The 56,687-nt window shown below is 59.2% G+C and carries 55 protein-coding genes (1 of these 55 running past the window's edge); 23 read left to right on the top strand and 32 right to left on the bottom strand.

The features are described 5' to 3' along the window. The 7 genes from ACW9UQ_RS01370 to ccoN form a co-directional block, all read right to left on the bottom strand. Nucleotides 1–897 carry the 5' end (the start) of a heavy metal translocating P-type ATPase gene (locus tag ACW9UQ_RS01370; RefSeq protein WP_458929198.1) on the bottom strand. The gene continues 1,350 nt to the left of window position 1, outside the view, so the window shows 897 of its 2,247 coding nt (coding positions 1–897); the start codon lies at nt 895–897; its stop codon lies off the left edge, out of view. A gap of 1 nt (nt 898) precedes the next feature. Next, the gene (locus tag ACW9UQ_RS01365; protein WP_458929197.1) at nt 899–1,378 is read right to left on the bottom strand and encodes a FixH family protein; all 480 of its coding nucleotides are present in this window, start codon (nt 1,376–1,378) and stop codon (nt 899–901) included. A gap of 1 nt (nt 1,379) precedes the next feature. Beyond that, nucleotides 1,380–2,936 carry a cytochrome c oxidase accessory protein CcoG gene (ccoG, locus tag ACW9UQ_RS01360; protein WP_458929196.1) on the bottom strand — a complete coding sequence of 519 codons (1,557 nt, stop codon included), beginning with the start codon at nt 2,934–2,936 and terminating at the stop codon, nt 1,380–1,382. A gap of 222 nt (nt 2,937–3,158) precedes the next feature. Further along, nucleotides 3,159–4,022, bottom strand: a complete 864-nt coding sequence (ccoP, locus tag ACW9UQ_RS01355) for a cytochrome-c oxidase, cbb3-type subunit III (protein ID WP_458929195.1) — start codon at nt 4,020–4,022, stop codon at nt 3,159–3,161. Next, complete coding sequence (locus ACW9UQ_RS01350) at nt 4,015–4,173, bottom strand: cbb3-type cytochrome c oxidase subunit 3 (protein WP_458929194.1); 159 nt, start codon at nt 4,171–4,173, stop codon at nt 4,015–4,017. Before ACW9UQ_RS01350 ends, ccoP begins: the two co-directional genes overlap by 8 nt. Before the next feature lie 9 nt (nt 4,174–4,182). Further along, nucleotides 4,183–4,914 carry a cytochrome-c oxidase, cbb3-type subunit II gene (ccoO, locus tag ACW9UQ_RS01345; RefSeq protein ID WP_458929193.1) on the bottom strand — a complete coding sequence of 244 codons (732 nt, stop codon included), beginning with the start codon at nt 4,912–4,914 and terminating at the stop codon, nt 4,183–4,185. A gap of 13 nt (nt 4,915–4,927) precedes the next feature. Beyond that, nucleotides 4,928–6,535, bottom strand: coding sequence for a cytochrome-c oxidase, cbb3-type subunit I (gene ccoN, locus ACW9UQ_RS01340; RefSeq protein WP_458929192.1), 1,608 nt, complete (start codon nt 6,533–6,535; stop codon nt 4,928–4,930). Nucleotides 6,536–6,718: 183 nt separating this feature from the next. On the opposite strand from ccoN, the gene ACW9UQ_RS01335 reads away from it, so the two are divergent. Continuing rightward, entirely contained in the window at nt 6,719–7,207 is a 489-nt protein-coding gene (locus tag ACW9UQ_RS01335) for a hemerythrin domain-containing protein (protein WP_458929191.1), read from the top strand. A 22-nt stretch (nt 7,208–7,229) separates the two neighbouring features. Here the strand turns inward: ACW9UQ_RS01335 and ACW9UQ_RS01330 are convergent, their stop codons facing one another. From ACW9UQ_RS01330 to ACW9UQ_RS01315, 4 genes are all read right to left on the bottom strand, one after another. Beyond that, nucleotides 7,230–7,793, bottom strand: coding sequence for a hypothetical protein (locus ACW9UQ_RS01330; RefSeq protein ID WP_458929190.1), 564 nt, complete (start codon nt 7,791–7,793; stop codon nt 7,230–7,232). 67 nt (nt 7,794–7,860) lie between these two features. Continuing rightward, nucleotides 7,861–8,601, bottom strand: a complete 741-nt coding sequence (locus ACW9UQ_RS01325; protein ID WP_458929189.1) for a Crp/Fnr family transcriptional regulator — start codon at nt 8,599–8,601, stop codon at nt 7,861–7,863. 82 nt (nt 8,602–8,683) lie between these two features. Beyond that, nucleotides 8,684–9,292, bottom strand: a complete 609-nt coding sequence (locus ACW9UQ_RS01320) for a response regulator (RefSeq protein WP_458929188.1) — start codon at nt 9,290–9,292, stop codon at nt 8,684–8,686. Between the two features lie 169 nt (nt 9,293–9,461). After that, complete coding sequence (locus ACW9UQ_RS01315) at nt 9,462–10,895, bottom strand: aminotransferase class V-fold PLP-dependent enzyme (protein WP_458929187.1); 1,434 nt, start codon at nt 10,893–10,895, stop codon at nt 9,462–9,464. A 90-nt stretch (nt 10,896–10,985) separates the two neighbouring features. Between ACW9UQ_RS01315 and ACW9UQ_RS01310 the strand changes: the two genes are divergently transcribed. After that, nucleotides 10,986–11,492, top strand: coding sequence for an Lrp/AsnC family transcriptional regulator (locus ACW9UQ_RS01310; RefSeq protein ID WP_458929186.1), 507 nt, complete (start codon nt 10,986–10,988; stop codon nt 11,490–11,492). Between the two features lie 527 nt (nt 11,493–12,019). Further along, nucleotides 12,020–14,554, top strand: coding sequence for a hybrid sensor histidine kinase/response regulator (locus ACW9UQ_RS01305; protein WP_458929185.1), 2,535 nt, complete (start codon nt 12,020–12,022; stop codon nt 14,552–14,554). A 639-nt stretch (nt 14,555–15,193) separates the two neighbouring features. On the opposite strand, the gene ACW9UQ_RS01300 is transcribed toward ACW9UQ_RS01305, so the two are convergent. Both ACW9UQ_RS01300 and ACW9UQ_RS01295 read right to left on the bottom strand, forming a co-directional pair. After that, a complete protein-coding gene (locus tag ACW9UQ_RS01300; protein WP_458929184.1) occupies nt 15,194–15,967 on the bottom strand; it encodes a Stf0 family sulfotransferase in 774 nt (257 codons plus the stop codon). 133 nt (nt 15,968–16,100) lie between these two features. Next, nucleotides 16,101–16,682, bottom strand: a complete 582-nt coding sequence (locus ACW9UQ_RS01295) for a TlpA disulfide reductase family protein (RefSeq protein WP_458929183.1) — start codon at nt 16,680–16,682, stop codon at nt 16,101–16,103. A 37-nt stretch (nt 16,683–16,719) separates the two neighbouring features. Here ACW9UQ_RS01295 and argH point away from each other — a divergent pair, with 37 nt between their 5' ends. Then, the gene (gene argH / locus ACW9UQ_RS01290) at nt 16,720–18,108 is read left to right on the top strand and encodes an argininosuccinate lyase (RefSeq protein ID WP_458929182.1); all 1,389 of its coding nucleotides are present in this window, start codon (nt 16,720–16,722) and stop codon (nt 18,106–18,108) included. Nucleotides 18,109–18,206: 98 nt separating this feature from the next. Here the strand turns inward: argH and ACW9UQ_RS01285 are convergent, their stop codons facing one another. Together ACW9UQ_RS01285 and ACW9UQ_RS01280 are read right to left on the bottom strand one after the other, a co-directional pair. Then, nucleotides 18,207–18,737 (bottom strand): hypothetical protein, encoded by a 531-nt coding sequence (locus tag ACW9UQ_RS01285; protein WP_458929181.1) that lies wholly within the window; start codon nt 18,735–18,737, stop codon nt 18,207–18,209. 63 nt (nt 18,738–18,800) lie between these two features. After that, nucleotides 18,801–19,463 (bottom strand): Pr6Pr family membrane protein, encoded by a 663-nt coding sequence (locus tag ACW9UQ_RS01280; RefSeq protein WP_458929180.1) that lies wholly within the window; start codon nt 19,461–19,463, stop codon nt 18,801–18,803. A 41-nt stretch (nt 19,464–19,504) separates the two neighbouring features. Here ACW9UQ_RS01280 and ACW9UQ_RS01275 point away from each other — a divergent pair, with 41 nt between their 5' ends. Genes ACW9UQ_RS01275 through ACW9UQ_RS01265 form a run of 3 tightly spaced genes read left to right on the top strand, consistent with a single transcriptional unit; the run spans nt 19,505 to nt 23,808 of the window. Next, nucleotides 19,505–19,822 carry a DUF2834 domain-containing protein gene (locus tag ACW9UQ_RS01275; protein WP_458929179.1) on the top strand — a complete coding sequence of 106 codons (318 nt, stop codon included), beginning with the start codon at nt 19,505–19,507 and terminating at the stop codon, nt 19,820–19,822. After that, on the top strand, nt 19,822–21,090 hold the full coding sequence (gene lysA, locus ACW9UQ_RS01270; protein ID WP_458929178.1) for a diaminopimelate decarboxylase: 1,269 nt from the start codon (nt 19,822–19,824) through the stop codon (nt 21,088–21,090). Before ACW9UQ_RS01275 ends, lysA begins: the two co-directional genes overlap by 1 nt. A 42-nt stretch (nt 21,091–21,132) precedes the next feature. Further along, nucleotides 21,133–23,808, top strand: a complete 2,676-nt coding sequence (locus ACW9UQ_RS01265; RefSeq protein WP_458929177.1) for a DUF4175 domain-containing protein — start codon at nt 21,133–21,135, stop codon at nt 23,806–23,808. Between the two features lie 103 nt (nt 23,809–23,911). Here ACW9UQ_RS01265 and ACW9UQ_RS01260 read toward each other — a convergent pair whose 3' ends face one another. From ACW9UQ_RS01260 to ACW9UQ_RS01250, 3 genes are read right to left on the bottom strand one after another with little or no spacing between them, the layout of a single operon-like run. Beyond that, complete coding sequence (locus ACW9UQ_RS01260) at nt 23,912–24,220, bottom strand: hypothetical protein (RefSeq protein WP_458929176.1); 309 nt, start codon at nt 24,218–24,220, stop codon at nt 23,912–23,914. A gap of 1 nt (nt 24,221) precedes the next feature. Next, nucleotides 24,222–24,824 (bottom strand): alpha/beta hydrolase, encoded by a 603-nt coding sequence (locus ACW9UQ_RS01255; protein ID WP_458929175.1) that lies wholly within the window; start codon nt 24,822–24,824, stop codon nt 24,222–24,224. A gap of 28 nt (nt 24,825–24,852) precedes the next feature. Next, the gene (locus ACW9UQ_RS01250; protein ID WP_458929174.1) at nt 24,853–25,614 is read right to left on the bottom strand and encodes a zinc-ribbon domain-containing protein; all 762 of its coding nucleotides are present in this window, start codon (nt 25,612–25,614) and stop codon (nt 24,853–24,855) included. Between the two features lie 162 nt (nt 25,615–25,776). On the opposite strand from ACW9UQ_RS01250, the gene ACW9UQ_RS01245 reads away from it, so the two are divergent. Genes ACW9UQ_RS01245 through ACW9UQ_RS01235 form a run of 3 tightly spaced genes read left to right on the top strand, consistent with a single transcriptional unit; the run spans nt 25,777 to nt 28,080 of the window. After that, nucleotides 25,777–26,454 carry a cell division ATP-binding protein FtsE gene (locus tag ACW9UQ_RS01245; protein ID WP_458929173.1) on the top strand — a complete coding sequence of 226 codons (678 nt, stop codon included), beginning with the start codon at nt 25,777–25,779 and terminating at the stop codon, nt 26,452–26,454. A 5-nt stretch (nt 26,455–26,459) separates the two neighbouring features. Further along, nucleotides 26,460–27,335, top strand: a complete 876-nt coding sequence (locus ACW9UQ_RS01240) for a cell division protein FtsX (protein ID WP_458929172.1) — start codon at nt 26,460–26,462, stop codon at nt 27,333–27,335. A gap of 13 nt (nt 27,336–27,348) precedes the next feature. Continuing rightward, the gene (locus tag ACW9UQ_RS01235; protein WP_458929171.1) at nt 27,349–28,080 is read left to right on the top strand and encodes a lysophospholipid acyltransferase family protein; all 732 of its coding nucleotides are present in this window, start codon (nt 27,349–27,351) and stop codon (nt 28,078–28,080) included. 189 nt (nt 28,081–28,269) lie between these two features. On the opposite strand, the gene ACW9UQ_RS01230 is transcribed toward ACW9UQ_RS01235, so the two are convergent. The 3 genes from ACW9UQ_RS01230 to mnmA all read right to left on the bottom strand — a co-directional run bounded on the left by ACW9UQ_RS01230 (nt 28,270) and on the right by mnmA (nt 31,984). Then, nucleotides 28,270–29,640 carry a dipeptidase gene (locus ACW9UQ_RS01230; RefSeq protein WP_458929170.1) on the bottom strand — a complete coding sequence of 457 codons (1,371 nt, stop codon included), beginning with the start codon at nt 29,638–29,640 and terminating at the stop codon, nt 28,270–28,272. A gap of 167 nt (nt 29,641–29,807) precedes the next feature. Further along, nucleotides 29,808–30,593, bottom strand: coding sequence for a glycosyltransferase family 25 protein (locus tag ACW9UQ_RS01225; RefSeq protein ID WP_458929169.1), 786 nt, complete (start codon nt 30,591–30,593; stop codon nt 29,808–29,810). Between the two features lie 245 nt (nt 30,594–30,838). Further along, the gene (mnmA, locus tag ACW9UQ_RS01220; RefSeq protein WP_458929168.1) at nt 30,839–31,984 is read right to left on the bottom strand and encodes a tRNA 2-thiouridine(34) synthase MnmA; all 1,146 of its coding nucleotides are present in this window, start codon (nt 31,982–31,984) and stop codon (nt 30,839–30,841) included. A 130-nt stretch (nt 31,985–32,114) separates the two neighbouring features. Here mnmA and sciP point away from each other — a divergent pair, with 130 nt between their 5' ends. The 5 genes from sciP (at nt 32,115) to ACW9UQ_RS01195 (ending at nt 37,896) form a co-directional block, all read left to right on the top strand. Further along, a complete protein-coding gene (sciP, locus tag ACW9UQ_RS01215; protein WP_458929167.1) occupies nt 32,115–32,393 on the top strand; it encodes a CtrA inhibitor SciP in 279 nt (92 codons plus the stop codon). 99 nt (nt 32,394–32,492) lie between these two features. Continuing rightward, a complete protein-coding gene (gene ctrA, locus ACW9UQ_RS01210; RefSeq protein ID WP_458929166.1) occupies nt 32,493–33,203 on the top strand; it encodes a response regulator transcription factor CtrA in 711 nt (236 codons plus the stop codon). 176 nt (nt 33,204–33,379) lie between these two features. Then, on the top strand, nt 33,380–35,491 hold the full coding sequence (gene ligA / locus ACW9UQ_RS01205) for an NAD-dependent DNA ligase LigA (RefSeq protein WP_458929165.1): 2,112 nt from the start codon (nt 33,380–33,382) through the stop codon (nt 35,489–35,491). Nucleotides 35,492–35,522: 31 nt separating this feature from the next. Continuing rightward, nucleotides 35,523–37,613, top strand: coding sequence for an ATP-dependent DNA helicase RecG (recG, locus tag ACW9UQ_RS01200; protein ID WP_458929164.1), 2,091 nt, complete (start codon nt 35,523–35,525; stop codon nt 37,611–37,613). A 160-nt stretch (nt 37,614–37,773) separates the two neighbouring features. Beyond that, the gene (locus tag ACW9UQ_RS01195; protein ID WP_458929163.1) at nt 37,774–37,896 is read left to right on the top strand and encodes a hypothetical protein; all 123 of its coding nucleotides are present in this window, start codon (nt 37,774–37,776) and stop codon (nt 37,894–37,896) included. A gap of 234 nt (nt 37,897–38,130) precedes the next feature. Here ACW9UQ_RS01195 and ACW9UQ_RS01190 read toward each other — a convergent pair whose 3' ends face one another. Continuing rightward, nucleotides 38,131–38,598 carry an iron-sulfur cluster assembly scaffold protein gene (locus tag ACW9UQ_RS01190; protein ID WP_458929162.1) on the bottom strand — a complete coding sequence of 156 codons (468 nt, stop codon included), beginning with the start codon at nt 38,596–38,598 and terminating at the stop codon, nt 38,131–38,133. Nucleotides 38,599–38,676: 78 nt separating this feature from the next. Here ACW9UQ_RS01190 and hisI point away from each other — a divergent pair, with 78 nt between their 5' ends. Further along, a complete protein-coding gene (gene hisI / locus ACW9UQ_RS01185; RefSeq protein WP_458929161.1) occupies nt 38,677–39,036 on the top strand; it encodes a phosphoribosyl-AMP cyclohydrolase in 360 nt (119 codons plus the stop codon). A gap of 81 nt (nt 39,037–39,117) precedes the next feature. Here the strand turns inward: hisI and gluQRS are convergent, their stop codons facing one another. From gluQRS to ACW9UQ_RS01145, 8 genes are all read right to left on the bottom strand, one after another. Then, nucleotides 39,118–39,981, bottom strand: coding sequence for a tRNA glutamyl-Q(34) synthetase GluQRS (gene gluQRS, locus ACW9UQ_RS01180; protein ID WP_458929160.1), 864 nt, complete (start codon nt 39,979–39,981; stop codon nt 39,118–39,120). Next, nucleotides 39,981–40,598 (bottom strand): class I SAM-dependent DNA methyltransferase, encoded by a 618-nt coding sequence (locus ACW9UQ_RS01175; RefSeq protein WP_458929159.1) that lies wholly within the window; start codon nt 40,596–40,598, stop codon nt 39,981–39,983. The genes gluQRS and ACW9UQ_RS01175 overlap by 1 nt, the downstream gene beginning before the upstream one ends. Before the next feature lie 54 nt (nt 40,599–40,652). Then, a complete protein-coding gene (gene trmFO, locus ACW9UQ_RS01170) occupies nt 40,653–41,993 on the bottom strand; it encodes a methylenetetrahydrofolate--tRNA-(uracil(54)-C(5))-methyltransferase (FADH(2)-oxidizing) TrmFO (RefSeq protein WP_458929158.1) in 1,341 nt (446 codons plus the stop codon). 131 nt (nt 41,994–42,124) lie between these two features. Further along, nucleotides 42,125–42,874: an outer membrane beta-barrel protein gene (locus ACW9UQ_RS01165; RefSeq protein WP_458929157.1), complete on the bottom strand. Its 750-nt coding sequence runs from the start codon at nt 42,872–42,874 to the stop codon at nt 42,125–42,127. A gap of 207 nt (nt 42,875–43,081) precedes the next feature. Then, entirely contained in the window at nt 43,082–43,822 is a 741-nt protein-coding gene (locus ACW9UQ_RS01160) for a hypothetical protein (RefSeq protein ID WP_458929156.1), read from the bottom strand. A 160-nt stretch (nt 43,823–43,982) separates the two neighbouring features. Further along, the gene (gyrA, locus tag ACW9UQ_RS01155; RefSeq protein WP_458929155.1) at nt 43,983–46,727 is read right to left on the bottom strand and encodes a DNA gyrase subunit A; all 2,745 of its coding nucleotides are present in this window, start codon (nt 46,725–46,727) and stop codon (nt 43,983–43,985) included. 98 nt (nt 46,728–46,825) lie between these two features. Further along, nucleotides 46,826–47,788: a glycerophosphodiester phosphodiesterase family protein gene (locus tag ACW9UQ_RS01150; RefSeq protein ID WP_458929154.1), complete on the bottom strand. Its 963-nt coding sequence runs from the start codon at nt 47,786–47,788 to the stop codon at nt 46,826–46,828. Nucleotides 47,789–47,835: 47 nt separating this feature from the next. Beyond that, nucleotides 47,836–48,798, bottom strand: coding sequence for an acetyl-CoA carboxylase carboxyltransferase subunit alpha (locus tag ACW9UQ_RS01145; protein ID WP_458929153.1), 963 nt, complete (start codon nt 48,796–48,798; stop codon nt 47,836–47,838). Between the two features lie 40 nt (nt 48,799–48,838). Between ACW9UQ_RS01145 and ACW9UQ_RS01140 the strand changes: the two genes are divergently transcribed. Beyond that, nucleotides 48,839–49,432: a hypothetical protein gene (locus tag ACW9UQ_RS01140; protein ID WP_458929152.1), complete on the top strand. Its 594-nt coding sequence runs from the start codon at nt 48,839–48,841 to the stop codon at nt 49,430–49,432. Between the two features lie 167 nt (nt 49,433–49,599). Here the strand turns inward: ACW9UQ_RS01140 and ACW9UQ_RS01135 are convergent, their stop codons facing one another. Continuing rightward, on the bottom strand, nt 49,600–50,100 hold the full coding sequence (locus ACW9UQ_RS01135; protein ID WP_458929151.1) for an Lrp/AsnC family transcriptional regulator: 501 nt from the start codon (nt 50,098–50,100) through the stop codon (nt 49,600–49,602). Nucleotides 50,101–50,245: 145 nt separating this feature from the next. Between ACW9UQ_RS01135 and ACW9UQ_RS01130 the strand changes: the two genes are divergently transcribed. The 6 genes from ACW9UQ_RS01130 (at nt 50,246) to ACW9UQ_RS01105 (ending at nt 56,168) form a co-directional block, all read left to right on the top strand. Further along, complete coding sequence (locus ACW9UQ_RS01130) at nt 50,246–50,866, top strand: LysE family translocator (RefSeq protein ID WP_458929150.1); 621 nt, start codon at nt 50,246–50,248, stop codon at nt 50,864–50,866. Between the two features lie 365 nt (nt 50,867–51,231). Further along, on the top strand, nt 51,232–52,071 hold the full coding sequence (locus ACW9UQ_RS01125; protein ID WP_458929149.1) for an AraC family transcriptional regulator: 840 nt from the start codon (nt 51,232–51,234) through the stop codon (nt 52,069–52,071). After that, nucleotides 52,049–52,450, top strand: coding sequence for a DUF1801 domain-containing protein (locus tag ACW9UQ_RS01120; RefSeq protein WP_458929148.1), 402 nt, complete (start codon nt 52,049–52,051; stop codon nt 52,448–52,450). Before ACW9UQ_RS01125 ends, ACW9UQ_RS01120 begins: the two co-directional genes overlap by 23 nt. Nucleotides 52,451–52,489: 39 nt before the next feature. Then, complete coding sequence (locus ACW9UQ_RS01115) at nt 52,490–53,323, top strand: SDR family oxidoreductase (RefSeq protein ID WP_458929147.1); 834 nt, start codon at nt 52,490–52,492, stop codon at nt 53,321–53,323. Nucleotides 53,324–53,406: 83 nt separating this feature from the next. Beyond that, nucleotides 53,407–55,485: a YjbH domain-containing protein gene (locus ACW9UQ_RS01110; protein ID WP_458929146.1), complete on the top strand. Its 2,079-nt coding sequence runs from the start codon at nt 53,407–53,409 to the stop codon at nt 55,483–55,485. Beyond that, the gene (locus ACW9UQ_RS01105; RefSeq protein WP_458929145.1) at nt 55,464–56,168 is read left to right on the top strand and encodes a YjbF family lipoprotein; all 705 of its coding nucleotides are present in this window, start codon (nt 55,464–55,466) and stop codon (nt 56,166–56,168) included. Before ACW9UQ_RS01110 ends, ACW9UQ_RS01105 begins: the two co-directional genes overlap by 22 nt. 178 nt (nt 56,169–56,346) lie before the next feature. On the opposite strand, the gene ACW9UQ_RS01100 is transcribed toward ACW9UQ_RS01105, so the two are convergent. Further along, nucleotides 56,347–56,687: hypothetical protein (locus ACW9UQ_RS01100; RefSeq protein ID WP_458929144.1), on the bottom strand; the 341-nt coding region annotated here is incomplete at its 5' end.

Genomic DNA, 56,687 nt, shown 5'->3' with positions numbered 1-56,687 from the left:
GTCGAGGTCGGACTGGCCGGTTTCCACCACGCCATCGACCGGTATGCGCTCGCCCGCGGGGACCAGCAGCAGCATGCCGGGCCTTACCTCATCAACCGGGCGGAAGGTTGGCGTTCCGTCCTCCAGCACCATTGTGCCCTTGGCGGCGATACGGCTAAGGCCGATCACGGCAGAGCGGGCCCGTTCGCGCATCCGCTGATCCAGATAGCGCCCGATCAGCAGGAAGAACAGCAGCATGAGAGCGGCGTCAAAATAGGCTTCGGTGCCGTGGGTCAGGGCCTCATACAGGCTCATGCAAAGTGCCAGTATCACCGCCAAAGAGATCGGGACGTCCATGTTAAGCCGTTTTGCGGAAAGCGCGCCCCAGGCAGAACGGAAAAAGCTTTGTCCGGAATAGGCGGCGGTTGGTATCGCGATGATCGCCGATATCATATGGAACAGATCGCGCGTTGCGCCCTCCGCACCGGACCAGACTGACACGGATAGCAGCATCACATTGGCGGCGGCAAAGCCTGCGACTGCCAGTGCACGCAGCAGTCGGCGGCTTTCCCGGTCTGTTTCCAGGGTGCCGAGATCGCCCATATCGACCGGTGTTGCCGGATATCCCAGGGCGGAAAGATGTTGCGCGACCTTCAGCGGGTCATGATCGGGCGGCAAAGTCACAGAGACACGTTTCAGCGTCATGTTCACACGTGCCTCAACCTGGTCAAGCTCTGCCAGACCGCGTTCGATCGCGCCGATGCAGCTGCCGCACTTTATTCCCGGCACGGAAAAGACCAGTTGCACCCGACCATCGGGCAATTCGCGCCCGGCATGGCGCAAAGCCTCGCGCTGGGCGGCAAGGTTGGTCTCTTCGACCTGCTCGGCGCAATCAACGGCCAGGGTACAGCATTGCATCTTAGTCGATTTCCATACGAATTGGCTGGGTCCAGGTCTTATCCCGGTGCCGGACGGTCAGGGTCATATCCCAACGCCCCCCGTCCAGTTGATACTGAGCCTCATAAACGCCGATATCACGGGCGGACAGTTTCAAGTCCAGGTCGGCTGTGTCGGTGACCGGGCGGCTGAGATGCATGGTGACATCTGCGCCGCTAAGGGCATTGCCGTAGCTGTCTTTCAGCGATGCGGTCAGAACCCCATCCTGATAGGCAGTTTCCGCGGTCCAGCCCAGTGCGATCTGGGCGCGCCGCTCTGCGGTCTTTTCGTCAAACTCCTGACTGGCAACATAGGAGTTTTTGACCACCAGCCCGGGCCAGGCGTGGATCGCCTGCCAGGCCATGATGAAATTGGCCGTGATGATCACAGCAAAGAACGCAACTAGAAGACCGGTCATGTGCCAGCCTGTGAAATTGCGGGTCCCGAACAGATTTCCGAACATCTTATTCCTCCCTCGGGGCTTCAAAGGTTGCATTGTAGGTGTCGCTTTCAAACGACTGCTTGTCCTCGATCCGCAGCACGAAGCTGGTGGCGCCGGGCTCAACGTCGTTGGCGGGCTGCGTAATGAACACCTTTACCTGCCGCAGCTTGTCAGGTTTGACATCGATTGCGAAAGACACGCCGTCGGGTTGATCCACCTCGTTGATGGACATGGTTGCGCCGGGCAGACCTTCGAGCGACAGGAAGATAACGCGGGGTTCGGGCACCATGTTCAACAGTTTCACCGTATAGCCGTTGCGGATCGAGCCATCAGACAGGCGTACGAAGACCGGATTTCGGTCGCGCTGGACGTTCAGCTCCAGCCTGTCGCGCGACAATAGCGCGACCAGCAGACCGACACCGATCAGCGACCAGAGGCCAGTATAGATCAGAGTGCGCACACGCAGAAAAACCCGGGGGTCAAAATGCCGGACTTTGTCGACAAAGCCACCTGCCGCATCGCGCACCCTGCCAGGGTTGAGCTTTCCCGTTTCGGGGTCGGTCGCGATGGCGACGTTGTGGTTGTAGTCCTTCAGTGTGGAATAGGAGATCAGGCCGGTCTCGCGCCCCAGCTTGGTCATGATGTCATCGCAGGCGTCGATGCAAAGTGCGCAGGTGATGCATTCCATCTGCTGGCCATCGCGGATGTCGATCCCGGTCGGGCAAACCGCGACGCAGGCGTTACAATCGACACAATCGCCGGTGGCGGCCGCGGCATCGCGTTTCTTGCCATGGCTGCGAGGTTCGCCGCGCCAGTCATTATAGGTCACAACAAGGCTGTCTTCGTCCAGCATTGCGGCTTGAATACGCGGCCAGGGGCACATGTAGATGCAGACCTGTTCACGCATGAGGCCACCAAAGACATAGGTCGTGGCGGTCAGAATGCCGACGGTGGAATAAGCGATGAGAGGTGCCTGGAAGGTGACGAAATTGTACAAAAGCGTTGGGGCATCAGCGAAATAGAAGATCCAGGCCCCGCCGGTTGCGATGGCGATCAGCACCCAGATCACATGCTTGACGACACGCTTTCTGGTTTTGTCGAAGCTCCATGGTGCTTTGTCCAGGCGGATGCGGGCATTGCGATCCCCTTCGACCCAGCGTTCGATAACCAGAAATAGGTCGGTCCAGACTGTCTGCGGGCAGGCATAGCCACACCAGGCGCGGCCAACGATTGACGTGACCAGAAACAGCCCGATACCGGCCATGACCAATAGGCCGGCAACGAAGAAGAATTCCTGCGGCCAGATTTCGATGAAGAAGAAGTAGAAGCGTCGGTTGGCCATATCGATCAGAACAGCCTGATCGGGTGCGTAGGGGCCGCGATCCCACCGGATCCAGGGCGTCAGATAGTAGATGCCCAATGTGACAAGCATGATGATCCACTTCAGGCGTCGATAGTTGCCCGAGACGCGCTTGGGGTGGATCTTCTCACGCGCGGCATAAAGTGGTTCTGCCGCAGCCTTGGCCCCGGTATTCACCGCGCTGACATCCAGTTTGTCGATTGAGCCGTCGTCCTGCATCTTGGGTCCTGTCAGTCCAGGGAAGTCGTTACCAAATGGCGCGTTCAAGTGTGGCACTCAGTGGCAGGTCAGTCTGTGACATGGTCACAGATGGCGCTGTCGCTAGGTTTCCTTGCATCCAACATCCGGACGCGTCTTCATGATCGTCAACACCGGTGGACAATGCGTCACGCCACCGTTGGGTTTGGCCCAGCCCTGTTGTCGGGGCTGGACCAAGCATTGTTACTGTCCGCCGCCCAGCGAATGGACATAAACGGCCAACTCCTTGACCGTGACATCGCCAAGCCGATCTTCCCAGGCGGGCATCACACCATGCACGGGTTTGTGAATCTGCGCGATGATGTCCTCCCGCTCCCGGCCATAAAGCCAAAGTGCGTCGTTCAGCTGTGGCGCACCCAGATCGGCCATGCCTTCGCCCTGTTCGCCGTGACAGCTGGAACAGTTCTCCAGGTAAAGATCCGCCCCTTCCTCAGAGGTTTCGGCGCGGTTGGTGAAGGACAGGACATGATCGGCGACCAGTGCGATTTCCTGTGGGGTGATCCAATCATCCGCGCCAAAGGCAGGCATGTCAGAGATTCGGGTATCCTCGTCCTGCTCGAACCGGATACCGTTCTGAATGGAATAGTGGATCGCCTCGGGCGTGCCGCCCCATATCCAACTGTCGTCGTTCAGGTTCGGATAGCCCGGGCTGCCCTGAGCGCCGGAGCCATGGCACTGCACGCAATTGATCTTGAACGCTGCAGCGCCCGATGCGATCGCAAAGCTTCGCAACTCCGGATCGGCGAGGATTTCCTCAACCGATTTTTCGCGAATGGCCGCGATCTGTCCCGCCTTTGACGCCTCAACCTGTTCCATGGTTTCCGCTAGAGCCGTGCGGCTGTTCCAGCCCAGGACACCGCCCGTGGCAGAGCTGATTAGCGGCCAGGCTGGGTACAGCACGACATAGACCAGCGAAAAGACGATAGTGGCGTAGAAACTCCATAGCCACCAGCGCGGCAGCGGATTGTTCAATTCCTTGATGCCGTCCCATTCATGGCCGGTGGTTTCGACGCCGGAAAACTCATCGATATCTTTCTGGTCAGACATTTTCGTCCTCCTTGAAAGGGATACTGGCAGCATCGTCACTCAGTTTGCGTGATCCGGGGCGGAACACCCACAGAACCGTGAGGACAAAAAAGATCGTCATGGCCAGCAGGCCCCAACTGTCGGCAAAAGTGCGCATCGACTGATAATCCATCGGACCCTCCTAGCGGATGTTTTCTTGTGGTTGGTAGACAGAGAAATCGACCAATGTGCCAAGCATCTGCAAATAGGCGACCAGGGCGTCCATTTCTGTCAGGCGCTTTGGATCCCCGTCAAAGTCGCCCAGAACCACCTTGGGATAACGCTCTTCCAGACCGGACCAGTCTGCATCCGGATTGGCCTGTGCTTTCAGATCGGCCTCTGCGTTTTCGATTTGCTCTTCGGTATAGGGTACACCCACAATTGTGTTGGCTTTCAGGTGCGCCGCTGGATTGTTGAATTCCAGGTCAGCGTCAGCCAGAAAAGCATAGGACGGCATGATGGATTCAGGCACGAACGAGGTTGGTTCGATCAGGTGCTTCACATGCCAGTCGTTGGAATAGCGCGCCCCGACACGGGCCAGATCCGGCCCGGTCCGTTTTGAGCCCCACTGGAACGGATGATCATACATCGATTCCGCTGCCAGCGAGTAATGGCCGTACCGCTCCACCTCGTCGCGGAAGGGGCGGATCATCTGGCTGTGGCAGACATAGCAGCCCTCGCGGATATAGATGTTGCGCCCGGCCAGCTCTAACGGAGAGTAGGGGCGCATCCCCTCTACCTTTTCGATGGTGTTCTCCAGATAGAACAGCGGCGCGATTTCCACGATCCCGCCGATGGTGACCACCCCGAACGAGGCAACCAGCAGCAGCGTAGCGTTCTTTTCCAGTACCTGGTGTTTGTCCAGAATTGACATCGGATCGAACTCCTTACTCTGCCGGGACCGGGGCTTCGGCACCCATTGGTGCTTCTTCCCGGACATCGCCGCGGATTGTCTTGTAAATGTTGTAGGCCATGATCAGCGCGCCCAGCAGGTACAGAACCCCGCCCAGCGTCCGTACGACATAGTAGCGATGCATGGGCGCGACAGTTTCAGAAAAACTATAAACCAGGCCGCCCATATCGTTATACTCGCGCCACATCAGACCTTGCTGAATGCCCGAGACCCACATGACGGCCGCATAAACAACGATGCCCAGGGTCGCCAGCCAAAGGTGCCAGTTCACAAGCCGCAGCGAGTAGAGGCGTTCACGCCCCCACAGCTTGGGAACCAGATAGTAGATGGCACCAAAGGAGACCAGCCCGACCCAGCCTAGCGCTCCAGAATGGACGTGCCCGATGGTCCAGTCGGTATAGTGCGAAAGACTATTCACAGCTTTGACCGACATCAGCGGTCCCTCAAATGTGGACATGCCGTAAAAGGCCAGCGACATCACCATCATGCGCAGGATCGGATCGGTGCGCAGCTTGTCCCAGGCGCCCGAAAGGGTCATCAGGCCGTTGATCATCCCGCCCCAGGACGGCATCAACAACATGATCGAGAACACCATACCCAGCGTCTGCGCCCAGTCGGGCAGCGCGGTGTAGTGCAGGTGGTGCGGACCGGCCCAGATATAAAGGAAGATCAGCGCCCAGAAGTGGATGATCGACAGACGGTAGGAATAAACCGGGCGTTCGGCCTGTTTCGGCACGAAATAGTACATCATACCCAGGAAGCCGGCAGTTAGGAAAAAGCCGACTGCATTATGCCCGTACCACCATTGGGTCAGAGCATCCTGAACGCCAGCGAACGCAGAATAGCTTTTGGATCCAAGCAACGACACCGGTATGGACAGGGCATTGACCACATGCAGCATTGCAACGGTCACGATGAAAGCCAGATAGAACCAGTTGGCCACATAGATATGCGGCTCTTTTCGTTTCAGGATGGTGCCAAGGAACACCACCAGGTAAGCGACCCAGACGACAGTCAGCCAGACATCAGTATACCACTCAGGCTCTGCGTATTCCTTGCTTTGGGTGATGCCCAGCAGATAGCCGGTGGCGGCCAAAACGATGAACAACTGATAGCCCCAGAAAACAAACCAGGCCAGGTTGCCGCCAAACAGGCGCGCCCGTGTGGTGCGCTGCACGACAAAGAATGAAGTCGCGATGAGTGCATTGCCGCCAAAGGCGAAAACAACGGCAGAGGTGTGCAGCGGGCGCACGCGGCCAAAGTTAAACCAAGGCTCGATGTTCAGCCATGGCCAGGCCAGTTGCGACGCCGCAAGCACACCAACGAGAAACCCAACAATGCCCCAGAACATGGTCGCAATAACGCCATAGCGAACGATGCTGTCATTATATCCCGAGGGCACCTGCTTTGGCCCGTCGGCGGCAAAATCCACCCGGCGCAGCAGGATCACCGTTGCTATTGCCAACACAATCCCCGTGATGACCATATGCTGCTGGAACAAGCTGTCCTGTGCCAGTCCGGCCATGACCAAGACAAGCATGGTTGCCAGCCCGACCATGATCATTTCTATCCCGTTTCTCATCCTTATGCGCTCCTTCGCACCCGTGATGCCCACCAACCGAGTCGCAGCACATTGGCCACACCCGTTTGCCGGAAAGCTGACGCAGAAATGGATGGAAACGGGGAAACCGGCCTTGATCCAGATCAAGGTTGATGCCGGGTCAGTTGGGTCATTTTGTCCCTAGACGAAAAATGGACCCGCAAGATGAACCAGACAGACGGATCAGCAAACGGCATGACCGATACGGCGGTCCGGCTGCATGCAATCCGGGCAGAGTTCGACGCGTATCTGACCCAGAACCTGCAGCTTTGCGCTGCGCTTGAGGATTTGGCGGATCGCCTGCCGGTTGGTGTGACGTCAGAGCATTGCCGGATGCTTCTGCAATCGGTCCCGCCAGCATTACGGCAATTCCACGAGTTTGAAGAAAAGACCGTGTTCCCGCTGCTGCGGCAATTGAGCCCTGACCTGTCAGATACGCTTGACAGGCTTAGCGAAGAGCATTTTGACGATTGCAGTTTTGCCGAAGAGATCGAGGATCGCCTGTCTACCCTGATCGCCGAACGTGACCGCGATAAGGTGGACTCGCTGGGTTACATGCTCCGTGGCCTTTTCGCCGCCATGCGCCGGCACATCGCTTTCGAGCGGGAATACCTTTTGCCTTATCTGAATACCCATACGCATGGGCAGGGCTAGGGGCAGGACGCCCTGAAAGACCCTAATGCTGCTCGGTCGGACGGTTTTTCTGAAGCCAACGCCAGCCGCCGAAGGCCAAGGCGGTGCAGAAGGCCGGAATAACCCAAGCCAAGGTTATGCGAACAGCATTAACACCGCCGCCACCGGATAAGCGGTAATCAGTGAGCGACAGATAGATGTTCAAAACCACAAAGATAACAAACAAAGTCATCATGATGGGAACAGCGCTCGCCCATCCTGCGCGTATCCTGAATGCCAGAACGATCAAAACTAGGGAAATTGCCGCAAAACAAGTTGCCAAGCCGTAGGAAGGGGTTGGGCCTACGGCAGAAATAAGCGCAAACAATGCGGCGTTACCGCCCATCACAAGGACGGGCAACCCAGACATCTTCACGGCCTCGCGCGCAGTTTTTTCATCATAAACAGGAAGCCAAAATCCAAAGAAACGTGGACTATTCGTCATAAAATGCCCGCCCTCTAAATTCAGTGCCGCCTCTACTGTAATGAGATGCGCTGATCGTGCCAGCCCTTGCGCAGCAGGTTTTCGATTTGGCTGCTTCTGCGGTGACTTGTTCGAAGCGGTCAAGCCCTCGGGTCAACGCGCAAGTGGGTGCGTGTGCACGCTACATTCGTGTCGCGTTGACTGAATTTCCTTAAAACTGCGCTTCGCAGGCTTCGTGCAGGCGGGACAGGTCGGGAACCGAGACAGTGCGATTGTTCTCGACCGAGATGATACCATCGCGGCGCAAACGGGTGATCTGGCGGCTGACGGTTTCGATGGTCAGGCCAAGGAAATCGGCGATATCAGCGCGTTTCAGGGGCAGTTCGAACCGGATTGGTTTGCCTTGATCCTCGGCCTCGGGGTCGAAATGGATGGCGATCAGATGCAGAAAACTGGCAACTTTTTCCGCCGCGGTTTTGCGGCCAAGGGTCAGCATCCAGTCGCGGGCCTCGTCCAACTCGCGCAGGGCCTGTTCGTGCAGGCGGTGCTCAAGCTCCGGTGTTTCCGCAATCAACCGATCAAGAACTGTCTTAGGAAAGGCGCAGACCCGCAGGTCCGTTGCCGCCTCTGCGGTGACGTTATTGCCGCGCTGAAACGGGCGGCCGATAAAATCCGGAGCGAATTGCAAGCCGACGATCTGCTGGCGGCCATCAGCCATCAGTTTGGACAGGCGCACGACACCAGAAACGATATTGCCATAGTTGGCGCTGTCCTCACCCTCGGCGCTCAACACCTCTTCGCTGCTAAGCTTGCGCTGCTGGGTGTGGCGGGCCAGTTCGCTCAGTTGTGGTGGGGTCAACGCACCACAAACACCCCTGTTACGCGCCTCGCAGGACCGACATACCAAGGGGATGTCCGAATTATGGATGTCGCGCCGTTCGCTTTGGCCCATTTCGTGCCCCTGGCTTGATGCTGTTTGTCACCTAGTTAGCGGCCAAAGCTCAGGGTCGCAACCGCGCCGGAGTGTCGCCACCTCAGATCAGTTCGCGATCCCGGGCAATCATCGCGGCATGGGTGCGGTTGCGCGCGCCCAGCTTGCGGCTGAGGTTTTTGACATGCAGCTTGATGGTCACTTCCTGCAGGTCATGTTCCCGGGCGATTTCCTTGTTGGATTTGCCATCGGCCACACCGCGCAGAACCTGACGTTCCCGCTGGGTCAGGTCGCTTTCGCTATCGACGGCCTCGTCCTCATTGGTCATGAAGTCCAGCGGTGCGAAAACCTCGCCCGCCGCCATAAAGCGCACAGCATTGACCATTGACCTTGCGGCCATGGTCTTGGGCAGAAAGCCTGCGGCCCCGGATTTCAATGCGGCTTCGGCAACGGCTTTGGTCGCGGTGCCGGAAATCAGCGCCACCGGCTTACCCTCATTCACCTCCATGGCGCGTGACAGCCCATCCAGGCCGTTCATGCCGGGCATGGAATAATCCAGCAATAACAGGTCATAAACCCCGTCCCTGGCGATGATCTGTAGCGCATCGTCAAGGTTATCGGCCTGCATAACAGTCAGGTCGGGGTCAGTCTCTAGGAATGCAGCCAGAGTCTCGCGTACGAGATCATGGTCATCGGCAAGTAACAATTTCATTGGCAATACCGCTCGGTCGCCCCCTTTATTTTTTAATGGCCGACGCTTTCGGATATGTCGAGCCAAACCTTGGGTCAATCCGCAGAATCCGAAAGAGTGTGGCGTCTGTACCTTTGTATATAAGGTTTTCGCCACTTTTCGGCCGCTTTTGGGGGGCTGAGCGCAGCAGCTAGCTTGCCAGAGGCTCGAAAACGGCGGTTGCCGGGTCGGCGCGATAGGTTGAGACCTGTGCCGTTGCCTGCTGCGCCAGTTCCAGCACGGAATTCAAGATATAGGCAACTTCCTCATCGCTGGCCAGATAGCTCAGGTTCAGGCGGACAAAGCCGGGTTTCTCCAGCTCCTGCCCGGACAGGATCGCGGCCCGCATTGCTTCGGAGGCGTGATCGTCGATGCCCAGCAGCCGGTGGACATAAGGCCCTGCGCAGGCACAGCCGCCGCGCGCCTGAATACCATAGCGATCCGAGAGCATCCGGGTGACCAGCTGCTGATGCACAAAACCGCCCTGACCATCGCGAATGCGGAAGGACAGGATCGGCAGGCGCGGGCAATCCAGACGGCCCAAAAGCTCAATCCGGTCATCTGCGGCCAGAATGTCGATGGCACGTGCGCTGACCTCAGCATTGCGGCGGGTGATAAAGTCCTGGCCGATCGCATCCTTGACCAGAAAGCACAGGGCCGCCCGCAAATCACCGATGACATTCGGGGTTCCGGCCTCCTCACGCGCTTCGACGGATTGGGTGTAGTCATGCCCGGTCGGGGATACAAAACGCACCGTGCCACCACCGGGAAAGGTCGGGCGGGTGCTCACAACGGCATCCTTGCGCAGCAAAAGCACACCGGTCGCCTGCGGCCCGCCGACAAATTTGTGTGGCGACAGGACGATAGCGTCAATCTCGGCATCCGGGGCCGGGCACATATCGATAGGCAGATATGGCCCGCCACCGGCAAAATCCCACACAGCCAACGTGCCCGCAGCCTTAAGCTGGCGGGTCACGGCGGCAATATCGGTCAGCACGCCTGTGACATTGGATGCGGCAGAAAATGCACCGACGATTGGACGACCTTCCGCGTTTTTCAGTGCCGCAGCCAGAGCGTTAGGGCAGGGGCCGCCGCACTCCGCCTCGGGCAGCTCGACCACCTCGGCCCCGCATTCGCGCCAGGGCAGAATGTTGGAGTGATGTTCGTAAGGCCCAATGATCACGCATGGCCGCGGCCCGCCCTTGCGGTCCAGCCCAAACAGATGCACCAGCCGGTTGATCCCTTGCGTCGCGCCCGACCCGGTAAAGACCACCGCATGCCGCTCATCCGCATGACACAGGTGCCGGATCACATCCCGCGCCTCGCGCCGCAGCCGGGTCATCCGCCCGCCGACAAAGGACGCCTCGGTATGGCTGTTGGCGTAATAGGGCAGCAGGCGCTCTTGCACGAAATCCTCAATCTGGCGCAGGGCCCGGCCCGATGCGACATAGTCGGCGTAAACCAGTTTTTTGGGCCCGCAAGGCCCATTAATCATTGCGTTTTTGCCGATCAGTCCGCCGCGCAGGTCTTCGACCACATGCGGGGTGTTGATCGAGGCTGAGAAATCATCGAAATCTGTTGTCATCGTCCTGTCCTGCGTTTCGGGCAGTCTATGACAGGCCGAGGGAATATATCTTCACTTGATTTTGCCGAATTGCTGCATAAATTCGATCATATGATCGAGATAGACGCCATTGACGCAAAAATCCTCTCGCTGCTTCAACGCGACGGCAATCTTTCACAGCGCGCCGTCGCTGAACAGGTGGGCCTGTCGCAGAACGCCTGCTGGCGGCGGATGCAGCGGCTGCATGACAGTGGGGTGATCGAAGGCTATCGGGCGCAGCTGGACGCAGCGGCGCTGGGGCTGGATCTGACCATCTTTGTCATGGTGCGCACGCGCCATCACAGCGTTGAATGGGCGCAACGCTTTGCCGCGCATGTCGCCAGTATCCCTGATGTGGTGGAAATGCACCGGATCGGCGGGGAATGGGATTATCTGCTGAAAGTCGTGACCCGGGCCATGTCCGGCTATGATGCGGTCTATCAGCGCCTGACATCTGGAATCGAGCTTGAGACTGTGACCGGCTATTTCTCCATGGAAACGCTGCTGTCCGATCGCCCGCTTGTACTGCCTGGGCCATCGGAAAAGACACTGCGTAGGGCAAAGACTAGTCGGGCCTAGGCTGCTTTGAGTGGGTATTCCGCAACACTTGTGGCGCGGTGGTAACGGGTGCGCTGACGCATGGTCGGTCTGACCTAGTCTTGGGTGTTTAAGGCGAAATGACCTATCGCCGTACACCAAGGCGCAGTTGAAACGCGTTTGCCCGCCAGGACCTGACCACTTTAATAGTCGTCCCTGCGGTCCGGCAAACAAACCGAACACGCCTACAATATCTTGAAGTTGTCGATCCACTCGACCGAGATATGGCGTCCACTCGTTCTCACCTGGTCGCAAACTGTTATCAAGGCCCGTTAGTTTCCAGCCTCATCTCATTTCAATTGCCGCCCCGACCCAAAAAGACAGATATCGCATAAGTATTGTCGCCGGCAGTCAGAACTCGCGCCTGTCAAAGTCACGAAGCACCCGGAAAACACCGGCGAACTATCAGGTATCGCAAGGAATTTCTTATCCCCATTGCTTTTGAAAACTGGACAGACCCGCCCTCGGCGACTAACAATATTTGGTCTGAAAACACTGCCGGAGGCTCAGTGAGACAAGCGCGCTGGCTATCAAAACGGTTCAATATCTCGGCGCTGACCATCCTCATGCTGGTCGGTGTGGCAACGCTTGTGCTGGCCGCATATCAGATCAGGACCGAATTGCGTGTGCTGGAGGAAGCCTCTCAGGACAACGTGCAATGGAACCTGTCCCAGCTGGAGGCGGACCTGTTGCAGATGCGCATCGCGCTGGGAACGCACCCCGAAGCGGCAGAGCTTGGACAAGTCCGCAAGCGCTTTGACCGTCTGGTCAGCCGCATCAACACGCTGACCGATGGTCGGATCCGCGAAGAACTGCACACCAACGCCATTGCCGCCGCCGCCCTTGCCCGGCTGGAAAACTATGTCGACCGCACGGTGCCGCTGATCAACAGTTGGGATGCTGCCTTGCGGACTTCTCTGCCGGAAATTGCCAGTCGGACAGATATGATCCAGCCCTCGGCCCGGACGCTTGCGATCGAGGGGATCGCGATTTTTGACCGCCAGTCGGCCGATCAGCGCGGCTTTATCTCGTCACTGCTGGCACGGGTTGGCCTTCTGACTGCCTGTATCCTGATTGCCTTGGCGATCCTGCTGTCGATCCTGTTCCGTCAGTTCGGCATTACCGAGCGTGAAAGCCAACAACGGCAGCAGGTCTATGCGCGTCTGGCCTCAACGGTCGGCGCATCGCTGGATGCGGTCATCGTGACCGATCCCGAAGGCACGATCATCGACTTCAACGGCGCGGCCAGCTCTATTTTCGGCTATTCGGCTGAGGAGGTTCTGGGCCAGGACATGGTGCCGCTGCTGATCCCCGAAGAGATGCACCTGAAATACTACAAAGCCGTGGAAAGCATCCTGCAATCAGGGGATATGCAACTGCCCGATGACGGGCTGCTGCAATTGGCGGGTCTGCACAAGGACGGACACGATTTCCCGGTTGAGATTTCGGTCGCTGCAGCATCCGGCCCCGAAGGCATCATCTTTGTTGCCTTTATCCGCGATATCTCGGCCCGTCTGGCGGCCGAGCAGGACTTGCGTGCCGCCCGCGATTCCGCCCTTGCAGCAGAACGCGCCAAATCGAATTTCCTGGCGGTGATGAGCCACGAGATGCGCACACCGCTGAATGGCATCATGGGCACGCTCGACCTGATGGGAGAGACCAAACTAACGGAAGAGCAAGACCGGTATGTCGATGTCGCCAAAACCTCAGGCCAGTTGCTGCTGCGCCATATCAATGACGTCCTTGATATCTCCAAAAGCGAGGCGGGCAAGCTGGAGCTGAACGCCGATGTGTTCTCACCCATCAAAATCGCCGAAGAGGTTGTCAGCATCAACCAATCGCTGGCGGCCCGACAGGGCAACAGCCTGAGCCTGGCGAACAAGCTGAAACCGGGGGAGTTGAGCATCGGCGACAGCTTCCGCCTGCGTCAGATCCTGTTCAATCTGGTCGGCAATGCCTGCAAGTTCACGCAGGACGGTGTGATCACCGTGGTTGTCGCAATGGGCAAGCTTGAAAGCGGCGAGCCGGCGCTGATGTACCGCATTGCCGACACCGGCATCGGTATCCCGCCAGAGGATCTGGCGCGGGTGTTTGACGACTTTGTCACCATTGATGCGTCTTACGAGCGGCGTTCTGACGGGACCGGGTTGGGCCTGGGGATCTGCCGCCGCATGACTAAGGCGATGGGCGGCGAGATTGGCCTGAACTCCGATCTGGGCGTCGGCAGCACCTTCTGGGTCAAGGTTCCCTATCGCGAACCCAGCAGCTCCGAAGTGGCAGCATATTGGGATGAGGAAAAACCTGTGCCGGCTGGTGAGGTGCGCACGCTTGATATCCTTTTGGTCGAGGATAACGAGATCAACCGCTTCGTTGCCCGCCGCCTGCTGGAAACACTGGGCCACAAGGTCACTGAAGCCGAAAACGGAAAACTGGGCGTAGAGGCCGCGAAAGCCAAAGCCTATGATGTGATCCTGATGGATGTTTCCATGCCGGTGATGGATGGCGTGGCAGCGACCCGTGCCATCCGTAAGGGGGCAGGACGGTCCGCGGCCGTTCCCATTGTTGGCCTGACCGCACATGTGCTGCATGAGGAACTCAACCGGTTTCGCGAAGCGGGCATGAATGAATGTCTGAACAAGCCCATTGACCGCGCGCGCCTCAGTAAGGTGCTGGCGCGCTATGCAAATGGCTCCACGACCGAGGTGGAGACTGACCAGGCGGTAATCGACGATCTGCGCGAGATTCTGGGCGACAAGAAATTCGCTGCCTCCGCAACCAGGTTTATCGACGAGATTGACACCGGATTGGCTGACATCGCGGCCGTCAACGGCAGTATTTCCCCGGATATGCAGGCGCAGATTCACCGGCTTGCAGGGTCTGCCGGGACATTTGGGGCCAAAAGCCTGCGCACCCGGCTGGCAGAGCTGGAAACAGCCTGCAAGGCCGATGACACTACCACATTTGCCCGATTGGCCGAAGGTTTGCCCAAAATCTGGAATTCCTGCCGCGACACCTATAGACAGCATGTTGAACCTATCCATTAGGATAGGTCTTCTATTCCAACGCCCTCACAATCTCGCCTTTTTGCCGCCTGCACATTGTGTTCGCCCGTGCCATATTGTTTCCCGAGGGTGGCATTGTGCCAGCAACACAGAAGTCAGCCTCACCAATGAAGACAGAAAATGTAATGGAGGACTGATGCGGCACTAGGGGGCAAGAATTTATTCAGGAAGTTTGCCAAGGTCTCGACCGGCCATCTCAGCAAACAAACTTCCAGCCACGCCGCTAAGAATTCCGGATCAAGTTTCTGACTCCATGATCCACAAGTGACGACTCGGCCCTTACCACCTTGGTCCTCCAAACTAGGTAGTAAGGGCCGAGGGCGTTTTAGGGCCTCGAAAAGCGCCGATTTCAGGAGCCTGAGATCTTTTCTCGTTAACCAATCAAAGCTCTTAAAGCGTTTCGGGATAAACCTGAGACAAAAGATTATCCTGAAACGCAGTGATAAGCCGATAGGGTGTACGCGTTTCGATTTTATGCGATGTCTCAAGGTAAACTCGAAACGCTTTAGCGGCCTTACTGTCCTCGCCATTTGAACCCGCAGGGCAAAGCGGACCTTTGCTGAATCTGTGTCGGGGAGGCGCTGTAGGCGGAACCTTACGGTCATCTATCTATCTTCAGCCTCAGGAGGCAGAGCGCGCCACCTCGGACTCAAATCGTGCTCGCCATTTTCTGTTCGTCTCATCGGCGATTTTGGCCGTTTGAACGGGTATGTTATCCGCAACTGAGGCATCTGCACCCAGAGCATCAAGAATGCTCGCCAACACCTTCTGCGGCTCTCGCGCCAGCGCGTCATACGAAACTTCGAGTGGTTCTATTGATTGCTCTTCGAACCAGGATCGCCATGCTTTGTCAAACTCCACAAACTCTGACACCTGTGCCCTGATAGCATCGGGATCGTAACCATCTTCCCGCTTAACGTCTTGCACTTCAAGGTCGCTACCATCGGCATTGCGGTGCCATAGACCGGTCTGTTCGGCACGGATGCATGAAATAGCCTGATCTATTTTATCGTCACGATTTAGGTAGATAAACAGCGTTGGCCCGAACGTGGCCTCGATGCGTTCCAGGTCTGTTCGGCAATCTGAATGCATGTAACTTAGCTGTTCCATAAAGAACGCGAAGCTACCGCGCTGAAGCCTAAGCCCAAAAACGTCCGTTTCGCCTTTCCCGCGCGCTATTGCGGCCCTGACGATCGCGTCCAGGGTCTCTCTTCGTGACGTGAAGGTAGCCGTTTCCAGATCGTAGTATCTCAGCCACGCATCGACTGATGGTTTGTGAAAAAGCGACCCTGGGTTCCCCGCAACTTTTGTGGCCGCAAGCAACTTGCACAGCATGGTACTGCCACTGCGAGGCGATGTACAAACGACATAGGAGCTACAGTTCTGTCGAGCCATGGTGTTTCTTCAAGTAGGATCCCCAAGGCTTATAGCGGAAACCTGTGACAGTTTCAGCATTGCTTCTGTCGTTTCGAAACCGCCGCGCCCTAAATATCAGCGATGCCGCCAAGAGCGTATCCGCCAATGACGGCTAGGACCCACCCCTTTCAATCAACCGTTTCATAATCCCCAACGCACTTTCGCTGGTCCAGTCGGCCCCGCCGGTCAGGCGGGCGATTTCGTTGCCGTCGCGGTCCAGGATCACGGATACCGGCAGGCCCAGAACCGCCATAGCGCGGGCCGCTTTGCTTTTTGGGTCAAGATAGGTGGTCAGATGTTTGACCCCAACCTCGTCCTTGAAGCGTTTCAGGTTCGCCTCGGTGTTGCGCCCGGTGGCGATGGCAATCACCTCGAAATCCGCGCCGCCCAGTTGCGCCTGCAAGGCATCAAGCGATGGTTTTTCCTGGCGGCAGGGGGCGCACCATGTCGCCCAGAAATTGACGATCCGCAGCTTGTCGTTGCTATCTGCAAGCGTCACCTCTGTCCCGTCCTCGGTCAGATAGGTGACCGCGCCGCGCTGCACCGGGCTGGCGGCGATCACCAGCTTGCGCATATCGCCGGCGCGCATCTCGGTCAGGGCGGCACGCGTCGCCTCATCAAGCGGCTCGGCCTGCACGGGGTTTGCGCCCAGCACAAGGCCCGCGTATAGCAGGGCGGTGAGGATCGGTTTCATACTTGGGCCTCCGTCAACGGATTTCGGAACGCATATCATGACAAACGACAGCAGCAACAAGATGTGGGGCGGGCGGTTTGCCGCAGGCCCCGACGCGATCATGGAGGCGATCAATGCCTCCATCAGTTTCGATCAGCGTCTGGCAGCACAGGACATCGAAGGCAGCCGCGCCCACGCGGCGATGCTGGCCGCCTGTGGCATCATCAGTGATAGCGACGCCAAGGCGATCCGGGAAGGGCTGCTCACGGTCTTGTCAGAGATTGAGGCGGGAACATTTCAATTCTCGACAGCGCTGGAAGACATTCACATGAATGTGGAGGCGCGGCTGAAAGAGCTGATCGGCGAACCGGCAGGCCGTTTGCATACCGGGCGCAGCCGGAACGATCAGGTGGCCACTGATTTCCGCCTTTGGGTCCGGGACCAATGCGATGCGGTTGCTGCGGGGCTAAGGGCACTGATGACCGCCCTGATCGGTCAGGCCGAGGCCGGGGCTGATCTGGTGATGCCGGGCTTTACCCATTTGCAGACCGCGCAACCGGTGACCTGGGGCCACCACATGCTGGCCTATGTTGAGATGTTTGCCCGCGATCTGTCCCGGGTGGAGGACGCGCGCGCGCGAATGAACGAAAGCCCCCTTGGCGCGGCCGCGCTGGCAGGCACCGGCTTTGCCATCGATCGGGAGATGACGGCCAAAGCCCTCGGCTTTGACCGGCCCATGGCCAATTCGCTGGACGCGGTCAGCGACCGCGATTTCGCGCTGGAATTTCTGTCCTGCGCCTCCATCTGTGCCACGCATCTAAGCCGCTTTGCCGAAGAGCTGGTTGTCTGGTCCTCTGCCCAGTTCCGCTTTGTCACATTGTCGGACCGGTTCTCCACCGGCTCGTCCATTATGCCGCAAAAGAAGAACCCGGACGCTGCCGAACTGATCCGGGCCAAGGTGGGCCGGATCAACGGGGCATTGGTGGGCCTGCTGACGGTGATGAAGGGGCTGCCGCTGGCCTATTCCAAAGACATGCAGGAAGACAAGGAACAGGTCTTTGACGCCGCCGACAGCCTGATGCTGGCACTGGCGGCCATGACCGGTATGGTTGGCGATATGGAACCTAACAAGGATGCGCTGCGCGCTGCCGCCGCTTCGGGCTTTTCCACCGCGACTGATCTGGCTGACTGGCTGGTGCGCGAACTGGGCCTGCCCTTCCGCGATGCCCATCACGTTACCGGTGCGCTTGTGAAACTGGCCGAGGATAAGGGCTGCGATCTGCCGGACCTGACGCTGGCTGAATTGCAGACGGGGCATGACGGGATCACGCAGGAGGTTTACTCGGTCCTTGGTGTCGACAATTCCGTCGCCTCGCGCCAAAGCTTTGGCGGAACGGCCCCGGATCAGGTCCGCGCACGGGCCGCAGACTGGAAGGCAAAGCTATGAGAACACTGTTGATCCTGCTGGCCCTTGGCGCCTGCGGCCTGAAAGGCGACCCCCTACCAGTTCAGGACCCGCCAGCCGATCAGGACGCGTAGACCGCTTTAACTGTCAGTTGGGCAGGGCTTGATGCCGTTTTCTACAAAAACAGGCTCTGCGTCGGGGCCCGTAATAGTCATCCCCCCAAAGACGATCACGCTGTCCGGATCATCCTCCTGTATCATGCCAAAATAAACCTTAAGGCCATCGGGCAGCGTATCTTCTGTTCGACAGATCGAGACATACATATTGATTAAGCTGGTCCCGTGCAGACCCTCTGCCTTCCAGGCCTCTGTCTGTGCCAGGACCTTTTCGATTTCGGCCAGATCCTCTGGCGTGATCGCAAAGGCCCAGGGGTGCCTGCGCTCTTCAGCCTTATGTACGAGCTGTGAGACATGAGCGACCTTCTCGCCATTATTAAGCTCCGCCCCGATTGTTAGTGTTGCGGTATCCGGCTTGGCTTCAACGCCCTCAGGCAACTCGACCAGAAAACGCGCCTCTGGCGTTAGCTGCTCAAAAGGATTGGACTGCGCCAGCGCGCCTTGTGCCAAAGCAGCGGCCGAAAACAATATAGCGGCGATATGTTTAAGTCTCATATTCTGCCCAGCCTGATATGTCCTGCCCTTGGAACATATCGGGAAGGAATGGCCGCTGCGATATCAATTTGTCGTGGGGTGTGATGATAACTCTGCTCGCTTTGCCAAAATGCGATCAGCCGCAATCAAACAATAGGCGACTGACAAGATGGTAAGCAGCAATACGCCGATATACGGAAGAACGCCGCCAATCCCGGCCCGCATGATATCCAGAAAATAGTAGGGGCTTCGTTCGCTGAGCATTGCGCCAATCAGCGCCATAACCAGATAAATGGCGGGAAAACAAAGCCAGACAAACGGGCGTAGCAGGGACAGGTGCCCTTTCGGCACGCACCATATCCACAGGCCCAAAACGGCGGTTGGCACGATGTAGTGCAGGATCGTTTCGATCCGGTAATTCAGGGAATCGAACTGTATCGCACCATTCAACAGCAGGTGATAGGCAAGCCCAACCAGAACGATCATAACGGTCACTGCGGATATCAGATCAATCCGGGCCCTGGTCCAGCGCCCGCCTGCGGCCACATACAGGCAGATCAGCGCAACTGCAGCGTTGGACCAGTTGGTGAAAAAGCTGAACACCAAAATAAAGCCATCCAGCGGATGTGCTGCAGTGGACATGGCAGACACCAGGCGCAGCAACACCGTCCCGCCTGCCAATGCGCCGGTTGCGGCGATCAAAAGGCGGTGCAGCATTGGCATTGGTTGCAAGTCCGCAACTCCCATCTATATTGCCCAAGGTTTTAGCGGGGACAGGGTTGCCCATCATGTCCAGACTTAGAGGTCTATATCTGATCCTGACGGTGATCGGTACGGTTGTGCCGATGTATTTCTTTGTCTCGTGGTTTCAGGCGAATGGCTGGTCGCTTTCCGCAATGATAGATGCCTGGGCCGCCAATGACGCGACACGGGGCTTGACCTGGGACCTGACCATTGCCGCTATCGCGCTGACCGTGTTTATCCTGGCCGAACTTGGCGTGCGCAAGGATCTGCTGCCCCTGATCGCCATACCCGCCACGTTTTGCATCGGCGTCAGCTGTGGTCTGCCGCTTTACCTTTTCCTGCGTTCAAGGCCCCTGACCTGATGGATCACTTTTTGTATCGCGATGGCATCCTGCATGCCGAGGATGTCCCCCTGCCACAAATCGCGGCAGAGGTGGGGACACCGTTCTATGTCTATTCCACCGCCACACTGGCCCGACATTATCACGTCTTCGAAGAGGCATTGGCCAGCATGGATCATCTGATTTGCTATGCGATGAAGGCGAATTCCAATCAGGCCGTGCTAAAGGTGATGGCTGGTCTTGGGGCCGGGATGGATGTGGTTTCGGGCGGTGAGTATCGCCGCGCGGTGGCCGCAGGCGTGCCTGCCGACAAGATTGTTTTCTCCGGGGTCGGCAAAACCCGGGATGAGATGGCGTATGTGCTGGAACGCGGCATTCGCCAGTTTAATGTCGAAAGCGAGCCGGAATTGCTGGCGCTGTCTGAAACCGCCACATCGCTGGGGAAAACCGCCCCGATCACCGTGCGCGTCAACCCGGATGTAGACGCAAAAACCCACGAAAAGATCGCAACCGGCAAGTCCGAGAACAAATTCGGCATCCCAATCGCCCGCGCCCGCGAGGTTTACGCGCAAGCCGCCAGCCTGCCGGGGATCCAGGTTGTTGGCATCGACGTTCATATCGGCAGCCAACTGACCGACCTGGCCCCTTATGAGGCCGCATTTCGCAAGGTCGCCGACCTGACAGAGGCATTGCGCGCTGATGGGCACAGCATTCAGCGGCTCGATCTCGGTGGTGGTCTGGGCATTCCCTATGCCCGCTCCAACGTTATGCCGCCCCTGCCCAAAGACTATGGCGAGGTGATCCGCCGCACCGTCGGCCATCTGGGCTGCGAGATTGAGATCGAACCCGGGCGGCTGGTGGCCGGAAATGCCGGGCTGCTGGTCACCTCGGTCATCTATTTCAAGCAGGGAGAGGGACGGGATTTCCTGATCCTGGATGCTGCGATGAATGACCTGATCCGCCCCGCAATGTACGAGGCGTATCACGACATCGTCCCGGTCATCGAACCCGCAGCAGGTGTCGATCTGGCCCCGATCGATATCGTCGGCCCGGTTTGCGAATCCGGTGACACATTTGCAAAGCGACGCGACATGCCACCGGCCTCGGCCGGGGACCTGATCGCCTTTCGTTCGGCGGGCGCTTATGGCGCTGTGATGGCCTCGGAATACAATTCCCGGCCACTTATTCCCGAAATTCTGGTGAAAGATGATCAATTTGCCGTGGTTCGCGCACGTCCGAGCTTTGACGAAATGATTTCGCGCGATACGATACCCCCTTGGATGGAGTGACTCGGGGCCTGCCCGATACCTCCCCTAACAAAAGGCGACGGATTGCGCAGCGCAGATAAACTCCGCGATGAACTTCGCCTGAAAGCGGCTGAAAAGGCGTTGTCAGGGCATATTCGCACGACCCGTATCGGGATCGCGGCGGAAAGGCTGGTGCGTGCGTTCTGGCCGCTCTGGACTGTGCTGCTGGTCGCGTTGGCGGCCTTTGCCTTTGGTTTGCCGCAGCATCTTCCGCCCTTTGCGCTGCAACTGGTGATCCTTGCCGCTGTTGTGCTGGCCGCAGGGCTGTTCTGGAAGGGCTACAAAGGGTTTGCCTGGCCAACCAAAGAGGACGCGATCCGTCGGCTTGATGACAAGCTGCCTGGCCGTCCGTTGCAGGCCCTGGGCGACAGTCAGGCGTTGAACGCTCGTGATCCCGGTGCGGTGCGCGTTTGGGCGCGACATCTGGAACGCATGGCTGAGGCATCCAAGTCAGCCCGGGCCGGCTGGCCTGACCTGCGACTTGCCTTTGTGGATCGGTGGGGCCTGCGCCTGATGGCACTTGTGGCCGTCATGGCCGCCGCCTTGTTTTCCTGGAGCAATTCCAGCCCGACCCTGGAAGATGCGCTGCGCACGGATCCCACGCTGGAGGTTGCGACCGGACCCAGCTACGAAGCCTGGGCCAATCCGCCCGCCTATACTGGTAAGCCGACGATCTATCTTGATGGCGAAGCCGGGTCAGATCTGGTGCTGCCCGTTGGTACGCAGGTCACCGTACGGGTTTACGGCGTTGAGGACCAGTTCCGCCTGAGCGAAAGCGTTTCACAGAAGGAAACCGCGCTGGAACAGGCCGCTGAGGGCATTCGCAGCGCTGAGTTTGAGGTCCGCCAAAGCGGTGCCTTCGGATTGAAAGCAGGCCTCGGCACCGAGATTGAGTGGGACGTCACCGTGACCGAGGATCAGCCGCCCACGGTCGAGTTGTCCCAGCCGCTGGACCGCGCCGTCACTGGCGAGATGGAGCTGACCTTCCACGCCAAGGATGATTACGGCATCGCCGGTGGCTCCGTCACCATTGAACTGGATATGGAAGATCTGGATCGCCGCTTCGGTTTGGAAGCCACGCCGGAACCACGCGAAGCCCTGGTGCTGGATCTGCCATTGCCGCTGTCCGGTGAGGTGGATGACTTTGAAGAAGTGCTTGTCGAGAACCTGACCAAGCATCCGTGGGCCGGTCTGCCGGTACGCCTGATCCTTGATGTCTATGATGCCGCCGGACAGCACGGCATGCAGACGGATCAAACGGTGATCCTGCCGGGCCGCCGTTTCTTTTCCCCGCTGGCCAAGGCGGTTCTGGAACAGCGCCGCAACCTGCTCTGGTCCCGGGAAAACGCGGATCATGTGTCGCAAATGCTGCGCGTGATCACACATCGCCCGGATGATGTGTTTACCTCAAAAACGGCGTATCTGATGACCCGCATGGCACTGCGCCGGTTGGGCTATGCTGCCGAGGATGGCCTAAGCGCCGAAGAACGCGATGACGTGGCCGAGATGCTTTGGCAGGTTGCCTTGCTGATCGAGGATGGCTCGCTGGCCGATGCGCGCGAGCGTCTGCGCCGGGCGCAGGAACGGCTGGCCGATGCGCTGGAAAACGGCGCAACCGAAGAAGAAATCGCCGAGCTTATGGAAGAACTGCGCGAGGCGACGCGTGACTATATGCGGCAGCTGGCGCAAGAGCAGCGCGAAAATGGCCAGATGCAGTCGGCCGAGAATTTTGAAGGGACCGAGATCACTCAGGATCAGATCCAGGAGATGATGGACCGCATCCAGGAACTGGCCGAAAACGGCCAGACCCAGGAAGCCGAAGAATTGCTGCGCCAGCTCATGGAAATGATGGAAAACATGCAGATGGTCGAGGGTCCAAATCAGCCGGGGCAGGAGGGGGAGCAGTCTCTGGAGGAGCTTCAGGACACCCTGCGCCAGCAACAGGACTTGGCCGATGAATCGTTCCAGGAACTGCAACGCCAGTTTCAGGAACAACAACAGCAGGGTCAGCAACAGCAAGGCCAACAACAACAGGGCCAACAGCAGCAAGGCCAACAACAGCAGCAGGGTCAGCAAGGCCAGCAGCAATCAGGCCCCCAGGGTCAGCAGCAAGGCCAGCAAGGTCAGCAGAGCCGGCCAGGCGAAGACCCCACGCGCCCCGGTCAGCGGGATCGCGGCCAGGCCGGTCCTGGTCAGACGCCCGATGCCAATGAACTTGCCCGCCGTCAGGGCGCCCTGCGCCAGATGCTTAGCGAATTGCGCGACGGCCTGCCCGGCTCCACGACCGAGGAAGGTGACGCCGCTCGCCGCGCTCTTGAAGAGGCCGAGCGTCAGATGCGCGAGGCGCAGCGAAACCTCGACGATGGTGACCTTCCCGGCGCGCTTGATCGGCAGGCCGATGCGATGGACGCTTTGCGCGAAGGCATGCGCGGCCTATCGGATGAGTTGCGCCGTCAGGCCCAACAGGATCAGGGCCAAGGCAATGACCGCGGCGATAGTGCCGCCAATGACAACCGCGATCCGCTTGGCCGTCCCAGCGGCAGCCGCGGCTCTATGCAGACCGACCAGGAGATGGTGCCCGACGCCGACGCCATGGAACGCGCCCGCCGCCTGTTCGACGAAATCCGCCGCCGCTCCTCCGACCAGACCCGCCCGACCGAGGAACTGGATTATCTAAAACGCCTGCTGGACCGGTTCTGACGACTGCATAACTCAGCTACGCTGGTGTGGCTTCGCCACATCGGTAACCAGCAATGAGATACACCTTCAAACGCGGCACAACTTCACGAGACATGCGATAATGCTACCGGCCTTCCATGTGGATTTTAACGAGATGCTGGGCCACGACACCGTCCTGTTTTCCCGGACAGATATTGCTATCGACAGACACGGCCAAGAACATCAGGTGACCGAAGGCATGCAGGTAGTCGTATTCGTTGACGATACGATCCCCGGTTCTGCGCCGGATATCCTTGTTGCGAGAGGCACTGTCGAACTCAACAAGCAGGACCGTTGGGGCAAGCATGTAAAGTGGGCCGTCCGTACCGACGCTGCCGGTATAACTGAGGCGTCCGAACTCCCGGCCTAGGCCGTCCTGCGAGATAGCTGACATTTTAGATATTTCGCGCGCCGTTATAGCTCCGCTTCAACCAGCTTTGCGCCAAACATAGATCCTGATCCTCGCTGGCCCAGCCATGGCCACAATCCAGCATATGGTACGTCACACATGCACCAGCAGATCGGAACTGTTCGGCCAATCGCCGCCCATGTTCCGGTTTGCGCCGTTCGTCTTTCTGACCGGCAAGGATCAGTACCGGCTTGTTGTCCATTTGAGGAAAGCAAAAGTCTGCGGCCAACGGTTCAGGGCGTAACAAGATCGCGCCAGAGAACTGTGTCGGGGCTTCGGCCAGCAACGCCTCGGCAAAGACAGCACCGCTTGAGTAGCCGACGAGCAATGCGCCAGTTCGCCCAGCGGCCGGAAGTTCTATATCGCGGTTCAGCCAATCCCTTGCGATGCGCAGGACCTGAACCGTGTCAATAGATCGGTCAGCACCTCGTCGAAAGAATGTGTAGCCCCTGCCGTCAGAAAACAGACCTCTTGGTGACAGCAGATTGGCATCCGGCGCGATCTGGCGGGCAAAACCAGCGAGCGAGGTCTCATCCTGCCCTGATCCGTGTAATGCCAGAACGGTCAGTTCTGGCGCACTTCCGGTCATCGAGTAAGCGGATGCCCGCCTTCACCCATCACTCCGACGCAGTTTCGTCCGGTGCCATGGCTGCGTCGATTTTCTCGGTCAGGAAGGCTGTGGTATTGGACCAAACCTCGACCACCTTGTCACGGCTCAGATCAACTACGCGTACGTATTCTTCTAGATAGGGCTTGGCCGGTGGGTAATGGGTGGCGATATGGTTGCGGCCGAAGTAAGCACCAGCGGCCAAACCGCAGAGCAGAATGGCAAACAGGAACCCGGCCCGTCCACCACGACGGGGACCGCGTTCACGCTCATATTCCTGCAAAGCAGCGGCCAACGCGTTTGGCTTGGCCTTTTCCTTTTCCTGGGCAGGCTTTGCAGCAGCAAAAATACCGCCCCCTTGGGGCTCTTCCTGCTCAACGGCTACACCTGCGATATCCGCAGCCCGCGAAACCGACCGACGCCCCGATACCCGGTCATCATCGGGCACGTTGTCGTAATCCGTATCATCTTCGGCCAACTGCTGGCGAAGCGAGGCCATCAGGTCCTCTTCCTCTGCCTTCTGCTGCTGTGCCTCCTGACCAGAGATATCCATCTCGTCCTGTACAGCGGCCCGAATGGCATCACGCTCTGACTGCGGCAAACGAGCCGACGGTGCGGCAACCGGCTGGGTCAGCGGCATCGGCTCCGGCGGGGCGGGATACTGTACCCATTTGGTTTCGCACTGCGCGCACTGCACCTCGCGCCCCGCTTCGGGGAATAGTGACGCATCCACGTCGTATTGTGCAGAACAGTTAGGACAGATAATACGCATCAAGCTTTCCTTTATTGCGGCAATTGCAGACCTGTTCGCGGTCACCTGCAGCATCTTAGGTCAGTTTTAGCGACTCCGGCGCGGCTTGCAAGCTATCCTTATTAGGTTGAGCTTGGGCTGTGGCTCTGCGATTGTCGCAGTATGAAGCAGGGGGATACAGAATTGATCGCGTTCGAGGGGGCCAGTTTCGGCTATGGGTCGACACCGATCCTCAGCGACATGACACTTTCGCTGGAACCGGGCGGGTTCTATTTTTTGACCGGGCCATCTGGGTCCGGCAAGACGACGTTTCTGAAACTCTGCTATCTGGATTTGCGAATCTCCGGCGGCGCTGCGCGGTTTTTTGACACAGATACCGCCCGGATGGACCGTGAAGCGGTGGCCATGCTGCGGCGCCGGATCGGTGTCGTGCAGCAGAATTGCCAGTTTCTGGACCACCTGACGGTAGAGCAAAACGTCGCCCTTCCACTGGATATCGCCGGGCGGCGGACACCGCAGCATTTGCAGAATGTGGGCGAGTTGATGACATGGGTGGCCCTGACCGACCGCGCCGAGGCCTTCCCGCCAGAGCTTTCGGGCGGCGAATTGCAACGCGCAGCCCTGGCGCGCGCAGTGATCCTGTCGCCAGAGCTGGTGATCGCAGACGAGCCGACTGGCAATGTCGACCGCGACATGGGCCTGCAATTGCTGGGCCTGTTGGTGGAACTCAACCGAATGGGCCGCACCGTTATTATCGCGACACATGATCTGGACCTGATCCGTTCGGCCAAGGCGCAGGTGGCGGCCCGTGTGTTGCGCATCGCGCAGGGTAAGCTGGTCCAGGCGGGGGCGGATTTGTGATGCGGATGGCAGAGATCACCACCCTTCTGCGCGGAGATGTTGCCGCTGATCAGGTTGTCCCCCCCAGCGGCGGGACCGCCCGGCTGACCATCTTTGCCGCCGCGGCGATGGGCTTTCTGGCAGTGCTTGCGGTGCTGCTGGCGCTCAGCGCATCACGGATTGCCGGGCATTGGCAGGATGCGCTGAGCGGTGTGGCAACAGTGGAACTGCCTGCGGCCAACGATACGGATCTGGCAAAGCTGTTGACGGTTCTGGACACAACACCCGGTGTCACGAATGTGCAAGAGATTGGCCCCGCGCGCCAACGCGCCCTGCTGGAACCCTGGCTCGGCCCGGATTTCCCGGTCGAGGCCCTGTCGCTACCGCGTCTGGTCGAACTGCGCACTGATGCAAGCTTTGACGCAGAAAGCCTTCGCTTGCGGCTGGAGGGAGAGTTGCCGCGTGCTGTGTTCGTGCCTCGCTCGGACCTGCAGGACAAAGTGGCCGGGGCAGCGGGGCGGCTGGGCTGGATCGGCTGGCTTGCCCTTGTCATTACCGCCTTTGTGATGGCCTCAATTATCACCCTGGCGGCCTCGGCCGCGCTGGCGGCGAATGAACGCGTGATCGAAACCCTTCGCCTGCTGGGCGCGCAGGATGATTTCATCGCGCGAGCATTTGTCCGCCGCTTTACACTTCGCGGTGCCGCCGGGGCGGCGGTGGGTGTTCTGGCTGGAATTGCGGTGATGCTGCTCTTGGTGCTGGCCGGAACCGGGGCAATCGCACCCTTGCTGCCAGGCCCGCTTGGCTGGATTTTGATCCTGTTGATCCCGGTATTCGCGGGCATCATCGCCTTCGTTGCCACCCGCCGGTCCGCGCGGGTGACCCTGTCCCGTCTGACCTGATGGAATTGCACTGATGCTACTGATCCGCTCGATCCTGTTCGATATCTTTATCTATGGCTGGATGCTGCTGCTTGGCACCGTCGCCCTGCCCTACGCCCTGATCTCGCGCGCGCATACCTACCGGGTGATGAAGCTCTACGCCAATTCGGTGCTGTTTCTGTCACGGGTTATGCTGGGCATCCGTTGGGAAGTGCGCGGTCCGGTGCCAACAGGTGAGGTGCTGATCGCCTCCAAACACCAGTCATTTATGGATATCATGATCCACTTCAAGGTGCTGACCCAGGCGCAATTCGTCATGAAACAGGAGTTGAAATGGATTCCGATCTTCGGCTTCTACACCCTGCGCATCGGCACCACGCCGGTTGCCCGCGGCAAACGCGGTGTGGCTGTAAAAGACATGGTCAGCCATGTCGAGAAAGAGCGTGACGGTGCCAAACAACTGGTGATCTACCCGCAAGGCACCCGCACCGCCCCCGGCGCAAAACTGCCCTATAAGGTCGGAGCAGGGGTCATCTACAAGCGCATGGGCCTGCCTTGCATCCCCGCGGCCACAAATGTCGGGGTCTTCTGGGGACGACGCGCGATCCTGAAACGCCCGGGCCTGGCGGTGATCGAGTATCTTGACACCATTGAACCGGGCCTTGATGTTGACACCTTTATGACGGAACTTGAGACGCGGGTCGAAACGGCCTCGGATCGCCTGATGTCCGAGGCCGGGTTCACGCCACCCACCGACACCGCCTGATCCAAATGCGCCGCCTGACGGCGGCAAGACAGTCTGTGGCCTTCGGCCCGAGCCTGCCGGCGGCCCCCTCCGGGGCGGCCCTGCCGGGGGCGGATATTTGAAGAACAGTGAAGATGGGTGCGGCACCTTCCCTTCATTGTTCTAGAAATATCCCCGCCGGAGGCATGGCCCGAAGGGGCCATTCCCAGATCAGGATGTCAGTTTGTCGATGATCCGAATCCAGCTTCGGATGCCTTTGTGAAAGCTTCTGAGGTCGTATTTCTCATTTGGTGAATGGATACTATCACTGTCGAGGCCGAAGCCGATCATCATCGATTCCATGCCCAGATAGGTGCGGAAATGACCGACGATCGGGATCGAACCGCCACACCCGACAAAGACGGCCTGCTTGTCCCATTCGTCGGTCAGGGCATTTTGTGCCTTGCTGAATTCCGGCGCGTCATAGGGCAGGGTTGTCGCGCCTGAGGCGTCTTTTGAGCGGAAACTGACTGTGCAGTCCTCGGGAAGGTTGCTTTGGATGTAATCACGGAAGCTTTGCTGGATCGCCTCGGCGTTCTGATCCCCGACCAGCCGGAAGCTGACCTTGGCGGAGGCTTCGGCGGGCAGCACGGTTTTGAAGCCGGCACCGGTATAGCCACCCCAGATGCCGTTGACATCGCAGGTCGGGCGGGCCCAGATCTGTTCCAGCGCTGAGAACCCGGTTTCTCCTGCGGGCACCGACAGGCCCACATCCCCCAGAAAGCCCTTTTCATCAAATCCAAGCGCCGCCCATGAGGCGCGGATGTCATCGGGCAGTTCCGGCACGCCCTCATAAAAGCCAGGCAGTGTGATACGGCCGGTTTCGTCATGCAGACCGGCCAGCAGCTTTGTCAGCACCCGGATCGGGTTCATGGCCGGTCCGCCATACATGCCCGAATGCAAATCTCTGTCGGCGGCGTGAATGGTGAACTCTTCGCCCACAAGTCCGCGCAGCAGGGTTGTGATGGCCGGTGTTTCGGCATCGAACATGCCGGTGTCGCAAATCATGGCCAGATCGGCGCGTAACTCCTCTGCATTGTCTTTCAGGAAAGGTATAAGGGAGGGTGAGCCGGTTTCCTCCTCTCCTTCGAACAGCAGCGTGATATTGCCTGGCAGCGTGCCGGTGGCGGCTTTGAAGGCGCGGAAAGCCTCGACGAAGGTCATCAGCTGGCCTTTGTCATCGGACGCCCCGCGGGCGCGGATCACCTTGCCCTGGGGTGTATCCTCAAGTGCCGGATCAAACGGATCACGATCCCACAGGTCCAGCGGATCGGCGGGTTGCACGTCATAGTGGCCATAGAACAGCAGATGCGGCCCCTCGCCCCGGTGATGCGCGACCACCATGGGGTGGCCGGTCGTATCGCGGCGCGAGGCATCGAACCCAAGGGCGGACAGTTCTGCAACCAGCCAGTCCGCCGCCGCTGTGCAATCCTTCGCAAAGGCAGGGTCGGTTGAGACCGAGGGGATGCGCAGCAGCTCAAACAGCCGGTTTACCGAGGCCTCGATACCGTCATCGGCCTGTTTCAGAACATCATCGATCATGCTGGTCATCCCCTTATTGAACCTTTCTCAACATCTGCACATGCAGCAGCGGAGGGAAAGCGGAAAATCACGCCTGCGCAGGTCTTTACTTAGAGCATCATGCGGAAAACCTGAATCATCTGACGCTGCCGATGATGCGTGGTGTCTAAGGTGTTGCGCGAGACGCTTTAGGTCAGCTTGCGCGTGGCGCATTTGAACCAGACCCGCTGCCAGTAGCGGGCCGTGAAAAATCGCAGCACCCGTGCCAGGTGCGGCGGTTTGGCAAAATAAAGCTGCGCTCGGCCGGGTTCGAGATAGGAATTCACTTTGATCGGCGGATGGCCAACAATATGGGGTACCGCGAGTTTCGGGTGCAGCGGGGCCATATCACAGGGCCAGTCCGCAGGGCGGCATAGCGGATATCCGCGATCAAGCAGAAACTGCGCGCCGGTGTGCGAGATCGAATAGCCGAGTGCCCCCCAGGCATTTCCAATGCGAAGGATCAGCGAATACTGATCAAAAACCGGCTTGTGCCGCGCAAAGCGATAGGCCCGTCCCCCCAAATGGAACAGCTGTATGACATGTTCGCCAAGATAATGGCCGTCCCTCATGAATTCGGCGAATGGTGGGCCGACAAGGGTATCATCTTCAAGAATGACCGCACCCGGTAGGTTTTCGCTTACAATCTTCTGATAGATCAGACGATGAGACAGGGCGCAGGCATATTCCGCATCTGCCATCGGTCGGCGAAGCGCTTTGACGGTTCCCTCCCGGTCAACCAGTGCTTCGTATTCGGGGGGAAGGGCCTCGCGCCCGTCGATGGCATCGACGAAGCTGAAAGGAAGGTTCAGCGCCTCCAGCTGCTGGCGTATCGTGGCGCGCCGCAGATCAGCGTCCGGCAGTGCGATCACAAAGATCGGCCAATGCTTCGGCACTGCGGATATATCCGCAAGGGCTGTCAGAAGTTCATTCATGCAAGCAACAGACCCACAACATGAGATAGGTTGATCCTAAAGCATCTCGCGAAACACCTTAAACATCACGCACCATCTAACGCGTTGAAATCTGTGATTTCAGGCAGCGTTGGATGATTCAGGTTTTTCGCATGATGCTCCTGAAATAAGGGTAACACGAATCCCTGTTTAAGTATGTGCGGCGATCATTTTAACTTTCAAAGCAACGCGATGCGCAAAGGGGCGGAGTTTCGCCGCCCCTGATCTCAGCCTGCCGTGATCCAGCCGCCGCCCAGCACCCGGCTGCCCTCTGGCGCGTAGAATACACAAGCCTGGCCAGGGGCGACCCCCTCTTCTGGGGCCAGCAGTTCGACGACTGACCTGCCGTTATCGCGCGCAAAAAGGCGGGCTTCGCGCGGGCGCCGTGCAGAGCGGACCTTGACCATAAGGTCAATGCCATCTGACGCGGCAGACAGATCACCATCGCCCAGCCAGTTGATTTCCTTGATTGCAAATTGCGCCACAGCCAGCGTGTCGCGCGGCCCGACAATCACCTGTCGCGTATCCGCATCCAGCTTCACAACATAAAGCGGCTCTCCGCCGCCAATGCCCAGGCCACGCCGCTGCCCGATCGTGTAGTGGATCACGCCCTCATGCTGGCCAAGTACCCGGCCATCCTGATGCACGATATCGCCCGGTTCCGCAGCGCCGGGCCGCAGTTTCTCGATCACCGAGGCATAAGACCCGTTGGGCACAAAGCAGATATCCTGACTGTCGGGTTTGTCCGCCACGATCAGCCCGAACTCCCGCGCCAGCGCGCGCGTCTCTTCCTTGGATTTCAGATGGCCAAGGGGGAAGCGCAGGTAATCCAGCTGTTCCGGCGTTGTCGAGAACAGGAAATAGGACTGATCCCGATCAGGGTCGGCCGCACGGTGCAGCTCAGCACCATTCGGGCCATCAAACCGCTGGATGTAATGACCTGTCGCCATGCAGTCGGCATCCAGATCCTTGGCCGTCTCCAGCAGATCGCGGAATTTCACCCGTTCGTTGCAGCGAATGCAGGGGATTGGCGTTGCCCCGGCCAGATACGCATCAGCGAACTCATCAATCACGCTTTCCTTAAAGCGATTCTCGTAATCCAGCACGTAATGTGGGAACCCCATTTCCTCGGCCACGCGGCGGGCATCGTGAATGTCACGCCCGGCACAGCACGCCCCTTTCTTCGCCAGTGCCGCCCCATGGTCATAAAGCTGCAGCGTGATGCCAACCACATCATAGCCCTCGCGCGCCAGCATGGCGGCGACAACCGACGAATCCACGCCGCCCGACATCGCCACCAGAACCCGCGTTTCTGCGGGCGGTTTGGCAAAGCCGAGGGTGTTCAGCACGGGCGCTGGTGCGGTCTGGGTCATCGTTGGTCTCCGAAAGTTGTCGAGAGATATAGTAAAACTTGCGCTTTTCTCAAGCCAAGGTTTCACCCGACCTTAAGACCTGCCCCCTATTCCTACGCCTTGGGTGAAGTGAGGAAAGGGGACCTGAACCATGTATGTCAGGAAAAACAAGGGACCGGTCTTTGTGACCATGCCAGATGGAACCAAGATGTCGCGTGCTGATCTGCCACCAAAGAATACGCGCCGCTGGGTTGCCCGGCGCAAGGCCGTTGTTGTCAACGCGGTCAATGCCGGCCTGCTGCAGGAGGAAGAGGCCTGCGAAATGTATGGCCTCTCGTCTGAGGAACTGCACAGCTGGCGGATCGCGATGCAAACCCATGGCACCGGTGCGCTCAAGGCGACAGCCGTGCAAAGGTATAGACAACTTTAACGAGAAACCTTAGAACGGTTTAACGTGGTAACTCGGGGTTAACCATTACTGCATAAGACGGGGGGCGGAACGAATGTAATCTGTTTGCCGGAGGTTGAAATGCGCGTTTTACTGGTCGAGGATGATCGAACGACATCGAAAAGCATCGAAATGATGCTGTCGAGTGTGAACCTGAATGTCTACGCAACCGACCTTGGCGAAGAAGGCATCGATCTGGCCCGCCTTTATGACTATGATCTGATCCTGCTGGACCTGAACCTGCCCGATATGACCGGGCATGAGGTTCTGCGCCAGTTGCGCATGTCAAAGATCGAAACGCCTATTCTGATCCTGTCCGGTCTTGATGACACGGAAAACAAGATCAAGGGCTTCGGCTTTGGCGCAGATGATTACATGACCAAGCCCTTCCACCGGGAGGAGTTGATCGCCCGCATTCATGCCATCGTGCGCCGCTCCAAGGGGCATGCGCAATCGGTGATCGAAACCGGCAAGTTCAAGGTCAATCTCGACGCCAAAACGGTGGAGGTTGACGGCCATCCCGTGCATCTGACCGGCAAGGAATATCAGATGCTGGAACTGCTCAGCCTGCGCAAGGGCACGACCCTGACCAAGGAAATGTTCCTGAACCATCTTTATGGCGGCATGGACGAGCCGGAATTGAAGATCATCGACGTTTTCATCTGCAAGCTGCGCAAGAAACTCTCCGAGGCGACGGGCGGCGACAACTATATCGAAACCGTCTGGGGCCGCGGCTATGTGCTGCGCGATCCGGTGGTTGAGGATAACACAAAGATGGCTGTTGGGGCCTGATCATTTCAGGCCGCTCAGACATTGGCTGGCAAGGCGTGTCCTGCCAATGCACGTCGCTATTCAGCAAACAGATCGGTGATTTTTTGATCGCATCAAAGATATCCTGAAACGGACGCTTCTGCTTTCGTGCAAAACACATTAAATCCTCAAGGGACGCGACCCCTTCAGAGGATGCCATGACCAGCAAATCCGTTGACCTGTTGACTGAGGCTGAGGCCACGCAGGAACTGGCCCGACTGGCAGAGGTTCTGACAGCCGCCAACCAAGCCTATCACGGCGCAGATGCGCCCGAGATATCAGACGCTGATTATGACGCCCTGAAACGGCGCAATGCAGCGATCGAGGCGCGCTTTCCCGCCCTGAAACGGGATGACAGCCCCAGCGAACAGGTCGGCTATGCCCCGGCGCGGGGCTTTGGCAAGATACAGCACGAACAGCGGATGCTGTCGCTTTCCAATGCGTTTGACGATGCCGATGTCACTGATTTCGACGCCGGGATCCGGCGGTATCTTGATCTGCCGGATGACGCCGCGCTGGCTTACACCGCTGAACCCAAGATCGACGGCCTGTCGCTCTCGCTGCGCTATGAGCATGGCAAACTTGTCTATGCCGCCACCCGTGGCGACGGTACCGAAGGTGAGGACGTCACTGCCAACGCCCGCACCGTCGATGATATCCCGACCGAATTGACCGGCGCACCGGATATCCTTGAGGTCCGGGGCGAGGTCTATATGAGCCACGCCGCCTTTGCCGATCTCAATGCCCGGCAGGAGGCCGCCAACGCAAAAACATTCGCCAACCCGCGCAACGCCGCCGCAGGGTCCCTGCGCCAGCTTGACGCCAAAGTCACCGCCACCCGCCCGCTGCAATTCTTTGCCTATGCCTGGGGCGTAACCTCGGACCCGCTGGCTGAAACGCAGAAAGGCGCGTTGGACCGTCTGTGCACGCTGGGCTTTCAGATCAACGACCGCACCGCCCTATGCGCCAACCCCGCCGCGATGCTGGCCCATTACGCCCAGATCATGGCCGATCGCGCGACGCTGGGCTATGATATCGACGGCGTGGTCTACAAGGTGGATGACCTTGGCTATCAGGCGCGGCTCGGCTTCCGCTCCACCACGCCGCGCTGGGCCATCGCCCATAAATTCCCCGCCGAAGAGGCCGTCACCCAACTCGAAGAAATCGAAATTCAGGTCGGACGCACCGGCGCATTGTCCCCGGTGGCGCGGCTGACACCGGTCACGGTGGGCGGGGTCGTGGTGTCTAACGCCACGCTGCACAACGCGGATTACATCGCCGGGCGCGACAGCAACGGCATGCCCATCCGCGAGGGCCGCGATATCCGCGCCGGTGACTGGGTCACCATCTATCGCGCTGGCGATGTAATCCCCAAAGTCAAGGATGTCGACCTGTCGCGCCGCCCTGCGGACGCAAAACCCTACGTCTTTCCAACGACATGCCCCGAATGCGGCTCTGACGTCATCCGCCCCGAGGGGGAGGCGGTGGCCCGCTGCACCGGCGAGCTGACCTGCCCCGCACAAGCGGTGGAACGGCTGAAACACTTCGTCTCCCGCGCGGCTTTTGATATCGAAGGGCTGGGTGCCAAACAGATCGAAGCCTTCTACAAAATGGGTTGGGTGAAGGAACCCGCAGAGATTTTCACCCTGAAAGACCGCTATGGCGCCGGGCAGGCGCAGCAGGTCCAGAACCTAGAGGGCTGGGGCGACCGCTCTGCCCAGAACCTCTTTGCCGCGATTGACGAGCGGCGCAACATTCCGCTGGCCCGCCTGATTTTCGCCCTAGGCATTCGCCATGTCGGCGAAAGCACCGCCGCCCTTCTGGCCCGGCATTACCTGAACTGGGACACGCTTAGCACCGCCATGGCCGCAGCGCAGGACCATACCGGCCCGGAATGGGAGGCATTGAACGACATCGACGGCGTCGGCACCGTGATGGCCGGCGCATTGGTCGATTTCTTTCACCAACAGCAAAGCCGCGATGCCGTCGACCGCCTGCTGGCCCATCTGCAGGTCCAGGAGGCAAAGGCCGCCGCCACCGACAGCCCCGTGGCGGGCAAAACCGTGGTCTTTACCGGCACCCTTGAAACCATGAGCCGCGCCGAAGCCAAGGCACAGGCCGAGGCACTGGGGGCCAAAGTCTCTGGCTCGGTCTCGGCGCGGACGGATATTCTGGTGGCTGGTCCTGGGGCCGGATCAAAGCTGAAGAAAGCCGAAGATCTTGGGATCGAGGTCATGACCGAAGAAGACTGGCGCGCATTGGTGGGTTGATCCCGCGCCCCCCGCGCCGTCAAATACACGCATGAGCACCCGGCCCCATATCCTGTTTCCGCTGTTTGGCGATCTGGCAAAACTGCCCGGCATCGGCCCAAAAACGGCCGAGGCGCTGGTCAAAGCCGGGATCGAAAAACCGCTCGACCTGCTGACGACCCTGCCGCATTCCGTGATCGACCGCCGCCCGCGCCATACAATCAACGGTGCCCCCCTGCCTGCCGTGGTCACGCTGGAGGTTGAGATCGGCCTGCACCAGCCCCCCAAGGCCCGGGGCCGCCCCTATCGCGTCATGGTCCGCGACGCAGAGACCGAGTTTCAGCTGGTCTTTTTCCATGCGCGCGAGGATTGGCTGCGCAAACAGCTGCCCGCCGGCCAGCGGCGAGTGGTGTCGGGCAAGGCGGAACTCTTCGACGGTCTGGCTCAGATGGTGCATCCCGACCACATCCTGAGCGTGGCCGAGGCCGACACGTTGCCAGAGTTCGAGCCGGTCTATCCACTGACCGCAGGCGTGACCCAGAAGGTCATGACCAAAGCCATCGGCGCTGTGCTGGACGATCTGCCGGATCTGGAAGAATGGATCGAGCCCAGCATCCTGAAGCGCGAGAAATGGCATGACTGGCAAACCTGCCTACGGCAGGCGCATAACCCGCGCGGCATGGCAGAGGTCTCAGCCAACAGCCCGGCCCGGCTGCGGCTGGCCTATGACGAGTTTCTGGCCCATCAGATGACTCTGGCCCTGGCCCGCGCGCAGGAGAAAAAGCGGATTGGTCGTCCTACGGTCGGCGACGGCAGCTTGCGACAGGCCGTACTGGACGCCCTGCCGTTCTCGCCCACCGATGCGCAGACCCGGTCCGTCCAGGAGATCATCACGGACATGGCCAGCGATCAGCGCATGCACCGCCTGCTGCAAGGTGATGTCGGCGCGGGTAAGACGCTGGTGGCGCTGATGGCCATGCTGAACGCGGTCGAGGCAGGCGGGCAGGCGGCGATGATGGCCCCGACAGAAATTCTGGCGCGGCAGCATTACGCCGGTTTGCAACCGCTGGCCGACACCGCAGGCGTGCGGATTGAGCTTTTGACCGGGCGCGATACCGGGGCAGAGCGGGCGGCCAAGCTCGCCCGCATCGCGGACGGCACCGCGCAGCTTGTGGTCGGCACCCATGCGCTGTTTTCCGACGATGTCGCCTTTGCCGACCTGCGGCTGGGGATCGTGGACGAGCAGCACCGCTTCGGTGTCCGCCAACGGCTGGGGCTAAGCGCCAAGGGCGCGCGGGTCGATGTGCTGGTGATGACAGCAACACCGATCCCGCGGTCCCTGGAGCTGGCCCATTACGGCGATCTGGACCTCAGCGTGCTGGACGAAAAGCCCCCCGGGCGGCAACCGATCGAAACCGTTATGGTCTCGTCCGACCGGCTCAGCCAGGTTGTGGACCGCTTGGGCAAGGCCATCGCAGCGGGCCGTCAGGCCTATTGGGTGTGCCCTCTGGTCGAGGAAAGCGAGGTCGTGGCCATGGCTGCGGCCGAAGAACGCTTCAAGGCGTTGCGCGCTGCCTTAGGGGAAGAGGCTGTCGGGCTGGTTCATGGCCAGATGCCACCATCGCAGAAAGATGCGGCCATGGCGGATTTCGCCGCCGGGCGCACCAAGCTTCTGGTGGCAACCACGGTGATCGAGGTTGGCGTGGATGTGCCCAATGCCTCAATTATGGTGATCGAGGCGGCGCAGCATTTCGGGCTGGCCCAGTTGCACCAGTTGCGGGGGCGTGTGGGGCGCGGCACGGAAAAATCGACCTGTATGCTGCTTTATGATCCGCCACTGGGCGAAACCGCCCGTGCAAGGCTTGAAGTGATGCGCGAGACTGAGGACGGGTTTCGCATCGCCGAGACGGATCTGAAACTGCGCGGCGCGGGCGACGTGCTGGGGGTTCAGCAATCCGGCCTGCCGAGGTTCCGCGTGGCGGATCTGGAAAATCAGGCGGGGCTTATGCAGGTGGCGCAGGATGATGCGCGTTTGCTGCTAAGCCGTGATGCGAATCTCAAGACCGAACGTGGCGATGCGCTGCGTCAGCTTTTGTTCCTGATGGAGCAGGACAAGGCGATCCGGCTGCTGTCGGCCGGGTAGGGTGGGTTTAAACCCACCCTACAAGTGCAGCGCTAAGGTACTGAAACACTATCATAAATCCCGTGTGTTCCAAAATGTTCTCAAATGTTCCTTAAAAGTTCTTGACGAATCGTTACCGAATAGGAGAACATACAAGCAACACGAACAGAGGATGCTCACCATGATCGCCACGTTTCGCCGCATAACCGACACGGCCCCCCGGGCACTGATCACCGATGCGCTGGGACTGGCGGTGATCTGCGGGATCTTTCTGTTCAGCCTGTTTCTTCCTGGACTGATCTGACCTCTTTGCCTGCGGACCGTGTTCATGCGTCGGGCCATTGCCTGCCTCGGCGAGATGCTTGCCCATCTTTCCCATGACGGATCGCCAACTTACCGCCGCAGCCCTACCGGGTCTGCGGCGTTTTTCTTTTCTCTGACCGTGTAATATCTCAAGAAATACCTGAGACATCAGGCAACTCCCGACAATTCAATGTCGCATGACGCGTTAAAGACAGGTCCGCGCAGCCGGATTGGCTCAGGTGCTTTGTGAGACGCTCTGGCTGCTCTTGGCCAAAGCCTCGTCAAATGCCTCAAGCGTCGCATCCAGAGCCAGCAGAATAGAGGCATGGCGATTCTTGTAATCCCGGGCCGGCTCCAGCACTTCGAAGCCGTCAAAGGGGGCGCCCGGAACGGGTCCGCCGGATTTCAGCATGTCATGCAACTGGGTGCGGGCTGTCGTGATTTCTGCCCGGCTGCGCCCGATCATCTGCGCCCCCGATACCGCGGCAGAGGCCTGTCCCAGCGCACAGGCTTTCACATCCTGGGCGTACGCACTGATCCGCCCGTCCTGCAATGCCAGATCCACCGTCACCGTCGACCCGCATAGTGGTGAGCGTTTGAACGCAGTGGCATCAGGGGCCGTCAGCCGCTCCTGATGCGGAATGCTGGTGGTCAGCGCCAGAATCCGCTGAGAATAGAGTTTGATCAGATCCGCATCGCTCATCCGCGCCACGCTTTCCATTTTCATTTCACAACAATAGATAGGACGGAATAGCGCTTTGGGAAAGGAACGGTACGTCGCATGGCAAAATTCGATCCAGGTAACCTGAAATATGACACCAACGGTCTGATCCCGGCAATCGCACAGGACGCCAGCACGGGCGAGGTGCTGATGATGGCCTGGATGAATGCCGACAGCCTGACCGAAACCCTGCGGACCGGCGATGTCACCTACTGGTCCCGTTCACGGGCAGAGCTGTGGCGCAAGGGGGCGACCTCGGGCCATGTGCAAAAGCTGGTATCGCTCAGGATCGATTGCGACCGGGATTGCCTGCTGATGCAGGTCGATCAGACCGGCCCGGCCTGTCACACCGGGCGGCGCAATTGCTTTTACACCGAACTTCAGGATGGGATTGAGGTGATCACCTCAGATCCGCTCTGACGCGTCATGCGAAAATGTGAATCATCCAACGCTGCCTGAAATCAAAGATTTCAACGCGTTCGATGATACATGATATCTCAGCTATTTCGCGAGACGCTCCAACCCCACCATCTGCCGAATGTCATCCACCGTTGCGCCATCGGCGCGGTATGTCGCGATAGCGCGGGCATCATCCCGCTTTGCCAGACGCTTGCCAGTGTCATCCCGGATCAGCCTATGATGGTGATAAACCGGCGTCGGCAGGTCCAGCAGCGCTTGAAGCAGAACATGGCTCTGGGTGGCCTCACGCAGATCCTCGCCCCGGGTGACATGGCTGATCTGCTGAAACGCATCATCCACGACCACCGACAGGTGATAGGATGTGCCGGTGCCATGCCGCCCCAGCACCACATCGCCGACCTGGTGGATCAGGGCCTCAGCACAAACCGTCACCACCCCCGGCTCGGTTCCGGTCTCCACATAGGTCAGGTCCCGCCCGCCAAGTGCCTCAACCGCCCGGCGCATATCCAGACGCAACACCGGCACATCGGGCAGTGGCCCTGTACGCGGCAGGCCTCGGCATGTGCCGGGGTAAACGATACCATCCGGCCCGATCAGCGGCATGCCCTCGTTTGGCGCGGACGCGGCCGCTTGCACATCGCGGCGGCTGCAGCTGCAGGCAAAAACCAGACCGCGATCCCAAAGCGCCGCCAGCGTCTCCCGATACAGCGGGAACCGCTCGGACTGCCGCAATATCGGTTCGGGCCAGCTTACCCCCAGCCAGCGAAGGTCATCGTAAATCTGCGCTTCCCACTCAGGGCGGCACCGGGTGATGTCCGTGTCCTCGATACGCAGCAAAAACGCGCCACCCGCGGCCTGCGCCCGTTCAAAGGCAGTCAATGCAGAAAACGCATGCCCCAGATGCAGCGGCCCGGTTGGCGATGGCGCAAAGCGTTCGGTGTGCATCAGGTCTTGCGCAAGACATAGACTGTGGCACCCAGCCCAATACCGGTGACATGGTCCCCATGTTCCTTGAACAGCAATGCCGCCCGACCGCTGTCGATATTGCCGCGAATACGGGCCTCATAGGCCGGATCAGCCAAGGCGTGATCGTTCAGGGTGAACACGAAACACCCACCGGCGGGCAGCAGTGCCAGGACAGCGTCAATCGTCTCTGGTGGGGCATGGCCGGGGCTGAACAACCCGATGGCCGAGGCATTTTTGTAATCGCCGGGGGCAAAGGGAAACGGGTCCGCGACATCGGTGTGATGCAGGCTGCGATACACGCCCTTGCTGCGCGCACCCTCCAGCATCTCGGCGCTGAAATCGGCCCCGTCAATCAGCGTGAACCCGGCCTTTGCCAACGCCTGACCCGACAGACCCGTGCCGCAGCCGATATCCAGCAAGGGGGCCGCCGGATCAGCCCCATGCCCGGCCAGCGCCGCCGCACACCGTGTCGGCCCGACATACCCCTGCGAGGTCAGCTCAGCATCATAGCTGCCGGACCAATCCCGATAAAGGCCCCGGGTCTCCCCCGCGCTTTCCAGATCGTAAACGTCGGTCAGAAAGGTCTTGTCATTCATACCGTCAGCGTAGCGCGCTGCTGGGCAGGGGTCTAGGGTCAGGACCCATTAATCCTAGCCCGCGCACCAGGCGGCAAAGTCCACCTTGGCCCGGTCCGTATAGGCCTTGTACCGCTCCTTGCGGCCGCGCCGTCCCCCACGGGCATCAATCGGTGGGAACAAGCCGAAATTGACGTTCATCGGCTGGAACGTCTTGGCATCCGCCCCGCCGGTAATATGCGTGATCAGCGCGCCCATGGCCGTTGTGTCTGGCGGCGGGGACAGGTCACGCCCCTGCGCCTCGGCCGCCGCCAGCCGTCCGGCCAGCAGGCCCATGGCAGCGCTTTCGACATAGCCCTCAACCCCGGTGATCTGCCCGGCAAAGCGCAGGTCAGGGCGGCTGCGCAGGCGCATCTGCCCGTCCAACAATTTGGGAGAGTTGATAAACGTGTTGCGATGAATACCGCCCAGACGCGCAAATTCCGCCTTTTCCAGCCCGGGAATGCTGCGGAACACCTCTGTCTGGGCACCGTATTTCATCTTCGTCTGGAACCCGACGATATTGTAAAGCGTCCCCAGCGCATTATCGCGGCGCAGCTGCACCACGGCATAGGGCTTCTCGTCCGAATGCGGGTTGGTCAGGCCAACCGGCTTCATCGGCCCAAAGCGCAGCGTCTCGCGGCCCCGCTCGGCCATCACCTCAATCGGCAAGCAGCCATCGAAATAGGGCGTGGCTTTCTCCCAATCGCGGAACTCCGTCTTTTCCGCGCTCAGCAGCGCGTCAATAAAGCCCTCATACTGATCCCGGTCCATCGGGCAGTTCAGATAAGCGGTCCGCTGCTCCTCCGTCTCGCCCTTGTCATAGCGGGACTGCGCCCAGGCCTTGTCCATGTCGATCGTATCGGCATGAACGATAGGCGCAATGGCATCAAAGAACGCCAACGCATCCTGGTCGGTCGCCGCCCGGATCGCCTCGGCCAGCGGTTCGGAGGTCAGGGGGCCGGTGGCAATAATCGTGTTGCCCCAGTCTGCGGGCGGCAGATCAACCAGCTCACCCCGTTCAATCGTGATCAGGGGATGATTGCTCAGCCGCTCCGTTACCGCTGCCGAAAACGCCTTCCGATCCACAGCCAGCGCGCCGCCTGCGGGCAGCGAATGCCGGTCACCCATCTCCATGATCAGGCCACCGGCTTGCCGCATCTCCCAATGCAGCAACCCCACGGCGTTCTGCTGGTCATCATCCGACCGGAATGAGTTAGAGCAAACCAGCTCCGCCAACCCGTTCGTCTGATGCGCAAACGTCCCGCGCACCGGCCGCATCTCATGCAAAACCACCGGCACGCCCGCCTCAGCCGCCTGCCACGCCGCCTCGGACCCGGCCATGCCGCCGCCGATAATATGAATAGGATGTGTCATGCGCTGGATTTAGGGGAGTGTGCCGCCGAAAGAAAGAGGCCTTCGCGCATCCAAGGCCGTGGTTACGGCACCTGCCCACAAAAACACCCCCCGGCCAGCGCCGGAGGGTGAAACGTCTTACGTCAACTGCTTCAGTCGAAAAGCAGGCTCAATAAATCGTCCGAAGGGGACTGGGTCCCGAACAAGCGATCCTTGCGACCACCAAAGTCATAGGACAGGCCGATACCAGCGCGGTAGCCATCGATGGTGCCACCACCGAAATTCTGAGACAGGTTCTCATAGCCGACGCGGCCGGACAGTTTGATGCGCTGGTTAAAGTAGTAGTCCGCACCGACTGACACACCAAAACTATCAAAGACGAAATGATCGCTATATGTCAGGTCGCCTACAAATGTCAGGTTCTGATTGAAATCATAATAGACGCTCGCGCCAGCATATGTGAACTCTGCCCACCCCGGCAAATCGATGTCTTCCTGTCCAAGCCGGAACTCATAGTCGACTTTGCCGCCATCAATCATAGCTTCGATACCGTAGCTCAAGGCATCAAAGTCCCCGCTGCTTATCGCGTAGTTCTTGTACCGGAAGAATGCGCCAACTTTTGCGTTTCCAAACCGGGTATATCCGTGCAGGTCGATATTAGCGGCACTTAGCCGACCAAAATCGCGATAATCAGCACCAATCTGCATCCCGAAGCGTGGTGTGATGTCAAAGGCCACATCTCCGTTGATGTTGTAGGAGTCGACGTCAGTGCTCCCACCGCCGGAACTTAGGTTACGATAGTCGTAGCTAATCCCGACGTTTCCAGCTGTCAGGCCGCTTTGCGCAAGACCTGCTACTGGCGCGGCGATAAGGAAAGCGGCTGCTATATATGCGTATTTCATCTGGAAATCCCCCTACGTATTACCTGAAATCTGAATGCATGGCACCGGCAACTGGGTCAAGTATTGCTGGCTCAAGAACAGACAATTTTGAAATCTGTTGCAGGCGCGACTCATTCTGGAACTGTAGAGTTACTGCGCCAGCATGGGCGTTCACAAAAGAAAACGCCCCCGAAACCGGGGGCGCTCAAATCAAAGGCTGACGTTAGGTCAGGGCGAAAGCGTCGCGAGTGTGCCGACCGGCGACTGGCCGCCAAACAACCGGTCCTTGCGTCCGCCGAATTCATAAGACAGGCTGATGCTTGCCAACGCACCACTGAGACTGCCCGAGCCTGAGCCGGTGGCATAGTTATAGCCGACCCGCCCGGCCAGCTTGAACTTCTGGTTGATGTAGTAATCCGCACCGACCGCAAACTGATAAAAGTCGACGACATCGATATCGCTATACTTCAGACCACCGACAAAAGTCAGGTTTTGACCGTAATCATAAAATATCGAGGCACCGGCGAACGTCAGGTTTGTAGAACTGCCGAGCTGGTTAAACCTCTGCTGACCAACCCGCAATTCATAGTCGACCGTGCCACCGTCGATCATCGCCTCAACACCGTAGCTCAGCGCCTCGGCGGTGCCGCCGCTGTCGATAGAAAAGTTCTCATAACCGACAAAAGCACCAGCCTTGGAACTGCCGAAGCGCGTATAGAGATGCAGATTAACGCCTACATTATCGATGCTATCGCGAAACGTGTAGTTGGCCCCGGTCTGGATGCCAAATCGCGGTGTAATGTCAAAAGCGACGTCACCATTCAGGCTGATGGCGTCCCCGCTCTGGCCATCAAGCTCAAGATACTCATAGGTCACACCGACGTTGCCGGCAGCGATGCCACCGCTTTGTGCAAAGCTGGCTGTAGAAGATACGGCCAGAACGGCCGATGCGATCAGAAACTGCTTCATTAGCTCACCCCAGATAAAGAAATCTCAACCGTTCTGCGACGAGCATTCCGTAACGTCAACCGCGTCGTGTCGCGCTTAGTTAGAAAACGCACTGATTGGAAACGGTTATCTTAGAGCGCCATACGAAAGCTGACCCATTGAACGCCACCCGAACGTGCCGCTACTCTGCCGCGTCGTCCTCGTCATCCTCCGCCTGCTCAGCAATCCACGCGACCGACACGACCTTTTCATTCTTGGCGGTGTTGAACACCCGCACGCCGCCTGCGCCGCGGGACCGGAAGGAAATGCCGCTGACCGGGCAGCGGATCGACTGGCCGGTATCAGTGACCAGCATGATCTGATCATCCAGCGCCACCGGGAACGACGCGACAAGGGGTCCGCCGCGCATCTTGGAATCCATGCCCCAGACGCCCTGACCGCCCCGTCCGCGCACCGGATACCCGTGCGAGGATGACAGCTTGCCCGACCCGGTCTGGGTCAGCGTCAGGATCAAATCCTGGGCTGCCAGCATCTCCTGATAGCGCTCCTCGGACAGGGTGCCTTCGGCGATATCTTCCTCGTCGCTCTCGGCGATTTCGGTCTCTTCCTCGGTCTCGTCACCATGTTCGGTGCGATAGCGCTTTTCGAACGCGACGCGTTCCCAGGGCTCGGCCTCAAAATGACGAATGACCGACATGGAAACAACCCGGTCCTCACCCAGCAGTTTGACACCCCGCACACCGGTGGAATCGCGGCCCTTAAAGACCCGCACATCCGTGGTGGGGAAGCGGATCGCCTTGCCCTTGGCGGTGACCAGCATGAAATCATCGTCTTCGGAACAGATCCGCGCGTTGATCAGGCTGACGCCCTCGGGCAGTTTCATCGCGATCTTGCCGTTGGACTTCACATTGGTGAAATCCGACAGCGCGTTGCGCCGCACATCGCCCATATCGGTGGCAAAGACGATCTGCAGATCGGCCCAGTCGTCCTCGTCCCGATCCACCGGCATGATCGCCGCGATAGAGGTGCCCTGCGGGATCGGCAGAATGTTCACAATCGCCTTGCCGCGCGCACTGCGCCCACCCTGCGGCAGACGCCAGGTCTTCAGCTTATAGACCATCCCGTCCGTGGTGAAGAACAGCAACTGCGTATGGGTATTGGCCACGAACAAACGGGTGACGAAATCCTCGTCCTTGGTGTCCATGCCCTGCAGACCCTTGCCGCCACGCTTTTGTGCGCGGTAATCGGCCAGCGGTGTGCGCTTGATATAGCCCGAGTTGGTCACCGTCACGACCATATCCTCGCGCTCGATCAGGTCCTCGTCGTCCATATCACCGGACCAGTCGGTGATCTCGGTCCGGCGGGGGACAGCGAATTGCTCTTTCACCTCGGCCAGCTCGTCCGAGATGATCTGCATGATCCGTTCCCGCGAGCGCAGGATATCCAGATAGTCGATGATCTTCGCCGCCAGCTCCTGCAGCTCGTCCGTGACCTCCTTGACACCCATGGCGGTCAGACGTTGCAGGCGCAGCTCCAGAATGGCGCGGGCTTGCGTTTCAGACAGGTTATAGGTCCCGTCCTCGTTCATCTTGTGGCTGGGATCGTCGATCAGCTGGATATACTCGGCAATGTCCTGCGCTGGCCACCGCCGGGTCATCAGCTTTTCCCGCGCTTCCGCCGGATCGGCCGAGGCACGGATCGTCGCCACCACCTCATCAACATTGCTGACCGCCACGGCCAAACCGCACAGGATATGGCTACGCTCGCGCGCCTTGCGCAGTTTGAACGCCGTGCGCCGCGCCACCACCTCTTCGCGGAACCCAAGGAACGAGGTCAGAAAATCCCGCAATGTCAACTGCTCGGGCCGACCGCCATTCAGCGCCAGCATGTTGCACCCGAACGAGGTCTGCATCGGCGTGAACCGGAACAGCTGGTTCAGCACCACCTCTGCCGTCGCATCCCGCTTCAGCTCTATGACAACGCGCACGCCATGGCGGTCGCTTTCGTCCTGGATATGGGCAATCCCCTCGATCTTCTTGTCGCGCACCAGTTCGGCAACACGCTCGATCATCGTGGCCTTGTTCACCTGATAGGGGATCTCGTGAATGACAATGGCGTAGCGATCCTTGCGGATTTCCTCAACGCTGGTTCTGGCCCGAATGATGACCGACCCACGCCCCTCAAGATACGCCTTGCGCGCCCCTGACCGGCCCAGGATCATCGCCCCCGTCGGGAAATCCGGCGCAGGCACATAGTCAATCAACTGTTCCGAGGATAAATCCGGCTGCTCAATCAGCGCCTGACAGGCGTCAATCACCTCGCCCAGATTGTGCGGCGGAATGTTGGTCGCCATACCAACAGCAATACCGCCCGCGCCATTGACCAGCATATTGGGAAACCGTGCGGGCAGGACCGAAGGTTCCTGATCCTTGCCGTCATAGTTTTCCTGAAAATCGACCGTGTCCTGATTAATATCGGCCAGCAGGAAATCCGCCGGCTTGTCCATCCGCACCTCGGTATAGCGCATCGCCGCCGGGGCATCGCCATCCATGGACCCGAAATTGCCCTGCCCATCCAAAAGCGGCAGCGACATGGAGAAATCCTGCGCCATGCGCACCAGCGCATCATAGATAGCGCTATCGCCATGCGGATGGTATTTCCCCATGACATCGCCAACAGGGCGCGCCGATTTGCGATAGGCCTTGTCGGCGGTGTTTCCGGTCTCGTGCATTGCATAAAGAATGCGCCTGTGAACCGGCTTCAACCCGTCGCGCAGATCCGGGATCGCACGGCTGATGATGACCGACATCGCATAGTCAAGGAAGGATGTCTCCATCTCCTCTTCAATCGCGATAGTCGGCCCGTCATAGGGCGGCCGCTGGGGCGGCGTTGCGTCATCTTCTGGAAGCTCGGGATCGTCAGCCACTACCGGGGAACCTCGGGTCGTTTCTTACAATATTTCGTTGATTTTCTTATAGACCACCACGATATGGGCGAAAAGCGAAAAAGGTCGCCAGCGCCGGATCAGCGCCGGATCAGGGGCGCAATGGTCAGAATATCATTGGTCCAGATAAGGCCGGGAAAGTCGTTGTAGCTGGCCGCCTGATCCGGTGTATCAATCCCAGTGGCAAAACTGCCCTCCATCGGCCCGCGCAGGATCACCACCGATCCCGCCTTCTCCATCCGGGCGACAAAGCGGTTTGGCCAGCCCCAAAGCCAGACACCATAATTGGCAGGAACCATCACAATCGCGTTGCGGCATGGCCCCGGCACATATCCTGACCACCCCAGCGCAACATATTGCTTCAGGCAGGATTTCAGCGCCGGTTTGCTCAGCCCGCGCATCCCCGGCACGGCCGCGGTGACCGCCTGAACCGGCTTTTCACCACCATAGACACCCCAAACCCGGTCGCGCCAATCCGGGTGGTCAGAAAGGGCCTTGGCCAGCGCCTCCCCTTCGTTCCGGTCGTTGGATTTCAGATCAATCAAAAAACGCCCGTCAGGGAATGCCGTCATCACCTCCGCCAGACTGGGCATCAGGCCTATCCCCTTGCCGCGCAGGGGAAACACGTCCCCGTCAACACGATACCCATAGCCGATATCAAGGCTCTGCAACTGCGCCAGCGTCTGCTCCCGTGTCACACCGGCCCCATCGGTTCGGCAGTTGAGGGTCCAGTCGTGGAACACAGCAAACCGCCCGTCTGCCGTCAGTTGTATATCCAACTCCACAACATCCGCCCCGGCGTCAAAGGCGGCTTTCATCGACGGGATCGTATTCTCGATAAACGGCGACACCGGCGGCAGGCTTTGCGCTGCCGTGCAGGTCTTCGCGTCCAGACCCTCTCGGCTGAAAAGCGTGTGGACCCCGCGATGCGCCAGAAGCCGAGCCTCCTGCTGCGAGGCTGGTGCCAGCCAGGAGGCGTTCCAAAGGTAAAGACACGACGCCAGCACAAGCAGCGTCAGAAGCAATTTGCGCCTAAGGCTCATGGGACCCAACTTCCTGACCAGCCCCCCGAGACATAGCCCGCATCAGATCAGGCCGCCAGCGCCTTCGACCCCATTGCCAGATATTTCTGCCGCCGCGCCTCGCGACGGTCGACCGGGTCCATATCCACCACCTCGGCCAGCATCTTTTTGATGCCCTTGCCGACAGCCTCAATCGTATCATCCTTATTGCGCTGCGCCCCGCCCAATGGTTCCTTGATCAGCCGGTCGACAACGCCCAGCTTGTTCAGATCCTGCGCGGTCAGGCGTAACGCCTCTGCGGCCTCGCGCATCTTTTCAGAATCCTTCCACAGGATCGAGGCACAGCCCTCAGGGCTGATCACCGAATAGATAGAGTGTTCCAGCATCCCCAGCCGGTCCGCCGTCGCAAACGCCACCGCCCCGCCAGAGCCGCCCTCTCCAATCACCAGTGACACCAGCGGCACACCCACGCTCAGGCATTTCTCCGTCGACCGGGCAATCGCCTCGGACTGGCCACGCTCCTCCGCGCCTTTGCCGGGATAGGCACCCGGCGTGTCAATAAGCGAGATAACCGGCAACCCGAACCGATCCGCCATATCCATCAGCCGGATCGCCTTGCGATAGCCTTCGGGCCGGGCCATGCCGAAATTGCGCTCGATGCGGGTCTTGGTGTCATTGCCCTTTTCGTGGCCGATCACCATCACCGGCGCGTCGTTGAACCGCGCAAGGCCGCCCATCACCGCATGATCATCGGCAAAATTCCGGTCGCCCGCCAGGGGCGTGTATTCGGTGAACAGGGCGTCGATATAGTCTTTGCAATGCGGCCGGTCAGGATGCCGCGCCACCTGACATTTCTGCCAGGGCGACAGATCGCGATAAAGATCAGTCAGCATGCCTTGCGCCTTTTTATCCAGCGCCTTGGCCTCATCCTCGACATCCATGTCCTCGTTTGTCCGGGCCATGGCGCGAAGTTCTTCCGCCTTGCCCTCAATCTCGGCAAGGCCCTTTTCGAAATCCAGATAGTTCTGCATCGGCTGATCTCCTTACCCCGACATATGGCCGCGATGACCGATGAATGCAAATGACGATTCTGCGGCGGCGCGATGGATGAAGGTCTGCTATCTTACCGCTACGTATTTCGATGCGGCTCAGCTAAGCTTAGGCACCGGTATTCAGGAGTTTGATTTGAACAGTTTGCAGCCATTTCGTCCGCGCCCGGTTTTGGCACTTTCGCATATTGAAAGAAACGGGTGGTATCTGAAACGATATGCCATTCTTGCCGATGGAAAAAAGTTTGATGAAGCTATTGCGACCGCAGCCTCTGAGGAAGCGCTAAGGCGATTGCCCAAAGCCGGGTCATTGAACAATGAAGCAGGCAACCAAGGCGTTGCATTTCAAATCGTTCACTTTGCAGAGGTGGGGGTCGTCTCTCCGGTTTTTTATTGGCAGTGGGGCAGCGTTTTGGCCCATCTCGACCAGATGAGGGCAAGCTGGGACACCCCGACAGAGTTCAAGGATGGAGTCAAAGAGGTGGTTGGCTGTATTTGGGAGATGAACATCGTTCAGTTTGAAGTTGGGGCATGGGCCAATCAACTATTGTGCGGAACAAAATCAACGACCGATGGTTTGACGGCATATCTTCAAGAGCACGCGCTGCCCGGTTAACAGCAATCAACTTGATCGCCACCAAAGCGCCCCCGCCGCCGTATCCGCAGTGCGACCGCCCGTAGGGTGGGTGTCAACCCACCGGCTCTAGATGGAACTGTATCAGAGGTATCTCTGACTTTCTCCTTGCTGCGCATGAACAGATCAGACGTCGACGAAATGCACGGTCACTGTACGCGCTTGAACGTCAGCTTTGGCGTGAAACAACGACCCAGGTCAACTTCGGTCAAGTGGTGGCTGGCGCATGCGAACCGTGCTGGATTTGATGACCGCTGTTTGGGTCGAGGCATGTATCGCAAAGTCTTCCAGCAGTTTATCCAGTTCAGCGATATCCTAAGGAGCATGCGGGCGACGAAGGCATCTTCGCCGGTAACCTTGTCACACTGCACGATGCGGTCACAAGCGATGATCTTTTCGGCAAGTAGGTGAACTTTTGCCGGAAAGGGCTTGAAGCGAACAATTGCCTCCAGTGAAAAGCCCAGAGCTTTCGGAGATAACTCAACGCCGAAACCGGAAATGACGCCTGTGTCCTCCAACCGCCGAATTCGATCTCTGACAGTTGGTGCGGAGACCCCGGTCAGCGATGCAAGTTCGCGCCAGCTTAACCTGGCGTTGCGGCTCAGTTCTTCAAGCAGAGAGCGGTCTAGCGTATCAAGTGTGATTTCCATAGTGAAAGATTCCAGCCAATTCATCTTTGATACTGAGTGGCATATCAGCCCAAAGCCTCCGATGTGAAAAAGATATCGACAATATGACAGCTTAAACTGCACGTTGGCGGATTCATAGTTATGCGCTGGAAAGGGCGTTTAAGTCATGTCTTGGGCAATTTGGCTGTCATACGCGATGATATCAGCCGCAAATATTGTGACGCCGGGACCTGCCAATCTCAACACGCTCAGGCGGGCATTACAGCTCGGGTTCATGCCGGTGCTGCCCACTATCTTTGGCAACGCTTTGGGACTGGCTGTTGGCGGCACTCTTTGCGCCGGTGGCGTGGCCGCATTTGTAGTGAACTCAGATATTCTCTGGACGGTGTTTCGATGGCTTGGTGTTGTCTATCTGGGCGGGCTGGGGGTGAAGCTGATGATCAGGCATGAGCCTCTTGTTTTGGACAAAGCCTTGGTCCAGCGCATACTGCCTCAGCTTCTGTTTCGCGAGGCCTTCCTGCTTGCCGTTACGAACCCCAAAGCCCTGCTCTTCTATCTTGCGCTTTTTCCGCAGGTGCTTGATCCGGCCCGTGCCGTCTGGCCGCAATCCATCGTGTTGGTTTTGACCTATTGCGGATTGTCCATTCTATCGCTCAGCACATATGCGCTTTTGGCGGAGAAGGTTCGCAGTCGGTTCCTCACACAAGCGCGATACGATGTTTTCCGCGTCTGTTCGGGCCTCGTCCTGCTTGGGTTTGCGTTTGCACTGGCCGCTCAATTGAGTTGAGAGAGGACCTCATTCAAGGGCTTTCTGCGAACTTCGCCCGGCATTCTATGAGTCGCCTACCATACGACCTGAAAGTGGTGGGTCGTGCAACGCGCGGCATTCAACAGTTTGGGCCTGTCGGTAGCTTTCACGGCGCTCAGTGCGAATGACTGCACCGTCTTCCTGTGAAGCAATAGCCCTCATTTATTGTACCAGAGAACCAATTTCTGACAATTTCACTCGCAATACGCATGCCATACGCTTGCTGGCAGGCCATTTTCGGCCAGGATGACGGCAATTCGGTCCCCGCGTTGATGCCAGACCAACTCCGCAAGATTTGTGACCGCCCCTCATGCCATGTCAGTCTGGCAGCGAAAGGAGAGGTCATGAGCCACAGTTACGAAGACCGGATTTTGCGGGTGCTCGAGTACATCCACGCAAATCTCGATGGGGATCTCAGCCTTGATACCCTGGCCGATGTCGCCGCGATGTCGCGGTTTCACTGGCACCGCGTTTTTGCCGCCGTTCAGGGGGAAACCCTGGCCTCGGCAATCCGGCGTATCCGGCTGAACCGGGCCGCAGCAGAACTGGTTAATGGCAACCTGCCCCTGACAAAGGTTGCCGCCCTGTGCGGATACCCCAACCAGCGCAGTTTCGCGCGGGTCTTCCGTGAGGCCTATGGCCTGCCCCCCGAAGCCTTCCGCAATGGGGGTAAGCTTCTGCCGCTGCGTCTGAAACCCGACACAGGAGAAAAGCAGATGTATCCGATAGAAATTCAACAGGTCGAGGCGCGCAAGGTTGCGGCATTGGAACACAAGGGCAGTTTCATGGCCATCAACCAAGCCTTTGAAAAGGTGGCCGCTTTGGCGGCAACACGCAATCTTTGGCCGCAGGTCGCTGGCATGGTGGGGGTGTTTTACAACTCTCCGGGGACCGTGCCGGATGAGGATTTGCGCTCTCATGCCGGGCTGATCCTGCGCGATACCGGCATGGCAACACCAGAGGGCTTTGATACGGTTGACCTGCCCGCCGGCAAGGTCGCCGTGATGCACTTCAAGGGACCCTATGCCGGGCTGGGGGCGGCCTATCAGCATCTCTATGGTGAGTGGTTGCCGAAATCCGGCGAAGAGGCACGCGATGTGCCGCCCTATGAGCTTTACCTCAACAACCCGCGCGAGGTCGCGCCTGAGGACCTGCTGACAGATGTCTGCGTCCCGCTGGTCTGAGCCGCAAGGCGCGGTCGCACAGGCCTTTGGCACCCTCCCGGCGGATGCACGCCGGGGGGCATTGGCCTTGCGGCATCTGATCCTTGAGGTGGCGGATCAGGCCGGGATCAAGGTGGAGGAAGCCTTGCGTTGGGGGCAGCCCGCCTATCTGGCGCCGAAAGGCACGACATTGCGTCTGGGTGTGCCCAAAGCCGGTGGTTTTGCGATCTATGCCCATTGCCAAAGCCAGGTGATCCCGGCCTTTCGGGATACCTTTGGAGACGCGTTTCAGTTCGAGGGCAATCGGGCCGTGCTGTTCACCGATCCCGATCAAATCAAGCCCGCCCTTTTGTCGCAAATGATCCGCCATGCCCTGACCTATCATGACAAGCCCACTTGAGCCGACGCCCCGGCTGTGACAGCAAGGGCGGTGGAGGGCATGTCTGTGAACCATCTTCTTGTATTCGGCTATGGCTATTCGGCGCGGTATCTGGCGAAGCTGCTGGACCCGCAGGATTGGCGTGTGACGGGCACGACACGGGACGGGCGCGATGGTTTGCGCTGGCCGGGGGAGGACGTGGTGCCCGCGCTGAAGGCGGCCACGCATATCCTGTCCTCGGTTCCGCCGGGCAAGGAGGGTGACCCGGTGCTGGATGTGCTGCGCGCCCATGCTGGCGATTTGCCCAATCTGCAATGGCTGGGCCTGTTGTCGACAACCGGGGTATATGGCGGGGCAAATGGCGAATGGGTGGATGAAACCGCACCGCATGTGCCGAACGGCCATCGCGGGGCGCTGCGCGCACGGCAATATGATGACTGGATGGCGCTGCATCAGGACCATGGCCTGCCGGTGCATGTGTTCCATCTGGCGGGGATTTATGGGCCGGGACGCTCGGCCTTTGACAAGTTGCGCGATGGCACAGCGCGCCGGATCGTCAAGCCGGGCCAGGTGTTCAGCCGTATTCACGTCGAAGATATCGCACAGATCGTGGCGGCCTCAATCGCGCGGCCCGATCCGGGCACGGCCTATAACGTCGCCGATGATCTGCCCGCCCCGCCGCAGGATGTGATAGAAGAGGCCGCCAATCTGCTGGGCGTCCCCGTGCCCCCCGATATCCCCTTTGAAACCGCCGATCTGTCGCCCATGGCGCGCAGCTTCTATGCGGATAACAAGCGGGTCAGCAACGCACGGATCAAGGAGCAGTTGGGGGTAAAGCTGCTTTATCCGGACTATCACGCCGGTCTAAGGGCAATTCTGAACGCCGAGGCGTGACATATCGACAAAATCTGCGCCAAACCCATTGTCAGCCGCGTTGTTTTCATGACAAACGAGGTGGGATGGAAGGGGAAGCCTCTATGTCACGATTGCCTTTGGCCGCATTTCTTGGTTTCAGCGTTGCTTTGCCTGCTATGGCGCAATCGCCGGGTTATAACACCTATGGCGCGCCGGGCCTGATCGACATGCCTGCCGCCGTGCAGATGCCCGATGCGGAACTGGCTTTTTCCAGCAGCTATTTCAAAGGCAACCTGCGGACCGGGATGACCTTTCAGATCCTGCCAAGGGTCAGTGGGACCGTGCGCCACGTTACGGTGGATGACCTTGATGGCGGGTCCAACCTGTCTGCGCGCAGCTTTGATCTGCAGTTCCAGTTGCTGGAAGAGGGCGACCGTATGCCCGGCCTGGCCCTGGGCTTTCGCGATTTTCTGGGCGAAGGGCCGCATGGCGCGGAATATCTGGTCGCCAGCAAGTCCCTGACCAAGGACATTCGGGTCACCGCTGGGATCGGCTGGGGACGCTTGGGGTCGCGCGGCGGATTTGATCTGGGCTTTGGGGAGCGTGATCCGGTCACCAGCCCCGCGGGACGCCCGCAATTCGGCCAGTATTTCCGCGGCGATGCGGCGTTCTTTGGCGGGGTGGAATGGCAGACGCCGGTCAAGGGGCTGACCCTGCTGGCGGAGTATTCCTCGGACGCCTATACGGCAGAGCAGGCCGTCGGCTTTGACGCCAAATCGCCGTTCAACTTCGGCCTGCGCTACAAAACGCAGAAGATTTTCACGCTGGATGCCTATTACCTGTATGGTGACACAGTCGGCTTTCAACTGACCATTGCGGGCAACCCGCGCCGCCCGCTGGCGGCACCTGATTTCGGCCGCGGGCCAACCCCGCTGCTGGCACGTCCGGCCAATGCGCCCATGAACACCAACTGGGCAGGCAGCGCTAAGAACCGCACCAAACTGGTCACCGCCGTATCCAAGGTTCTGGCCGAGGATTCCATTATCGTCGAAGAAATGCGTATCGGCGCACGTCAGGTCGATATCTTCATTGTCTCGGGCCGGTCCAAGCGTCTGCCGCGTGCCATTGGCCGCACGGCGCGGGTTCTGGCCGCTGCGATGCCGCCCTCAGTCGAGGTGTTCAGGATCACGCCGATCGAAGGGTCGCTTGCGACCACGACGGTGGAACTGAAACGCTCGGACCTGGAGGCGCAGGTTGATCGTCCCGGTGCGTCCCTGTCGGCCTGGCAGGCGGCGGAACTAAGCGATGCTGTGGGAAGCCTGGACGGCGATGGTGTCTACAAGCGCAACGATTTCCGTCGTTTTAGCTGGGCGTTGAACCCGTCCGTGCCGTTCAGCCTGTTCGACCCCGATAGCGAGCTTGATATCGATCTGCAGTTGAATGCGAACGCGCGCTACCAGTTCACCCGGGGGCTGTCCGTATCGGCCGAGATTTCCAAGCGTCTTGTCGGCTCTGAAGCCTCGGCCCCGCCGGTTCCGGTTTCGGATGTGCCGGTGGTCCGGTCTGACAGTGGCCAGTATTATGCCGGTGATGCGGTCGAACTGGAGCGCCTGACCGGGGATTATGTTTTCAAACTGTCCCCGGCGTTCTATGGCCGCGTCTCGGCCGGTCTGCTGGAACGTATGTATGCCGGTGTCAGCGGCGAGGTGCTTTGGGCCCCGACGGATTCGGACCTGGCCTTCGGGGTAGAGGTGAACCATGCCCGCAAGCGTGATCCGGTCAAGCCGTTTGGCCTGCTGGATTATGGTGTGACCACGGGTCATGCCTCGGTTTACTGGGACACCGGCTTCCATGGGATCGAGGCGCAGCTGGATGCCGGGCGCTATCTGGCTGGAGACTGGGGCGCGACCCTGACCCTGTCGCGGCGGTTCGCAAATGGCTGGGATGTCAGTGCCTATGTCACCCGCACCAATGTCTCGGTTGAGGATTTTGGCGAGGGTAGCTATGCCAAGGGTGTGACGGTTACGATGCCGCTGCGCTGGGGCTTGCCGCAAGAAACACGGTCCACTGCATCCCTGTCCATGGCTGATCGTGCCCGCGATGGCGGCGCGCGTTTGGGTGTGGCCGGGCGGCTATATGACCGCATCCGCGACGCTGATGCCAATTCGTTGGAGGACCAATGGTCAACATTTTGGCAGTGAAGCGCGGGCTGATCGCGCTGACCGCTTTGTCGTTGGTCGGCTGTTCCAGCGGCGGCGAAAAGTCCATGGCTTCGGTCTTTCTTGGCAAGATCACCGAAAGGTTTCGCAGCGGACCGGACGAGCCAGCCGGTGGTGGCGGGCAGAAGCTGACCCGCAAGCTGGTCGAGGAAAGCGGTGGGTCGCTGATCTATGTTCAGTTGCCGGGGGATAAGGGCCGCACATTGATGAACGCGACCAGCGTGAATGGCCCCTATGTCACCTTTGTTTCGCGCTTTTCACAATCGGTCACGCTGCGCGGCAGTCTGATCACCGGGTCGCGCGGGTTTGGCTATGATTTGCTAAGTGTGTCTAGCAGTGGTGATGACCCGGTGGTGCGCGCAACCCCGCCGCAGAACTGGCCCAAGAGCATTCGGCGTACCTACACCTTCCCCGGGGACGGTCCGGCGGGTCGGTCAATCACGGTGAAATGTGGATTTGGCGCGGGCGGCGAGACAACAGTGGTGATTGTCGAACGTCAGCATACCGGCACCCTGATGGCAGAGGCCTGCAAGGGTGGCGGCGTGGAGTTCCGGGCGTTTCATCTGGTGGATAATGCAGGCCGGATCTGGAAGTCGCAGCAATGGCTGGGGCCGGATCAGGGTCTGATCGATCTGGATGTGATCGAACCATATACCGGCAAGTAAATGCCTGCCGAGGGGGTGCCCAGGCAGGCACTTACCGAAAGTGCGTTTGGATAGGGTGCGCTATTAAAGCGTTTCGGGATAAACCTGAGACAAAGGATCATCCCGAAACGCAGTGATAAGCCTATATGGTGTACGCGTTTCGATTTTATTTGATGTCTCAAGGTAAACTTGAAACGCTTTAGTCTACTGCGACGCGGCCTGTTGGTTCTTCGTTGTTGCCGTCGTCATCGTCACTGGTTGCGATGGCGATGCCGATAGCAATCGCGGCCAGTCCCAAAACGATCCAACCCGCGTTGGAACCCGCAGGTTGTACGACTTCTTCAACGACGACGAAAGGTTCGACGTTGCCAGCCTGCAGCGGTACTGCGAGCAGTGAGGCAGCAAAAGCGGTGACCTGCCTCCCGAAACTTCCCTCGTTCTGATGTAGAGTTTGCTCAACCTTTTGAAGGAGCAAACGAATGCGAAAGAGCCGTTTCACGGAAGTCCAAATCATTGGGATGATCAAAGAACAGGAAGCCG

The organism is Halovulum sp. GXIMD14793 (assembly GCF_054457435.1).
Note: the sequence above shows the minus strand (reverse complement) of the source record. Positions and strands in the feature narration are given on the sequence as shown.

Coding starts and splice junctions, on each gene's coding strand:
- ACW9UQ_RS01235 (WP_458929171.1), top strand. CDS start 27,349: ATGCTACTGATCCGCTCGATCCTGTTCGATATCTTTATCTATGGCTGG.
- ACW9UQ_RS01145 (WP_458929153.1), bottom strand. CDS start 48,798: ATGCAGAACTATCTGGATTTCGAAAAGGGCCTTGCCGAGATTGAGGGC.
- ACW9UQ_RS01165 (WP_458929157.1), bottom strand. CDS start 42,874: ATGAAATACGCATATATAGCAGCCGCTTTCCTTATCGCCGCGCCAGTA.
- hisI (WP_458929161.1), top strand. CDS start 38,677: ATGGCAAAATTCGATCCAGGTAACCTGAAATATGACACCAACGGTCTG.
- ACW9UQ_RS01115 (WP_458929147.1), top strand. CDS start 52,490: ATGTCTGTGAACCATCTTCTTGTATTCGGCTATGGCTATTCGGCGCGG.
- ACW9UQ_RS01250 (WP_458929174.1), bottom strand. CDS start 25,614: ATGCGTATTATCTGTCCTAACTGTTCTGCACAATACGACGTGGATGCG.
- ACW9UQ_RS01280 (WP_458929180.1), bottom strand. CDS start 19,463: ATGGGAGTTGCGGACTTGCAACCAATGCCAATGCTGCACCGCCTTTTG.
- ACW9UQ_RS01315 (WP_458929187.1), bottom strand. CDS start 10,895: ATGACAACAGATTTCGATGATTTCTCAGCCTCGATCAACACCCCGCAT.
- ACW9UQ_RS01105 (WP_458929145.1), top strand. CDS start 55,464: ATGGTCAACATTTTGGCAGTGAAGCGCGGGCTGATCGCGCTGACCGCT.
- ACW9UQ_RS01310 (WP_458929186.1), top strand. CDS start 10,986: ATGATCGAGATAGACGCCATTGACGCAAAAATCCTCTCGCTGCTTCAA.
- ccoP (WP_458929195.1), bottom strand. CDS start 4,022: ATGTCTGACCAGAAAGATATCGATGAGTTTTCCGGCGTCGAAACCACC.
- ACW9UQ_RS01175 (WP_458929159.1), bottom strand. CDS start 40,598: ATGAATGACAAGACCTTTCTGACCGACGTTTACGATCTGGAAAGCGCG.
- ACW9UQ_RS01150 (WP_458929154.1), bottom strand. CDS start 47,788: ATGAGCCTTAGGCGCAAATTGCTTCTGACGCTGCTTGTGCTGGCGTCG.
- ACW9UQ_RS01125 (WP_458929149.1), top strand. CDS start 51,232: ATGAGCCACAGTTACGAAGACCGGATTTTGCGGGTGCTCGAGTACATC.
- ACW9UQ_RS01240 (WP_458929172.1), top strand. CDS start 26,460: ATGGCAGAGATCACCACCCTTCTGCGCGGAGATGTTGCCGCTGATCAG.
- recG (WP_458929164.1), top strand. CDS start 35,523: ATGAGCACCCGGCCCCATATCCTGTTTCCGCTGTTTGGCGATCTGGCA.
- sciP (WP_458929167.1), top strand. CDS start 32,115: ATGTATGTCAGGAAAAACAAGGGACCGGTCTTTGTGACCATGCCAGAT.
- trmFO (WP_458929158.1), bottom strand. CDS start 41,993: ATGACACATCCTATTCATATTATCGGCGGCGGCATGGCCGGGTCCGAG.
- ccoG (WP_458929196.1), bottom strand. CDS start 2,936: ATGCAGGACGACGGCTCAATCGACAAACTGGATGTCAGCGCGGTGAAT.
- lysA (WP_458929178.1), top strand. CDS start 19,822: ATGGATCACTTTTTGTATCGCGATGGCATCCTGCATGCCGAGGATGTC.
- ACW9UQ_RS01260 (WP_458929176.1), bottom strand. CDS start 24,220: ATGTCAGCTATCTCGCAGGACGGCCTAGGCCGGGAGTTCGGACGCCTC.
- ACW9UQ_RS01295 (WP_458929183.1), bottom strand. CDS start 16,682: ATGAAACCGATCCTCACCGCCCTGCTATACGCGGGCCTTGTGCTGGGC.
- argH (WP_458929182.1), top strand. CDS start 16,720: ATGACAAACGACAGCAGCAACAAGATGTGGGGCGGGCGGTTTGCCGCA.
- ACW9UQ_RS01255 (WP_458929175.1), bottom strand. CDS start 24,824: ATGACCGGAAGTGCGCCAGAACTGACCGTTCTGGCATTACACGGATCA.
- ACW9UQ_RS01190 (WP_458929162.1), bottom strand. CDS start 38,598: ATGAGCGATGCGGATCTGATCAAACTCTATTCTCAGCGGATTCTGGCG.
- ACW9UQ_RS01110 (WP_458929146.1), top strand. CDS start 53,407: ATGTCACGATTGCCTTTGGCCGCATTTCTTGGTTTCAGCGTTGCTTTG.
- ctrA (WP_458929166.1), top strand. CDS start 32,493: ATGCGCGTTTTACTGGTCGAGGATGATCGAACGACATCGAAAAGCATC.
- ACW9UQ_RS01130 (WP_458929150.1), top strand. CDS start 50,246: ATGTCTTGGGCAATTTGGCTGTCATACGCGATGATATCAGCCGCAAAT.
- ACW9UQ_RS01140 (WP_458929152.1), top strand. CDS start 48,839: ATGAATGCAAATGACGATTCTGCGGCGGCGCGATGGATGAAGGTCTGC.
- ACW9UQ_RS01230 (WP_458929170.1), bottom strand. CDS start 29,640: ATGATCGATGATGTTCTGAAACAGGCCGATGACGGTATCGAGGCCTCG.
- ACW9UQ_RS01160 (WP_458929156.1), bottom strand. CDS start 43,822: ATGAAGCAGTTTCTGATCGCATCGGCCGTTCTGGCCGTATCTTCTACA.
- ACW9UQ_RS01275 (WP_458929179.1), top strand. CDS start 19,505: ATGTCCAGACTTAGAGGTCTATATCTGATCCTGACGGTGATCGGTACG.
- ACW9UQ_RS01365 (WP_458929197.1), bottom strand. CDS start 1,378: ATGTTCGGAAATCTGTTCGGGACCCGCAATTTCACAGGCTGGCACATG.
- ACW9UQ_RS01195 (WP_458929163.1), top strand. CDS start 37,774: ATGATCGCCACGTTTCGCCGCATAACCGACACGGCCCCCCGGGCACTG.
- ligA (WP_458929165.1), top strand. CDS start 33,380: ATGACCAGCAAATCCGTTGACCTGTTGACTGAGGCTGAGGCCACGCAG.
- ACW9UQ_RS01300 (WP_458929184.1), bottom strand. CDS start 15,967: ATGGCTCGACAGAACTGTAGCTCCTATGTCGTTTGTACATCGCCTCGC.
- ACW9UQ_RS01320 (WP_458929188.1), bottom strand. CDS start 9,292: ATGAAATTGTTACTTGCCGATGACCATGATCTCGTACGCGAGACTCTG.
- ccoO (WP_458929193.1), bottom strand. CDS start 4,914: ATGTCAATTCTGGACAAACACCAGGTACTGGAAAAGAACGCTACGCTG.
- ACW9UQ_RS01120 (WP_458929148.1), top strand. CDS start 52,049: ATGTCTGCGTCCCGCTGGTCTGAGCCGCAAGGCGCGGTCGCACAGGCC.
- ACW9UQ_RS01325 (WP_458929189.1), bottom strand. CDS start 8,601: ATGGGCCAAAGCGAACGGCGCGACATCCATAATTCGGACATCCCCTTG.
- gluQRS (WP_458929160.1), bottom strand. CDS start 39,981: ATGCACACCGAACGCTTTGCGCCATCGCCAACCGGGCCGCTGCATCTG.
- ACW9UQ_RS01285 (WP_458929181.1), bottom strand. CDS start 18,737: ATGAGACTTAAACATATCGCCGCTATATTGTTTTCGGCCGCTGCTTTG.
- ACW9UQ_RS01135 (WP_458929151.1), bottom strand. CDS start 50,100: ATGGAAATCACACTTGATACGCTAGACCGCTCTCTGCTTGAAGAACTG.
- mnmA (WP_458929168.1), bottom strand. CDS start 31,984: ATGACCCAGACCGCACCAGCGCCCGTGCTGAACACCCTCGGCTTTGCC.
- ACW9UQ_RS01335 (WP_458929191.1), top strand. CDS start 6,719: ATGAACCAGACAGACGGATCAGCAAACGGCATGACCGATACGGCGGTC.
- ccoN (WP_458929192.1), bottom strand. CDS start 6,535: ATGAGAAACGGGATAGAAATGATCATGGTCGGGCTGGCAACCATGCTT.
- ACW9UQ_RS01350 (WP_458929194.1), bottom strand. CDS start 4,173: ATGGATTATCAGTCGATGCGCACTTTTGCCGACAGTTGGGGCCTGCTG.
- ACW9UQ_RS01225 (WP_458929169.1), bottom strand. CDS start 30,593: ATGAATGAACTTCTGACAGCCCTTGCGGATATATCCGCAGTGCCGAAG.